We start from the raw sequence: 57671 nt of genomic DNA on the forward strand, positions 1-57671 counted from the left end.
GCGAACGACGAGATGGCGACCTGCGAGAGGTCGCTCACGAAGAACGCGAGGCCCCACCACCCGATCCAGTACCGGGCGCGCGGCACCGGGCGTGGCAGGGCCAACACGGCAAGCGACGGCAAGAGCTGTGTCGCTACGGCCATGCCGATGATGGCCAACTGCCACGTGGGAATCACCCGGGGACTGAAGGGCAAGAGCGCCACTGTCAGCGCTCCGACGATCAACCATCCCCACCATCCTCCGAGTGACTTCACGTCCCGTGCAGCTTAGAGCGGCGAATCTGGGGGACAGAACGGCGGGCAGGGCCAGTGCCCGTCGAGCAGGACCGCATCGCCGAACGACCGGGCCACTGCACCGGACGCGAGCACCTTCTTCGTTCTGACGATGTCGTTGCCCGCGCGGTCGACGCCGACCAGCACCATGCGGTAGCGCCCCTTGGCATCGAGGCCGTGATACACGCGCATGCCGTACACCTCGGGCTGCGCCAGCAGGTCGGCGATGCCCTTGGCAAAGAAGAACCCGGCCTTTTCAGAGGCCGGCGACGCGCGTTGGTGCCGCTTGGTGAGGTCGATCGCCGTCCCTAGGGAGATGCGCTGGTTCCGGGGCCTGGTGGGAATGCGCCCCGGCTTGTTGTCCTTGTAGTTCGCCATGTGAATATCCCGGTGAATGGTCGTCAGCCGCGCAGGTCGCTGCTGTCGGGTGGGCAGAATGGGGGGCAGGGCCAGTGGCCGTCCAGCGTCGTCTCGGTGAGGTCGTTCCCGGCGGCGTCTGCCGCAACCAGCACCAGTTCGGGATTGCCCCTGGCGTTGGTGCCGTAGTAGAACCGCAGATACTTCGCGTCGGCCCGCTCCAGCAGCTTGGTCACGGCCTTCTTGTCAAATGCCCCACCCAGGGCCCCGGGCTTCATTGCGCCACGCTTTCCCTTCGTGGTCGCCTTCACGGCCTTGCGGTGCCGATCAGTGAGCTTTGCTGCCGCCTTGAGCGAGATCTTGTGTGACTTCGACTTGCGAGCCGCCATGGTCCCGACCTCCCGGTCGACGCGTTGTGGAATGCCTCGCTCCTCCGACGCGCGCGGCGGAGCAGGAGATGCCCGGGGCAGAGTAGCGCCGAGCTCGCGACCAGAATACTGGGGGTAACCCCAGTGTCCAGCGTTGTGGCGACTTCGCCCTACCCCTCAACGTCGAGCGCCGAGCGAACCGCCGTCCGGAGTGCCTCTGGAGTGAAGGGTTTGGCCAGAAATGCCTCGCCGGCGGCGTGCGACTCGGGCTCCTGCTGATAGCCGGAGATGAACAGGGCGCGCATCCGGGGGCGATCGAGCCGGAGCCGCCGAACCAGCTCGCGCCCCGACATTTGCGGCAGGACCAGGTCGGTCAGCACCAGGTCGATCCCGAGCGCCATACCGGCCTCGGCGAGCGCTGCCCCGGGATCGCTGGCCTCCATGACCGCATACCCGGCCAAGCGGAGCACCCGAGCCGCGAGGGCACGCACGCGATCGTCGTCTTCGACGAGCAGGACGGTTTCGTGCCCGCCGGCGCCGGCACCGTGCGTAGGAGCCGCGTGCTCGTCGGTGTTGCCAACCGCCACCGGCAGGTACACCGAGAAGGTCGTCCCAAGTCCCGGCTCGCTGATCATTCCGAGGGCACCGCCGCTCTGTTGCACGATCCCATACACCGTCGACAGGCCGAGTCCGGTCCCGGAGGCCTTGGTGGTGAAGAAGGGCTCGAACATGTGGGAGCGGGTTTCTTCGTCCATGCCGATGCCGGTGTCTGCCACCTCGAGCACTACCAGAGGCCCGTGCGCGGCATCCGCGCCCACCAGCACTCCGGGATCGAGCCGTGCCGCCATGCGCGTGCGCAGCACCAGACGCCCGCCGTTGGGCATCGCGTCGCGCGCGTTGACGGCGAGGTTGAGGATCACCTGCTCGAGCTGGCTCGGATCAGCCAGAACGTGCGCTACCTCGGGGTCGAGGTCCGTCACCAGCTGAACGTCTTCTCCGATGAGTCGCCGGAGCAGCGGCTCGATCCCCTGCACGACCGCGTTGGCGTTGAGCACGCGCGGCTCCAGCACTTGCCGGCGACTGAAGGCGAGGAGCTGCCTCGTGAGTGCCGCCGCGCGATGGGCCGCCGACGTGATCTCCTTGAGGTCGATCGCCGCCGCCGGCGGCAGATCAGGCCGGATCGATGCGATCTGCGAGTAGCCGATGATGGCGGTGAGCAGGTTGTTGAAGTCGTGGGCGACGCCGCCAGCCAGACGGCCGATCGCCTCCATTTTCTGCGACTGCTGCAGCTGGGCCTCGAGCTGCCGCCGATGGGACACGTCGCGCACGATCGCGAGGACCTCGATGGCGCCGTTGCCACGATCGATGCGCTGCACGGTCGCCTCGACGCTCACACGGCCGCCGGCCGGGCGCTGCACGGTCAGTGACATGGCCTCGCCCACCGGGCGCTCCGAGCCGAGCAGTGCCTGAAGGGCGCCTTCCGCGACCAGCAGCTCCGAAGCCACGAGCAACTCCACGAACGGTCGGCCGAGGATCTCCTGCGCCGATCGCTGGACAAGGCGCGACGCGGCGTCGTTCGCCGATGTCACGCGGAGGTCGCGGTCGAGCGTGAACATGCCGTCCAGGGCATACTCCCACAGTTCGCGATACCGGGTCTCGCTCTCGCGCAGTGCTCCCTCGGCGCGCCGCCGCTCGTTGCTTTCGATGACGAGCGCCAGCAGGTCGGCGATCGACGCGACAAAGACGTGCTCGTCGCCGCGCCAGCGGCGAGAAGCCCCCTCGTGGTCGACACAAAGGGCACCAACCATGTCTCCACGAAACCGGATCGCGGCGTCGAGTTGCGTGGTCGCGGTCGCTGGCTCCACGGGCCGTGGATCGCCGCAGCCGTCGTGCGATTCGACGTATCGACTGTGCGCGAGGGCACCGAAGTAGTCGGGGTATCCGGCGACGTCATACGCCCGCCCGCTCGAGTGCTCGCGCGTGTGCGCGTCGTACGCCTGCACGCACCGGAACACGCGACCGCCGGCCTCGAACATCCAGATGGATGTGCGATCCACGTCGAGCGCGCGAGCCACCATCTCCGTGAACATGCGGTAGATCGCGGTGGCGTTGCCGGACGTGAAGTCACCGGAGCGCAGCAGCTCGAAGATCGCGGCGCTCGCGTCGTGCATCCGCCGATCGTGTTCGCGTTCCTCGCGCCGGATGCGCGCCCGCTCACGGCGCTGTGCCCCCTCGACCAGCTCGCGCTGTACGACGGGAACCAGGCGCTGCAGCCGATCTTTGGACACGAAATCTCTGGCGCCGGCCCGCATCGTCTCGACCGCCCGATCTTCGCCGGCTACACCGGAAATCACGACGCACGGCAGGTCGCTGTCGGCCTCGCGGAGCAGTTCGAGCACGGCCAGCGCACCAAAGTTGGGCTGCGAATAGTCGGCGATGACGAGCTCCCACGACCGCTGCGCCAGCGCCTTCCGGAACGAGGGGGCGTCGTCGACGCGGGTGATGTCGACCGAGAGCCCGCCACGACTCAGCGCGCGGCGCACCAGCTCGGCGTCATCTTCGGAGTCGTCCACCACGAGGATCGCGTGGGCGCCCTGCGACGGCGGCACGGGCGTGCTGTGCACGCCGGAGTCGAGCGGTTTCAGCACAGGTGGACAGCGAATGCCTTGAAGCTCACATGGACCTCGGCGCCAACGGCCAGGTCGAGATCGTGGAGCGAAGGTATCGTCAGGAGGGCCACGAGCGGAACGCCCTGCACCGTCACGATGACCCTCACGTAGGCTCCGTACGCCGCAACTTCGCTCACGGTTCCCGTGAAGTTGTTCCGCGCCGACGATGCAGGTCGCGCGCGGGCAAGGACCACCTCCTCGGCACGAATCACGGCGTGGCATGGACCGGGTCGGGCCGGGCTCACACTATGGATCGTGAGCGGACCGCAGCGCACCTCCATGGCTCGCGCGACTCCGTCGTCGCCCGTGACGGCCCCGTCCACCACACGGGCCTCGCCCTCGAGCACATTCTCGGCGCCAAGGAACTCGGCAACGTATGGCGTGGCCGGGCGTCGAAATACCTCGGCGGCCTCACCGGCCTGCAACACCCGCCCGCCATCGAGCAGCACGATCACGTCACCAAGGAGCCCTGCCTCGGCGAAGTCGTGCGTGACGTGCAGGACCGTCATGCCACGCTCCCGATGCAGGTCGCGCACGTAGCGCCGCACCATCGTGCGGCGCCGCGGGTCGAGGGCGCTGAACGGCTCGTCGAGGAGGAGCACCGAGGGTCGCTGCGCGATGGCCCGCGCGAGCGCGACGAGCTGGCGTTCACCGCCGGAGAGCCCGCGAACGTCACGCCCGCCAAGCGCCGACACGCCGAACGCCTCCATGGCCTCGTCGGCGTGCGACTGTTCGGCGGCGCCGTACGCCACGTTGTCCCGCACCGTGAGGTGCGGAAACAGATAGGCGTGCTGATACACGAGGGCCACACCACGTTCGTGCACCGGCCGAGTGGTCACCTCGCGCGTGTCGATGAACACTTGCCCCGCGGTGGCCGGGATCACGCCGGCGATCGTTTCGAGCAACGATGTCTTGCCGGAGCCCGCCGGTCCGATGACGACGCCAAACGCGCCGCGCGGCACCTCGAACGACACGTCGTCGAGGGCGAACTCGCCGAGTCGCGTCCCAAGGCGTCGACACTCGATCATGCGCGACGTCCGGGGGCGTGTTCGCCCCGGTCGGCCCGGAGCGCGCGCAGCGCCGCGAGAGGAATGAGGGCCAGCAGCACGAGCACCGCGGCCACCGGGAGCGCGTCTCCCAACCCGTACGTCGTGAAACGGTCATAGCTCAACACGGCGATGGTGCGCGGAGAGTGCGCGATCACCACGATCGCGCCGAACTCGCTCACCGCGCGCGCCCACATGACCACGGCAGCGGCCAGGAGGCCCCGGCCGGCGAGTGGAAGCGTCACCCGACGAAATGCGCGCAGCGGGGTGTCGCCGAGGGTGAGCGCCACGGACTCGAAGCGCCGATCGACGCGGGCAAACGCCTCCCGTGCCGCGCTCACATAGAGCGTGGCCGAAACGAACAGCATGGCGAGCACGATGCCCAGCGGGGAACTGACGATGCGAATGCCCAGGGCGCCGAGCCCCTGCCCCAGTACCGACTCACGTCCGAGGACGAGCAACAACGCAATGCCCGCCACGGGATGCGGAATCACGAGCGGCAGGTCGAGCGCGGCGGCGACGAGCGCGCGGCCGCGAAACGGCGTGCGCGCAAGGAGCCAGGCCACCGGTGTGCCGAGAACTACACCAATCAACGTGGCCGCGGTGGCGCACAGCGCGGTCAGGAGCAGCGCCCCGCGCAGCTCGGTGTCGGCCGCCAGGCTGGCCACACCCGACCATCCTCCGCGAGCCACCACGGCGCCAACCGGCGCAAGCAGAAAGAGCAGCAGCACCGACGACGCGAGCGCGGTCAGGACCGACGCGACGCCGGGCAGGCGCATCGAAGGGCGAACGGATGTTGGCGGCGCGGATGGTGGCGGCATCGTCAACCCGACGATGGATGCAATCGCGCCCGATTGAAAGGGGCGGCCGACTCCGGATGGACGTCCCGGCTACATTCCCCCCATGACGCAACTCGCGGTGGACATCCAGTCGGTGGTGAAGCGCTACGCGGGACACGTGGCGGTGCGCGACCTGTCGCTCCAGGTGCCAGCCGGTGCGGTGTACGGACTGCTCGGGCCCAATGGCGCAGGGAAGACCACGACGATCCGGATGCTGCTCAACATCATCGCGCCTGACGAGGGCCGCATCACGGTGCTGGGCAGCGCCAACACCACCGGCGGCGTGCTGGACCGGGTCGGCTACCTGCCCGAGGAGCGCGGCCTCTACAAGAAGATGCAGGTTCGTCGCCTGCTGCGGTTCCTCGGTGAACTCAAGGGGGTGAAGGGCGCGGAGGCCGACCGCCGCATCGACTACTGGCTCGATCGCCTCTCGCTCCGACTCCCGGACAAGGACTGGGGACTGGCCAAGGTCGACGAGCTGTCGCGCGGCATGCAGCAAAAGGTGCAGTTCATCGGCACCCTCCTCCACGATCCGGAGCTCGTGATCCTGGACGAGCCGTTCAGCGGCCTCGATCCAATCAACGCGCAGGCGCTGAAGGACACCGTGCTCGAGCTGCGACGACGCGGCAAGACGGTCATCTTCAGCACGCACCTGATGGACAACGCCGAGCGCATGTGCGATGCGGTGTGCATCATCGCGCGCGGTGAGAAGGTGCTCGACGGCGCGGTGTCGCGCGTGCGCGAAGAGGCCGGGGGCAATCACATCGCGCTCGGGCTCGAGGGCGGGGCCACGCCCGCGGTCTCGTCGGTGCTGCAGGATCCGACGCTGGTGCGCCGCCTCGACGACTCGAATCGCTACTTCGAGATCGAACTCGCCGCGGGCGCGGATGCCCAGGACCTGCTCCGCCGGCTCGTCGACGCCGGCGCCGGTGTGCAGCGATTCGAGAAGGTTCAACCGTCCCTTCACCAGATTTTCCTGCAACGCGTCGGTGCGTCAGGCATCGAGGATGGAATGAGTGGCCATGGATAAGGTCATTGCCGTCATCAAGCGCGAATACATGGAGCGCGTGCGTTCGCGGTGGTTCATCTTTGCCACCGTGTTCGGCCCGCTGCTCATGGCCGTGCTCCTGTTCCTGCCCGCGTGGCTCGCCGGGCGCTCGCGCGCCGGGACGGACGCGACGAACATCGTGATCATCGACGCGTCGGGAAACGCGCTTGGCTCGCGGATTCGCGACGCGATCTCGGCGAACGGAGGGATTCCTCCGCAGGTCCGGACGGTCATGCCCGCCGGCATCGCCCAGGCCGAAAGCACAGCCACGAAGGACGTGCTCGCGAAACGCGTGCAGGGTTACCTGGTGGTGGACGCGCTCACGACGGCCGGCGAGCGGGCGCGGTATTCGGGTAGGAACGCGAGCACGCTGCCCGACATGCGACGCATCCAGGATGGCGTGCGCTCGGCCGTGTTGAGCCTGCGGTTCGAACAGGCGGGGCTGGATGCCAGGCGCGTGCAAGCCCTGTCGCAGATCCGCCTCGAGATGTCGACCGAACGGCTGAGTGAACGCGGACGTGGCGGTGGCGGCGAAAACAGCGTGTTCCTGGCGTACGGCGTGGCGATGCTGCTCTACATGTCCATCGTGCTCTACGGCCAGGCGATCATGATGGGCGTGATCGAGGAAAAGACGCAGCGAGTGGCGGAGGTCGTCGTGGCGAGCATCTCACCCGGCAAGCTGTTGGCCGGCAAGGTACTCGGCGTTGGATCGGTGGGACTGACCCAGCAGCTCGTGTGGGTGGGGTCTGCTCTGCTGATGCTCAAGTTGCAGGCGCCGATCGGCAAGGCGCTCGGTCTCGCGACGCTGGGGCCGACGTCGTTGCCGTCGATCACGATCGGTACCGGGCTTGCGCTGCTCTGCTTCTTCCTGCTCGGCTATACGCTTTTTGCCACGATGTTTGCCGCGGCGGGCTCCATGGTGAGCAGTACGCAGGATGCGCAGCAGGTGGCGACGCCGCTGACGCTCCTCATCATGCCGAGTCTGCTGCTGCTCGCCCCGGTGATGCTGGAGCCGGGCGGAACGCTCGCCCGGACGTTCACGCTGGTGCCGTTCACCTCGCCGATCCTCATGCCGGTGCGCATGAGCCTCACGTCGGTGAGCTGGTTCGAGGTCGTGGGCTCGATCGCGCTGCTCGTGGCGACGTGCCTCGCGGCCATGTGGCTGGCCGCGCGGATCTTCCGCGTGGGCGTGCTGATGTACGGCAAGAAGCCGGGTTTTTCCGAACTGATTCGCTGGGTGCGGGTGGCGCGTTAGGCGTGTCGCGCGATGCGATCGGCCAGTTCGGCGATCGCGGCGCGACGTGACTCGGCGGGCGCCTGGCGACCGGGCACGACCGAAAACGACTCGCGGCGGAGCGCGGCACGCACGGCGTCCACGTCCACGGGCTCCGCGTCTTCGAGCAGCACGACCGCGAGGACGCGGCCCCTGGTGTACCCGATGTCCTTGCACAGCTTGATCGTGCGCTGGGCCGCGCGCAGCGATGCCACGCTGGCGTCCGTGAGCACGAGGATCCGCTGCGAGAGATCGAACGCCGTGATGACGGGCTCCGTCACCGAGCCAACGAACGCGAGGACCGCGTGTTCGGTGGGGCGGAGCGCGGCCAGGGCACGGCTCACGGAAGCCGGCAGCGGCTGTGCCGGCAGTGTGAAGCGAATGCCCCGGGCGGCGCGCGTCGCGACACCATCGACGAACAGCGACATCGATTGACCTGGCCAGGTGGCGGCCAGCGCGCGCGCGAGGTCGTGCGCCACCGCGGCAACGTCGGGCGTCCGACGGTCGGCGAAGAGCGAGATGATCACTCCACGCTCACGCTGGCGCGCATCGCCGGTCAGGACATCAGGTGGCCGCGGTGCAATGCGCCTTGAACGCGGCCACGAGGTCGTCGGCGATCGCATCGGCCGCACGACCTTCGATCTGCCACCGCTCCATCATGAAGCTCAGCGTCCCGTTCGCGAAAATGGCGATGCAGGGGCTGGACGGCGGATAACCCGTTAGGCAGGAACGGACGCGTGCCGTCGCTTCGGCATCCTGGCCGGCAAACACGGTGACGAGATGGTCGGGACGCACCGGACTCGCCTGCAGGGCCATCCGGACCGCCGGTCGTGCCATGCGCGCCGAGCAGCCGCAGACCGAGTTCACCACCACCAGCGTGGTGCCACGGCCGTCGGGAAGCGCGGCGTCCACGTCCTCGACGGTGCGCAGTTCCGTGAACCCGACGCGCGTGAGGTCTTCGCGCATGGGACTGACGAGGCGTTCGTCGTACATCAGTTGACGCATGGGCTCTCGTGATGCAATGAGGTGAAGGGCTCCGCCGCCGAGTGCCTAGTCTTCGTGGTCGGCGCGGACCAGCGCGAGGAGCGCGCTCTGGGGAACGACCAGGTAGATCTCGTTTTCGAACGTGATCTCCACCGCGGCCTTGCGAAAGAACAGCGCGTAGTCGCCGGCACGCGCCTGCATGGGGACGTACTTGCCCGACGTGTCGCGTCGCGACGTTCGCCACGGCTCATCGGACGACTCGTTGAAGTCGGGCATGGGATAGCCCGGGCCGGTGGCCACGATCTCACCGCCTTGCACGGCCTGGGAATCGAGCGCCGTTGGCGGGAGATACAGACCGACCCTCGTGCGCTCCTCACCGTCCTCCGCCTTGATGAGAACTCGGTCGCCGACGACGATCAGGTGCTTGTTGCCTCGATGCATTGGGGAGTTGCCGGGGTGAACGGATGGGCAGATGGAACTTCGGGCGTTGCCGCTCGTCCCGCGGCAACGCGCCTTCGATCAGCGTGACTCACCACCCACCAGCCACCCCGTCGTCGGCAGAGGTCACGAGGCCGGCTTGGGCCGCACGAGGTGCAGCTCGCTCTGGCGCTTCAGCGCCCACGCCAGCGAGCCGTCGCGCCGCACGAGGAAGTCCTCCTCCTGCGCCATGCGCACCGGCTGGCCGTTCCACTCCGGCACCGGTGTCGTGGTCTGCAACTCCGAAGAATACCACATGCCGGGAATCACCTTGCTGTCGCCGCGACCGGGAACCCCTTCCTGATAGTCCCAGAGCCCGATCAATGGTCCCGCGCCGTGGCCGTGTTTGCCGATCGGATGGGAATACATGGTTCCGGTGATGCCCTCGGCCTTCATCTTGGCGAGCGTCGCCCGGAGAATCTCGTTCCCGCTGCGGCCCGGGCGCGTCTCTTCGAAGAGGATGTCCTGGAGGCGGTTCGACGAGGCCAGGGCCTTCTGCAGCCCGGGCGGCGGCGCCGTCTCGCCCGGCTTGAGGACATAGCCGTTGTGCTGCGTGTCCGTGTTCAGGCCGAGCGCGGTAATACCGACGTCGCACCAGAGCACGTCACCGGGCTGAATGGTGGCGTCCTCGCCGATGGATGGAGCGCCCGCGCGCTGCACCGACACCGACGGCTGGAACCACGTGGTCAGCCCACGGTCGGCCACCTGCTGTCGCCACCACCACACGAGGTCCTGCGTGGTCGTCACGCCCGGCGTGATGACCTCATTGGAGAACATCCGGGCGATGAGCGTGTGCACGAGTTGCGTGAGTTTGCCGTAGAACTCCTCCTCTTCGGGGAGTCGTGCGGCGATGAACTGCAGGGGCAGCTCCTCGGTGCGCTTGAACCGCGCGGTCCATGGCCGACCCAGCGCCTGCGACATGCCCTCCAGCTCACCGGCACTGAGGCCGTCGGAGAAGGCATGGGTTCGCGACACGTTGATGCCGATCACTCTTGGCCGTCGCTCCTCGATGACGCGCTTGAGCACCTGCCACTGCGACTCGCCCCAGAGTTCCGCTTGCCGCACGTTCCCGGCGCTCGGCGCCATCTGCGGGGCGCGGTACTCGCGATAGATGCCGCCCTGCGAGCTGCCGCCGAGCGCGAGTCGCTCGATGCAGGATCCGTCACCCGGATCGACCTTGCCGGACGCCGCGCATCGGTCGAAAAAGACGTAGATCGTGCGGCGCCGCGCGTGGAACGTCGTGGGCGAGACCAGCGAACTGAACACCGGATCCTCGTTGTATTCGCGCATCGGCATGACCCAGAGGTCGACCCCGTGCGTCCGCATGAGTCCGGGCAGGATCTTCTGCATGCGCTGTTCGAGCCAGCGCTGCTGCAGTTCGGCCTGCTCGCGCTGGGTGCCGAAGGGTCGTTCGGGCTGCTGGGCCTGGAGCAGCAACGGGGCGAGCAGGGCGAGGCTGAGGAGGGACTTCATGCGCGTTCCAGCGAGGCGGGCGTGTCGGGGAATGTCGAGCGTGCCGAAAGCGTACCACCGCGCACGTGGGCAGGCCAGCGTGTCCCTTCAGCACCTCGACCCGGACTACTTGTCGACGGCGGCGGGTTGTTCGGCAGTGACGGCGTCCAGAGTGTGCCCACGCTTCTCATGCCGGAGCAGCAGGTAGCGCACCAGTTGCACGACTCCGGCGAGGATGATCGCATAGGCCACGAGCACCACGCCACGCCAGAGGAAAGTCAGCAGGGCCATGGTTGGCCAGTCGGCAAGCACCGCGGCCCTCGAGCCCATGCGCTCGAATCCCAGGGCAGTCAGTCCGAGCGAGACGATTACTTCTGCAGCTGCCTCGGCGACGGTGAAGAGCGGGACGAGGTAGAGCCAACGCCGGAGGGTGAAGTTCCCGAGGTGGACGGTCGCCATCGCGAGAATCAGCAACTGGCCCAGCACGAACGCCGCACCCACGTAGATCATGCTCTCCGACGGGCCGACGGACAGCGTCACCAACCGATAGAGGCGCACGACGAGGCCCGTGAGCGCGCCCATCCCGACGGCCGACATGGTGAAACGTCGGAGTCCGGGCGGTTCGTCGAGCCGAAAGGTGCCGGTGACCTGCGGAAAGAACGCGGCCATGTGAGCAAGTTATTGCAGCGTATGGTGCGGCGGCGACCGGGCGACCCACAACGGCCATCTTGTGGACCTCCACCTTGAGATCGGCAAGGCGTGCGTCCAGACGACCGCTTCGCGCTCTGCCGGCCAGCCCTGGCGAGCGCGAGGCCCTGCAGCGGGGGCGCGCGAGTGCCAATTCGGGCCACTGCTACCTGAAGAGGTCTTCCTCCGCGCGCGATCTGCTCCACTGGCGTTGTTCGCTGGCTCCCCTGAGGCCGGGCCAACACTCCTCCGCGATTCGCGGCCGCGAATTGCCACCGATGCGAGAGGGATCTTCGGTAGCGCCCGAAGCGGCCACCTGCACCCGAGGTGTATGGTCGCTGGCGATCGGGAGAAGGAGTGCGCGCTCTCCAAGGTATGCAGCCAAGAGAGAGACCCCCGCCAGAATGACGGCCGTTTGAACCAGGAAGCCAGGGCCAGGTCGGTACACGGCACCATCAACTGTCTCAAGGAAACGGGCGAAGCCTGCTGCCTGAATCAATGAGATCACCCCTGTTAGGCCATAGAGATTAGGCAGTCTCGCGTCTGACAAGGCCTTCGAAGGATTGCGATGCACCCAGTATCGTGCCACGAGCCATCTCAAGCCGGCGGCCTGAAGGTAGGGCACAAAACCGATCGCCAGAACGGAGGCGCGGGCGGTGGCGCCACCAGCAAGGAAATCGTATGCGCCAAGCAACCCACCTCCCGCGTCGCGGAAGAACTCGGCAACGCGATGCCCGTCTACTCCGGGCAGTCCGAATCGCGCCGCAAGCTCACAGAGCGCTGCCCCGATGAGTCCCGTGGTGACGGTGAATAGAGCGCTTGGCCACCGTCTCTGTCGGTGAAAGACGGTCCGCATTTGTCCCGATGCGTGGCTGAGATGCATGAGAGCCGAGAGCCTCAAGGCGATCAACAAGTTGCGCGCTGCACGGTCCGCACAAAGAGTGGCAGCATGGAGAGGCGGACCATTCTCCAGGAGATCCGAGTCATGGTCCGCGCTCCACAACCGCAGCCCTAGCAACACATGTAGAGCCAAGGGCCAATCCACCACGCCAGCCCCTCAAGCAGCGTGCTGCAGCCGGGGGAGCAGATGTACGTTCCACCTCCCAGGTCCTGAACGTACTGGTACCCAGTGCCCTCTGCCAGAGCAGCCTGCAGAGGTATCAGTAGCACCACAAGGGTGAACCCAAACACCGCCAAACGATGTCGTGAGCGGCGCAATAGCATAGTTACAACCTCCACAAGTAGATTGGGGGCTTCGCCTAACTGCGGGTTGGATCTCAGCAGCACCAGTGATCCGGCCAGCCAGACTGGCATCCCGGCGTGCAGATCACATTTCCGTCCTCAAGACAGGCATACACGTAGCGCTGCCCGTCTTCTGCCTGAACGTTCCCCAGTGGAACCGCCAGCAATAGCGCCGCCAACGGAAGCGCACGTCGCTGCAGTAGTTTCCTCAGCCTCATCTTCACACCTCCACGTGTTGGGTACGTGACACCGCCCAGGTCGAGGCACCCCTGCCTTCCTGAGCACAACTTTAGTGCCTCTGGAGCGGGGGCTCGCTCAGTAGGCGAATCCGGTTCGCGAAGGCAGCGACGTCGCCAACGCCATGGACAACCACACGACGGCCATGCGTAGGCGGCCCGACAAACACCAAGTCACCGCTCTTCCAGGTTTCGAAGGCAGACTCTTCAAGAAGAATGACCGGTACGTGGATACGCTCAAGCGCCAGGAATTCGCAGACTTCCGAGCTGTCGCGGCGCGGGACGGTGAAGAGAACACGCACTCGATCTCGTACGGTGTCGGCACTCAGATTCCGAAGCAGGTATCCCAAGCCGAGGCAACTCATACACTCGCGCGCGGTCGCCAGCAGTAGACTCTTTGCCCCGTCGAGTGGCGCTTCCGTGCACGCCGGGCGTCCGTGGTCGGTCGCTGAGAGAAGCGAATCGGCCAGTTCACGGAACTGTTGATCATTGTCGAGTGGCTGTTGCTGGGAACAGCCCAAGAGAAAGCAGGCCATCCAGACTGATAACGAGGGTGCCCGACAGAGTCGGCCCGTCATCGCTGCACCAACGGCTGCAGCAAGAGGAACGGCCGGTCCGATGCTTGTTCATGCCCCAGTACAACGAGACGCTCGTTCGAGATCCCCAGGACCGGGGGAGCTGCAGTAAGAGCTTCCCACTTCTCACCACGCAACACCGCGACGGTAGCCGGGTCGCCGTAAGCAAGTACACCCTTCACGAAAGGCACGACCACAACGTGACCATTGGCATAGATCGCCGAGGCCGTGTGAAACGTGGAGAGCCATTTCTTGAGAATATCTTGTGGGCCGTTCAGCTTCACTTCTGGAGCGTGCGGTCTGATGTACCCTGGCACAGTGATCGCCATCGCCGTAACGTGGCCATCGGCAAGTGTCACTTTCCAGAGGGAGTCCGAGAGAGTACACACTACAAGCGCTGTGTCGCCCCGCAGTGCGACGGAGAAGGAGCGGGCGACGTCCCATGGAATAGGACTGCGAGGCGTCGGGGTGAGCCGCTTGAGTGGGAGAAAGCCTTGCTTGACTGTGCCAATGGAGTCAAGCCGAAACAGGATGTGGTCAGTGCCGGCCTGACTCCCAGTGACGAGCAATTCCCCGTCCGGCAAGACCCGCAGCCCCGTAATCAGACTAAAGCCTTTCAACAGAAACTCACGTTGAAAGTCACCGTCCCGCGAGAAGACTGCGATCTTCGGCACGGCCCCGTCGGAGACGAATATCCGGCCGTCAGGAGCAACACGGGGGAACCTAGGTGCCGAGAACTCCCCGGGTCCGCCCCCCTTGCTCCCCAGCAACCGCAGGAGCATCCCTGTAGAGTCGAACAGCTTGACATTCCCCTCGGATGCGTCTGCGATGAGCACCCTCCCGTCGGGGGTGACCTCCGTGCCGGAGAAGCGAACGAGTGGCGAAGTCGGGCCCGTCCGGAGCCAGATTGAGTCGGAGGCCAGTACCGCACCTGAGAAGGAGGTGCCCGCCATTGCCGGTGAGACGGTATCAGCGCGCGGTGTCCCGCATGCGACCGACAGGGCAACCAGTGAGATGCACCATCGCCGGGACGTCGCTCTCTCCTGCGATGCGCCGATGGTGTTGATGACTTGAGTGGTCTCCTCACGCGTTGCGCGCCACGCGCGCCGAACGCCTGCCAAAGCTGCAGCGAAGTGCTGAGGGGAGTTGGCCGAGCCGACGGACAGCGAGTCCGAGGTGACCGACACGGCCCAAGGGGCCGACACACAATGGATGACGGTCCGCCACCCGCCGTGGGCGTCGGGACGACGTGTCAGTTTCAATCGTCGCGCCGGCTCGAGTCGCTGAGCACGCTCAAGGTCCGGGTCAATCGCGCCTCGGATTCCGTCACCGACTCCAAGACGGAATCCGCGCTCCAAGACGCCGGCAGCATCAACGGCGAGCGGCCGCTGCTCTGCCGAGTTGCCGACGCTCGCTATTGCGCCGAGGCGCATCGGGGACCAGGGATCCTGACCGCCCCCCCCCCAATGTCGAGCTCGCTCGCACCGCTCTTCGCGTCTTCATTTCCCCACCCTAACGAAGCGACGCGGCAAGTGTAGGCAACAGGCCGCGATCTGTCAACGTCGATCCATACATGAGGACGGCAGGGCCGTCAGGCGTCCTCTGACAACTGGCTCGTGGCCGCGCCGCGAGTCGTTGTTCCCACGTCCTGTGGATCCGGCACAGCCCGGAACTCCGCGCGCGATGCGACTGACCCCAAACGACGCGAAGTATCGCGTCACGGCGCTCCAGTTGCAGCCGGTGTCTCGGCAACGGTCCCCACGAGCTGTGAGTCTCGTGCGCCGCTCGAGACTGCAGCACGGTCTTGTGGAAGCGGGCGACGCGCTCGTCGCAGTGCGACAGCAGCCCCCCGCACGCGGCGCATGATACAGCCCATCATAGCCCTGCGCGCGATAACAGCGCCGCCACGGACTGACGAGCGGCGGCTGACGGCTAGCGCGGCCGCAATCGCGGTGTTCGACGCTCCGGTCGCCAACCGGAGAATGATCTGCGCTCGGCGCGCTCGAGGCGCGCGCGCCTTCGCGCGCGCGGTAAGCTGCGACTGCTTCCTTAGCGGACAGCGTGACTTGAAGGGCTTTCGGGCGAGCCGTCTCCATCCGCGGAACCCTTTGCCGCGTGAGACCCAGAATCGCTTGCTGTGGCGCTGGACGAGGCCACGCCGGGTTCGCCCACGCTCGCCAAGCCGGGCGGTCGGCGCAAAGAAGCCGATGCCGTTCTGGCACCGGCTCTGCCTGTCACCCGCGAGACGGACGGATCAGCGGGCGATGGGTGTGTCCCGAGTTCAGTTGACGTTCGGGTGAGGCCGCATGTGAGAGACGCTCACGCTGCCGCGTCTCGGAGAACGGGGATCTTCGCTGCCAAGGCGCGCTGGAGCAAGGGCAAGTGCATGTAGCCCTTCACCAGGCGGAACTGCTGCTCCATCACGCCTAACGCGGCCGCGCACCAGCGCAGCTTCTGGTCGCTCGTCCGCCAACGGTCGACCTGCGCGGTGCGCGCCTCGACGCCGGCCATCACGCTTTCGAGCAGATTGGTCGTCTTGAAGCTGACGCCCAGTTCGGGAAACACGCCCAGTCGGTGCAGGGTCAGGGTCTCCTCGAGGCCCTCCTCCAGGCTGCGCGCCGCGGACTCGTTGCGCACCCCGAGCTCGCGACTCAGCCGCTGCAGCGCGCGCTTAGCGTCGGCATAGGCGGGGTGCGCATACGCGGCCTGCAGCTTGCGCCGCCATGGCGCGTGCTCGGCTTTCGGCAAGTAGCTCACCACGTTCTCCCGCTTGTGCCACTGACACCGTTGCACCGCAACCGTCTCGCCGTACACCTCGCGCACGGCCGCCCGCAATCCCTTCGACCCATCCAGCACCACGCGCAGCGGGCCCGTGAGCGGGAAGCCGCGCTCCCCCAGCTCGCGCAGGAAGCTGGCGAGTACGCACCGATTTTCCGTCGCCGTCTGCACCAGCCCCAGAATGCGCTTCTCCCCTGTCGTCGTCACCCCGAGCGCGATCACCAGCTGGTCGCCGGCAAACGTCTTGCCATCGAGGACGAGCCCCAAGGGGGCATCGCCTAACGCGCGCTCCTGGAGCTGGCGAAGCTCGCGCGCACTCGCGCGGATGAATCGGCGCGACACGCTGGTGCGCGCCAGCCCGAACGCCGCGGGCACCGCTTCCGCCGCCGCCTCGTACTCGCGGCAGGAGAGCCCGCCCAGCACTCGGCGGAACAAGCCGACGTCGAGCCTGCGCGGCACCTGGAACTGCTGGTACGTCGTCAGTGGAACCTCGTGCCCCGCGCGTCGATCCCGGACGCGCGGGACCGTGATGGACAGCTTCTGGTCGGCCACATACACCGAGCCCGCCTGCTTGCCCAGCGCACCACATCCGGCGCGCCGTCGTGGTGCTGATACCGCGCGCCAGCCAGCGCACACACTTCCTCCTGCAGCGCCTCCTCGACCGCCCGGAGCCCGAGTGGGATGAGCGCTTGGATCATCGCGACCTTCGCCGGCGTGGTCCGCGTGCCGTCGTCGAGCGGGATGACGGTCTGGGCGGCGGGCATCGCGGCGGGTGACGACTGGCTTTGCGCCGCCTTCCTTCGTACTCTTGCCATGGGTGGTGTCCTCGGGAACGAGTGCGAATCCTTTGGCGGGATCAACACTTCAGGACCGCGGCACCACCCGAATTTCAACTAGCCCTGGGACTCACCCCCGGCGATGTGGCTCGTGATGAAGCGCAGGCTCTCGACGGCGTGTTGGGTCCAGTAGGCCCAGTCGTGTTTCCCCGGCCACTCGGCATACGTGTGAGGCACGCCGAGTCGCTGTAGTTCCCAGCGGAACGCGCGGTTCTGCCCCAGCAGGCCATCGTCGGTCCCGATGTCGAACATGATGGCCGGCATGAGGTTGCGTCTGGTGCGCCAGAGGTCCGACACGCGTCGCGTCGGATCGCGCGAGAGCCATCCCTCGGAATCCGGCCCGAAGGCTGGGTGGATCAGCGGCCACAGGCGCCCATAGCGGTCCTTGAGTTGTGCCGGGGACGTGGCGTACGCAGGCGGAACGCGCAGCGTGGTGTCGCCGTCATACCTGGGCGACAGTACGCCGGAGTGGCTCGCGGCCACGCTGAAGACGTCGGGGTACTGGAGGGCGATGGAGACGGCGCCGTAGCCACCCATGCTGAGGCCGGCGATGGCTCGGCGCTCGCGACGAGCCTGCGTGCGATAGGTGGCGTCGAGGTACTGCACGACGTCGCGGGCGATGTAGTCGTCGTAGTGGAGCCACGGCACGCAGTAGCTGTCCGCGCTGCGGTCGCCCTGGCGCGGCGTGAACTCGCGGCGGCAGCCGGCGTAGTCACCGAGGGTGTTCCAGGTGGTGTACCAGCCATCGTCGCCGTCTGGCATGGCGACGATGATTTCGGGCATGCCGGCGGCGACGAGCGAGTCGAGGGTGGTGTTGAGGCTTGCCTGCGTTATCCAGTCGCCCTCGCTGCCCCAGAGCCCGTGGAGGTAGAGGGCGACGGGATAGCGCCGTGCGGGTTCGCGGTGATAGCTGGGCGGGAGCCAGACGAGGAGGCGCTTGCGCACGCCTAACGACTGTGCCCACAAGGTGTCGGCCGCCACTCGACCGGCCGCGGCGAGGGGCTTGGCACGTGACGGGGCGTGGGGTGCCCGGCGGCTTGACGTGACGGCCGCGTGATGGGTGGCGCGCATACTGAGTTCGGGGGGGCCCCCCGGCTGCTGCGCAAGCGCCAACGTCGCCCCCGCACACCACGCAACGACCACCGCCACCCGCGGCCATACCGAACGCATCACGGCACCGCCGCGAAACACTCGATTTCCACGCGCGCCCCCAACGCCAGCCCGTTCGCCCCCAGCGCCGAACGCGCCGGCTTGTGACGCGGGAAGTACGTCGCGTACACCTCGTTCATCGCGTCCCACTCCCGCATGTCGGCCATGAACACCGTGCACTTCACCACCCGGTCCAGCGACGACCCCGCCTTCTCCAGCACGTCCTTGATGTTCTCCATGGTTTGCTTCGTCTCGGCCGCGATCCCCCCGGGCACCACGCCCCCCTGCGCGTTCGCCGACGTGCCGATCTGACCGGCAAGGAACAGCAGGTTCCCCACCTGCACCGCCGGCGAGAACGGACGCGTCGGTCGACCGTAGGGCGTGTGCCACGTCACCCCGTTCTCCGTCGTGCGTGCCTCCTCCGCCGGCACCGGCGTGGTCGTTGGCGCCGCCTGACGCGCACAGGCAGACAGACTCAGGACCAGAATGACGACTCTCGAAGCGGGCATGGCGGTGGGATGAGGGTGCGCGGACATTGCGTCGAAGGCAACGCCTCACGCAACCGGGGCTCCGAACCACTCACCGCCGCGATGCCACCGGGCGCAGCCACATCACCTGCTCCGTCTCCGCCTCGACGCGCGCGCGCGAATACACCAGCGGGAAATACGCATCCTCGGCCCACAGCGCCAACAGATCCCGATAGTGTGGGCTCCGCGGATCCGCGGACTGCCCGGGCACGTTCGTCGCAAACGAGTTGTCGAAGTCGGCCAGATCGATGACCTCGCGGAACGACGCGCCCGCGCTCTGCCGGTAGTTCGCACCCCCGGTCGCGTACACCGTGTTCGCGTCCCCCCCACGGGATACCGCCGGCAGGTCGTACGCGCTCGTCAGCGCGTGACGAAAGGCGGCCACGTGGATGGTGCCCCACCGCCAGGCAGTGCGATCACGACCAATCCGGCGCTCCAGGTCGGCGACCGCGTCGTCGAGCGCGAGGAGGAGCAGCGAGTCGATCGCGGGATCGGCATCAGGCCGTCCCAGGTACCGCTCCAGCCACGGATAGTTCGCTGACCCTGCGAGCAACGTTGTCGCCGCCGGCGCGTCCGCGGTCGCGCGGGCAATCACGCGACGGTACGCCGCCGGCGCCCAGGCAGCAAAGAGCGTCGGCGCCACCTGGTCGCGCGACATGCGGCGATTCCACGCCCGCAACGTCGCCACCTCGGTGCGCTCACTCTGTCCGCGGCGCGATGCAGCGCGATCCAGGTGCGGCAGCAGCGACTCGGCCAGCTTGGACCGATCGTCATGCTGCAGCTGCTTCGAGCCCTCGATGGTGTGCGCGGTCGACGCCGTCAGCACCTCGCGAACGCGATCGATGCGGTAGCGGCTCGCCCATTCGTAGGCGATCGGCGTCGTGTACCCCGTCGGGAGAATGTTGTTGTTGGCCGTGGCAATGAAGCCCGCCGCCGGATTGTACGCACGCGGGAGCTGCATGCCCGGCACGAAACCCTGCCACTCAAAACGACCGTCGCCGGGCACGGGAAGCAGTCCCGACCACCTGCGCTTCGGCATGAGTCCGCCCGCCACCCACCCGATGTTTCCGTCGACATCGGCGTAGATCATGTTTTCGCTCGGCATGAGCCAGCGCGTCATGGCACGCTGGAACGACGGCCAGTCGCGGGCGCGATCGAGCTGGAGCGAGCCGAGGTACGCGGCCGTTCCCGGTTCAGCATGGACAGACCGGACGGCGTAGCCGCGGCGCCGCACGGTGTCGACCGCGACCAGCGGGCCGTGGACGGTATAGCGGTGCGTGACGACTCGCGCGGCCTCTCCCTTCACGCGGATCGTGTCAACGACGAGCCGCATACGCTTCCAGCGGCCGTCGTGTCGATAACACGACAGCGCGTCGGCTCCCTCGAGCGCGCCTGATGCACCGCAGGTCCCGAGCGACTCGACGTACAGATCCTGCTGGTCCATCCCGACCACCGTGAGCCCGAACGCGATGCGATCGTTGTGGCCGATCGCAACCCCCGGACTCGCCGGCTCGCCTGCCCCGATGACGTTCCAGCCAGGCGCCACGAGGTGCGAGAGGTAGCGCACGGCGGGGTTAGTGATCACCCGGTGCGGGTCGTTGGCGAGGATCGGCCGCTTCGTGGCGGTACGCGACCCGGCGATCACCCAGTTGTTCGAGCCCTCGATCCTGTTGTAGGCAATGTCGGAGAACGTCGCCGCGAAGCCACCCAGGGATTCGCGCGTGATGCCCGAGTAGTCGAAGCCACGAACAGGATCGAGGGGCCGCGCCGGGTCGGTGGGGAGCAGCGAGTCCGTCCGGGCTGCACCGATCGCGGCGACGAGCTGCGCGCGCAGAACCTCCGCCGATCCGTTCCCCGTCCCCGAGAGCCCCGTGGCGCGCGCGAGCGGCACGGTTTCTGTCCATGGCTCCGGGCGAAAGCCAAGCAGGCCAAACTCCGGAGGGAGTCGATCGCCAACCTGGGCGATCCATGCGTTCACGCCGGCCACGAACGCTCGCACGATCTCGCGCGTGTCGGGTCCGTACGCGGCCCACTCCCGCGCCATGTCACCGCGATACGCAAACGCCCGCGCCCACCGATCACGCTCCGCGGCCGAAGGCCCGAGCACTTCGGCGAGCCGCCCTTCGCCCTGGCGCCGCCACATCTCCATCTGGAAGAGCCGATCCTGCGCGACGACAAAGCCTTGCGCGAGAAAGAGATCGTGCTGGTTGCTCGCATAGATGTGCGGAATGCCCCATCGATCGCGACGCACCTCGACAGGCGCCCGGAGCCCCGGCACGCGAAGCTCGAGCGTGTCCGGAGCCGGCCGGGACGATGGCGACGGCGCCGGCACCACCGCCAGCGGTTCGTTAGGCAGGCCGGAAGGCGCGGGGAGTGCGAGGGCCCCCGCACCAACGACCGCGGCCACACCCACCGTGCGAAGAAAGGCGGCAGAAGGCATGCGTAAGTCTGCGCCCGGTGTCAGAACTCCGAAAGGCGACTGGCGTCGACGCCTTCCAGGAGCAACTCACGCGGTGATTTCGCGAGACGACAACACGCCCGTCAGGAACACGAGGCGGTCGTCACCCGTGAGTGCTGATCCGCGTCGGGTGTCGCCAGCGCAGCTTCAGACTGGAAGCGAGGACGAAGGGATCCCCTCCATCCGTCCCCGATGCAATGCGTGGCTTTCGCGCGATGACCCGCGAGGCGGCGCTCCGCACGATCGTGCCCCGCAACGGCTCGTTACTTGATCCAGTGCCCGAGCCGACCCCAGCGAATGGCAGTGAGGAACGCGAGCGGACGCGTGCTCTCGGCGTCCCACGAGTAGTAGACGAAGAGCGGGCGGCCACGGAAGTTCTCGCGCGGGACGATACCCCAGTAGCGCGAGTCCTTCGAGTTGTACCGATTGTCGCCCATCATGAAGTAGTAGCCGGCCGGGACGACGAGCGGGCCCCAGTTGTCGTGCGTGGGGAGCGTCGGCGCCGGTCCGAAGCGCGAAGCGGTGAGCGCGTACTTCGCCTGCCACTCGAAGAGTGGTGATGTTTCGTTCGGATCTCCTGGCTCCGATTCGGCACCGTAGCCCTGGCGCTGTTCGATGCCGTCGACGAAGAGCTTCGCGTCCCGCATGTACAGCGTATCGCCCGGAAGGCCGACGACGCGCTTCACGAGAATCGGCGTCGGATCCCACGGCTGATCGATCTGCGGTGGGGAGACGAACACGGCGATCTCGTAGCGACGCGGCTCCGTGTACCCGGGCAGATTGATGTTCGTGAACGGAATGTGCGGGCCGTAGGCGAGCTTGTTCACGAACAGCCAGTCACCGATGAGCATCGACGGGATCATGCTCCCCGAGGGAATCCGATAGGCCTCGAAGAAGAAGATCCGGATGAACAGGAAGATGGCGACCGTGCCGAGGATGCCCTTGAGGTTCTCGCGCCACGTCGAGGAGGCGGCGCCTTTTGACTTGGCGGCGCGCACGACGTTGCGGGGCTTTGGCGGTGTGGACGACTTCTTGGCCACTCGATGTGGGGTGATCGGAGGCGACGGCGCGAAGCCCGCGCGGGCGGCGGTCGACTCCGGGATGAGGGCCAACGGCACGTGGGTCGCTCGCCGCCGGCAAATCTAACTACGGCCCCGCTGCCTGCGGGTGTCGTGAACGGCAGCGAGGCGCGCCCCTGGGGGACGCGCCTCGCGGTACCGTCGGGAGGCCGAGGCCTACGACAGGTGCTTGCTGACGAGCTTCGTCATCTCGAACATGGAGACCTGCTTCTTGCCACCGAAGACCGCCTGGAGCGCCGCATCGGCGTTGATGTTGCGACGGTTCTTGGTGTCCTGGAGCTTGTGCTTCTTGATGTAGTCCCACAGTCCCTTGGCGACGGCGGAGCGCGGGAGCGGCTTGGAACCCACGACGGCGGCGAGGGCCGCGCTCGGGGTCATCGGCTTCATGAACGCCGCGTTCGGCTTGCGCTTGGCGGCCTTCTTGGCGGCCTTCTTCGGGGCCGCCTTTTTCGCGGCCTTCTTTGGCGCCTTCTTCGCCGCCTTCTTTGCGGCCTTCTTCTTTGCAGGCATGGTCGACTCCTGAGTGTGTTGGTACGTGTTTCCCCGGTATAAACAACGAGCAACGCGCCAACAAGCTATGAGAGCGCCCCGTGCGCGCAATAGGGAAAGCAGGCATTTCCCTAGGGAAAACGCGTTTTTCGCTGGGGAAATCGCACGGCGCACGCGGTGCGGCGCCGTCGCGCGTTCATCGCGTGGTCGCGCGCGGCGAGGCGCGAGAGCGCAGTCAGCGCGCCGCGAGCTCCCGCATGAGGCTCACCATGTCCGCGTCCCACGGGTCCGCCGACGCATCGTCCTCAGCGACGGCGTTGTTCGCCTGCGGCGTTTCGAGGATCAGTGGCACCGCGTGCGCGCGCGCGTCGGCCAGCAGCCAGCGAAACGGCTCGGCGCCGATGCGACCTCGCCCGATCAGCGCGTGACGGTCCCGGTTGGAACCGAACTCGCCCTCGGAATCGTTGCAGTGAAAGAACGACGGCGCCTCGCCGATCACCTCGGTGAAGCGATCCAGCGTGCCGCGCTGGGCCTGCGCCGAGGTGTGGATGTCGAGACCGCTGGCAAAGAGGTGGCACGTGTCGAGTCCATAGCCCGTGCGTCCGCGCAACGCGGCGGGCACGCGCGCCAGCATCCCCGCGATCTCCTCCGGCGTCCGACCCATCGTGCGTCCTGCTCCCGCCGTGTTTTCAATCAGCACGCGGGCCGTACCTGGGGCCGACTCGATTGCACGCACGATGGCGTCGCCAACGCGATCGATCGCCGCCGCCGGGTCGCCGGTACCCGCCGAGCCCGGGTGAAAGCAACACGCGAACGCCCCGAGCGCACTTGTCCGCTCCAGTTCCTTCGCCAACCCCAGCGCCGCACGCGCGTACTTGTCGTCCTCTGGTGACGCGACGTTGATCACGTACGACGCGTGGACGAGACAGCGCGTTCGGTCCAGGCCCTGCTCGGCCATCGCCGCCACGAATCGCTGCACGCGCTCGGGACGGACGGAGATCTTCTCGTTGTAGAACTGCGGCTTGGCACTAAAGACCTGCAATGCATTTGCGCCGCTCGCCGCCGCGCGCCGCACCGCCATGTCGATGCCGCCGGTGTCGTTGGGATGAACGCCGATGAACACGAAAAAGGGAAAGGGGTCGCCGGAATGTATTCCGACGCCCCCTCTCATGACTCGCCAGTCGCGGGTCGCGAGCCTCGGCTCGCCCCTGAACGCGCGCGGCGTGCTCCCCCCCTACGCTCGACGGCCACTCGCGGTGACCGTGCTTTCGACTCACCGCAGCACGACGGCCACTGGCACTGCCGCGCGCTTTCGGATCACTGCACGCGGAGGACCACCATGCCGATGCCGTTGGGCGGCAGACCCCCGCTCGTCGAACGGATCGCCAACACCTGAGGTGCCGTCTGCGTGCCGCTGATCTCCCACGCCGCCCAGCCACCTCCGGGCAGAAAGCTCACGGTGCGGAGCCCGCTGCTGAACGTGCCGAACGTGGCCGATCGCACACTGAGCGGCCACGCCCGCGGGAACGCCGGCGTCGTGCTGCCATCCTGGTTCCGGAAGACGAGGTTCGCATTCATCCCCGAGAACACGTCGCGCGTGTTCCAACTCGGCAGTCGAAGACGCGGGTCGCTGATTGTGCCTCCAGGGTAGTTGTCTGCGGTCGAGGCCATTGAGAACAGACCGAACAGCTCGCTCCAGGGACGGCCGGTGCGGTTCAGGACGTTCGTCACGCCGCGGTCGGTGCGCTGGTGCACCAGCGCTCGCGTGAAGGTCGACTCGCTCCCGTTGTCGAACTGGTCCGTCACCCAGCGCGCGAACGACCACGATCCGCCATAAATGATCAGGTCCGCGTTGTCGAGGATCGATTTGGTTTCGTTCGCCACGTAGTGCTGATAGAGGAACTGGAACGGGTGCAGAATGGCTTCGACCGGGTCGCTGCACGTGGCCGACGCCACCGCGTAGTCGCAGCGCGGCCCGTCGGTCCAACGCAGGTCTGCCTTCGAGCCAAACGCCCCGTAGATCTTGCGGGCCCAGAGCTCGGTCGCCATCTGCGCCGTCGCCTCTTCGAGCCACGTCTCCTCACCCTGTGATGCGTCGAGGAAGATGCGCTGCACGTACATCACGACGTGTTTCATCTCGTGGATCATCGTGCCGCGCGTGTACCGCTTCCACGTGGCCAGATCGTACTTGCCGCGAACGCCGTTCTCATTGGGAGCGATCGCGTAGAAGTATTCGCCCTCGTTGCTCGGCAGGCACACGTTGTCCGGATCGGGATCCTCCTGCTCGAAGAAGTCGCACGAGGTGACGTACCCCAGCAGCGACCCGCCGTTGTTGAGCTGGTACTCGTTCACCCGCTTCGAGAAGATCGCGATCACCCGGCCGTTGTTGTCGGTGAGCGAGTCGAGCGCCAGTGGATCCCCGAACGAACTGAGGACGTCGTACATGTTCGTGTCGAAGTCGGTGCCAACCGCCTGGAACTCGGCGTCCATCGTACCAAAGTTCTCGTTGGTGGAGTCCTCCATGATGATGAGCTTGGGGCCGACATACACGACGCGCACCCGCACGGAGTCGAACGAGTTGTAGTTGTTGAACGTCTTCGGCATGCGCTTCCACAGGCGATCGCCCACGTTCGGCGGCGGCACCGGGACCACCGCGGCGCTCGCTCGCGCCGAGGCGCCGAATGCCTGTCGCGCCGTGGCGCTCACGTCACGCGCGTTTCGACGCGCGCGTTCACGACGCTGCAGCAGCGCACCCCGCAGGCCCGCGCCGCGTGAGATGAGCGCGGCGTTCGACTCCAGTGCGGCCAGGTGCCCGAGTGCGAACGCCGCGGCGTTACGCGTCACGAGCGCGCTCACCAGTGGGCCGGCGGTGGGCGTGGCTGACGAGGGCTGCGCCGGTCCTGCGGCCTGCGCGGCCGATGCCCCGCTCGCCGCACCCAGCAACTGGAAGCTCGTCTTCACGTTCGGATTGGTGCTCGCGTTGAACGCCGTCACCAGATACCGACCGCCGGTCACGGCAAACTCGTTGCACGCCAGGTCGCCGCTGCTCGTGAGCAGCATGTGCTGGCCCACGCCCAGCGTGCGCGGCGTCGCCACCGCAAGCCCGGCCGCCCCGCTGGCGGTGTCACCATTCACGATCACGGCCACCGGCACCGGACCCGTGGGCGAACAGGGCAGCGCATTCGCGGAAGGCACGGTGAACGACACGCTGGTCGCCGTCGACGCCGTGACGGTCGCGCGGATGCCGTTCACCAGCACCTCGTTCTCCGTCGGCACGGCGGAGAAGTTCGCGCCGGTGACGGTCGCGGCGATCCCCGGCGTCCACTGCGATGGGCTCGCCGTGCCAAACGTCGGCGCCGTCAGGCTGCGCACACGCACCGAAATGCTGTCACGCTTACCCTCGGCCACCGCGAGCACCCACGTGGTGCCGGCGCCCACGCCCGTCACGAGACCCGTGGTGGAGACGCTGACGGTCGCCGGAGCCAGAGAACTCCACACGACGGCACGCCCGGTGATCGGGCGACCAATGGCATCCTGTACCTGGGCGGTGAGTTGCGACGTCTCGCCCGAACGCACGGTCACGGTGCGTGGACTGATGACCACCGCAAAGACCGGGATCGGAATCACGGTGATCGGCGCGGACCCGGTGACGCCCTCCACCGCCGCCGTGATCGTCGCCTGGCCAGCGGTCACTCCGGAGACCACGCCGTCAGCGGCCACCGTAGCCACCGTCGGTGCGGACGAAGACCAGGTCACCGTGCGACCGCTCAGCGGATTCCCCTGTGCGTCGCGCGCCGAATACGAGAAAGCGAGCGTGGCCCCCACCTCGAGCTGGGTCGCGGGCGCCGTCACCGCAACGCTTGCGACCTTTGGAGGACCCGACGGCTTGTCGCCTCCACCTCCACATGCCGCCAGCACCACCGCCAGTGCCGTCGTGATCGATCGACGAGTTCTGTTCATGGGTCTCCGGACCAGGTGAGGCGCCTCTTCCGCGCCGTGCAAGCTATGATGAGACACGCTCCAGGCAGCTACACCTACCCGGGGTTCGCGCTCCCAGGAGGCGTGTCGGGGGCACGACGCCAGCGGACCCACCGACCGCGGACTATCTTGTTCGTTCGCACGCAACGTCTGTTCCGACCGGCTGCTGCCGGCCACGACCGCCCCTCACGGATCGACCCATGACCGCCACTGCTCCCGATCGCGCCGCCTCCCGCGCCGGCGCTGACGCCGTTCGCCCCGGCGCTTCCGGCTTCAACGGCATCCGCAAGGTGCCTGCGCCTGTCAACGAACCGATTCGGTCGTACGCGCCAGGTTCCCCCGAGCGCGCCTCGCTCAAGGCTCGGCTCGACAGCATGTCCCGGGAACGCGTGGAGATCCCGATCATCATCGGGGGCAAGGAGTACCGAACGGGCGAACTCGGCCATGCGGTCATGCCGCACGATCACCAGCACGTGCTCGCCGACTACCACAAGGCCAAGCCCGAGCACGCGCGCATGGCGGTCGAGGCGGCCGTAGCAGCGCAGCGCGAGTGGTCGCAGTGGCCGTGGGAGGACCGGGTGGCGGTGTTCCTCAAGGCGGCCGAGCTGCTCGCCACGAAGTATCGCGATACGCTCAACAGCGCGACGATGCTCGGCCAGTCAAAGACCGTGTTCCAGGCCGAGATCGACTCGGCGTGCGAGTTGATCGACTTCTGGCGCCTCAACGCGCACTACGCGCAGGAGATCTACGCCGACCAGCCGATGTCGAGCGCGGGCATGTGGAACATGCTCGACTACCGCGCGCTCGAGGGGTTCGTGTACGCCATTTCCCCGTTCAACTTCACCGCGATCGGCGGCAACCTCGCCGGTTCACCGGCGCTGATGGGGAACGGCGTGGTGTGGAAGCCCGCCGCGACCGCCATGCTGTCGGGGTACTACATCATGCGCATCCTGGAGGAGGCCGGCCTTCCGCCAGGCGTGATCAACTTCATCCCGGGCGACCCGGTGATGATCAGCGACTACGTGCTGACGCACCGCGAGCTCTCCGGCGTGCATTTCACGGGCAGCACTGGCGTGTTCAACGCCATGTGGAAGACGATCGGCGCGAACATGTCGAACTACCGCGGCTATCCGCGCATCGTGGGCGAGACGGGCGGCAAGGACTTCATCCTCGCGCATCCGTCTGCCGACGCGCAGGCCGTGGCCGTGGCGATCGCGCGCGGCGGGTTCGAGTACCAGGGCCAGAAGTGTTCCGCCGCGAGTCGGGCGTACATCCCGCGTTCGCTGTGGAACACCGTGCGTGACAGCACGGTGGCGATGATCGGCGACATCCGCATGGGCGACGTCCGCGACTTCCGCAACTTCATGGGCGCGGTGATCGACCAGCGGGCGTTCGACCGGATCTCGGACTACCTCGCCGATGCGCGCGCCAACGCTTCGGTGCTCGCCGGCGGCAAGGCGAAAGGCGACACGGGCTGGTTCATCGAGCCCACGCTCGTGGAGACGAAGGATCCGGGGTATCGCCTGCTGTGTGAGGAGATCTTTGGTCCGGTGGTCACCGTGCACGTCTACGACGACGCAAAGTGGCACGACATCCTCGGCACGGTCGATCGCACGTCGCCCTACGCGCTGACCGGCGCGGTATTCTCCAACGATCGGCAGGGTGTGCGCGACGCGATGACCGGCCTGCGCAACGCCGCTGGCAACTTCTACATCAACGACAAGCCGACCGGTGCGGTGGTGGGCCAGCAGCCCTTTGGCGGCGCGCGCGCCTCAGGCACCAACGACAAGGCGGGCTCCAAGCTCAACCTGCTCCGCTGGATCTCCCCGCGCACCATCAAGGAGACGTTCGTGCCGCCGACAGATTATCGCTATCCGTTCATGGGCGCCGAGTAGCGCGAATGCGGCGCCCGGCGTGACGGCCTCCTATCGGTATCTCACCGCGGACGTCTTCACGAGTACGCCGTTCGGCGGGAACCAGCTCGCGGTGCTTCCGGACGCCCGCGGGCTGTCGGCGAGTCAGATGCAGGCGATCGCGAAGGAGTTCAACTACGCGGAATCGACCTTCGTCTTCCCGCCGGACGACCCGCGCCACACACGACGCGTCCGGATCTTCACACCGGCGAACGAGATGCCGTTTGCCGGGCACCCGACGGTCGGCACGGCCCACGTGCTCGCGGCGATCGGCGAGATTCCGCTGACCGGCGACAGTACACGCATCACCTTCGAGGAAGGCGTGGGGCCGGTGCCCGTACGGATCCGGTCGAGAAACGGCGTGCCTGAGTTCTGCCAGCTCTCCGTAGCCAGGCTGCCGGAGACCTTTCCGCCGTTGCCGGCACGTGAGGTGCTGGCCCCCATGTTGTCGCTCGCGAGCGACGACGTACTTGGCGGTCGTTTCCATCCCCAGGCCGTTTCGGCTGGCGTGCCGTTCGCCCTCATTCCCCTGCGTGACCGCGACGCGGTCGGCAGGGCAAAGCTGCGCGTCGATCTGTGGGAACGCGCGCTCTCGGACACGCCGCACCCGATGGTGATGGTGTTTGCGCACGACGCCGAGCACGCCGGGCACGACGTGCGCGCCCGCATGTTTGCGCCCAGCGAATCCATCCCCGAAGATCCCGCCACCGGCTCCGCGTGCGCCGCGCTCGGCGGCTACCTGGGTACGCGCGACGACCGACGCGACGGCACGCTGCGATGGGTCGTGGAGCAGGGGTTCGAGATGGGCCGACCCAGCATTCTCGAGGTCGAAGTGGACAAGTCAGCTGGCGACATCACGGCCGTGCGCGTGGGCGGCGCGAGCGTGCTGGTCTGCGAGGGAACGATCCGGGTACCGTGACCCGCGGGGCGACCGGCGCCCATGCAGAGAACGCCCAGCTTCCATCGCGCCGCACCCGTGCGCGGATCCAGGCTCGCACACGTGAAGGTAGTGGTACGGTTAGAAGTAGAAGGCCGTCACCGGCCCTCCCTATTTCAGACTGCGACAGTGCCCACGTGAAGCGACGCTGACCGGCGTGACTCGCTGGCGGTAAGGGGACGGCGTAGCGTTCCTCAACCGGATCACCGAGTTTGTCAGGTTCGGCGACGCGTAGGCTTCCCCGGGCAGCCAAACCTCCTTCAATCACCATGTTCTCCCTGACGCTGAGCGACTTTGAGACCGTGCGCGCGCGCATCGCGCCGCACATCAAGCACACCCCGCTGCTCACCTCCCGTCAGCTGAGCGAGGCGACCGGCTTCGACGCGCGGCTCAAGGCCGAGTGCTTTCAGCGCGTGGGGGCGTACAAGATCCGCGGACCCCTGAACAAGTTCGCGCTCATGCCGGAGGAGCAGAAACGGCGCGGTGTGGTGTGCTCCTCGGCCGGCAACCACGCGCAGGGTGTTGCGCTGGCGGCGAAGATCCACGGCATCCGCGCCGTGATCTGTATGGCGGAGAACGCGACACCGGCCAAGATCGCCGCGACCCGGGCCTATGGCGGCGAGGTCGTGCTGCATGGGACCATTTGGGATGAGGCGAACGAGAAGGCGAAGGAACTCGTGCGCACCGAAGGATTGACCTACGTCCATCCGTTCGATGACGAGCAGCTCATCGCCGGCCAGGGCACCCTCGGCCTCGAGGTGGTGCAGGACTGGCCCGAGCTGGACGCCATCGTCGTGCCGATCGGCGGCGGCGGTTTGATCGCGGGCGTGTCGATGGCGGTCAAGAGCCACAACCCCAGGGTGCGGGTGATCGGTGTCGAGTCGTCCGACGGACCCGCCATGCAGCGCAGCGTCCAGGCCGGGCACCTCGAGACGATCGATTGTCGCACGATTATCGATGGGCTGCGCGTCAAGCGGGCCGGCGAGATCAACTTCTCGGTCGTGCAGCGCTATGTCGACGAGATCGTTGCCCTTCCGGACGCCGACATCTTCGAGGCGATGTTGTGGGTCATGGAGCGCTGCAAGCTGGTCGTTGAGGGTGCGGCCGCGGCCCCGGTTGCGGCGATGCTGCACGGTCTCGTGAAACTGCCGGCCGGCTCCCGCGTGGTGGCGGTGCTCTCCGGTGGCAACGTGAACCTCAGTCAGCTCCGCGGGCTTCGCTGGAACTGATCGCCCCCCGGGGGCGGTCGCCACGCGACGCTATCCGGCGCACAGGAACCACGTGCGCTTCACGTGCTCGGTGCGCCGGACGCAACGCTGGCAGCTCCCCGGGGGTTGGATGCCCTACACGACTAGAGCTGGCTCGTGCAGAATCCGCAGCGCGTGGCCGCGGCGGGAATGCTGCTGACGCAGAAGGGGCAGCTCTTCGTCGGGGGCGCAGGTGGCGCCGGCGGATCGGGCTTCACGAAGATCTTGCCGATCTGCCAGGCGATGAAGCTGATGATCGCGAAGTTGAGGAATGCCCCCGCAAAGTCGCCGACGCCGAACTTGATCGATCCCACGTCGAGCGTCCACGTGCGCCAGTTGCCCTCCGGCAGCGCGGCTCCGACGATGGGCATGATGAAGTCGTTCGTCATCGCCGTGACCAGGCCGCCTGCCGCACCACCGACGATGACGGCGAGAGCCAATCCGACCACGTTTGCCTTCAGCAGGAATGCCTTGAAGTCATCCCACATGAGCCGACCTCCTTCGCAAGTCCAATGACGCGCGGCACGCCCGCACGCCGGGACGGAACGTAGCCCGCGGTCGACGTCGCGAAAGGGGAGCGCGCCTGACGCGAGGGCGCGCGAAAGTGGTTCACGGTGACGCAGCTCACGCGCGCGTCACCGTGGGTCGCCGCTAGAAGCGCGCCTCCACGTACAGGTCGAGGCGGTTACGCTTGCGAGGATGGAGACCGCGTGACAGGTCGAGGCGAATCAGCCCGTCGAGCACCGACGTCCCAAGGCCGACGCCACTGATCGGGCGCCCCGGATGCGAGCGCTGCGCCCACGGACCCGCCCATCCCACGTCGCCAAAGAGCACCGGACGCACGGCGCCCACGGCGTGTCCCATCTCGAGGCGGCCGAGCCAATACGCCTCGCCGGCGGCCGATCCGAGCAACTGACCGCGCACCGTCTGCGCCCCACCGAGAAAGAACTGGCGTTGGACCGGCGCTCCGTGGCTGTAGCCCGCGCCGAGCGTGAGCGCGGCGGCAAACCGCGGACCGACCGCGCGGGAGATCGTGAGGTCACCCGCCGCGCGCCCATAGGCACCGGGCGCCGTGTCGCCCAGCGCGCGATCGAGCAGCAGGCCACCTTCGAGTCGCGCGTCACCGTAGAGCCGCCACCCGAGGGGGTCCAGTCCACGATTCAGCTGGTTGCGCAGCGCGATGCCGGCGACGGTGGCCCGTTCGGTCGTGATGTTCGGCTGAAACTCGGAGCGGCCACCAAACGCGCGTGAAACGTTCCAGGTGGTGTTCGCCGTCGCGTTGTGTTCGCGCTCGAGGAACGCCTTCATCGACAGGCCGCCGCCACGGGCCAGCGCGCGTTCGAGCTCCATCCCCGAGGCACGGTAGAAGTAGCCTTCGTCGCGACCGTACAGCGCCGCACCTAACGACGCACCAAACGAGAGCGGATTGCCCCAGTCGCTGTTCGCGACGCCGAGCCTCCGGTAGCCGCCGACGCGCCAGGTATGGCGACCATTGGTGCGCGACACCGACAGATCGCCGTACAGGCTGTGATCCGCGGTCCCCGCGCGCGCCTCTGCGCCCCACGAATACCCCTTGCCAAGGACCTGCGACGCGCGCGCACCGAACGACAGGCCTTCCACACGATTGTACCGGAGGTGCGAGAGGCCATAGTCGAGCTGGACGGGCATCGGCGCCCACACCGGCTGCAGGCTGAAGTCCAGCGCCTTGAGCAGCTCGTTGCGCTCGGTCACCCCGAACAGATCCTCGCCCGCGTCATAGATCGAGGGCGACAGTTCCGGCGCCCGGGCGAGCGCTGCCGTGTCGCATGGCGTGCGCACCGTCGCGCGCACCGCACCGTCGAACCGTGACTGCGTCGCGGTGTAGAATCCGTCGGCTGCACACTCCGCCTTGCGCCGCTCGGCGCGGGCCGCCGCTCGCGACGAGATGAGGGCAGCCAGCTCTTTGGTCCGCGCGGCACGCACGTCGGGCGCGAGGGCCATCCATCGCGTGCTGTCATGGCCAAACAGCGAATCGCGCAGCTCGCGATACGTCTTCTCGCGCGAGGCCGTTGGCAGCGAATCCGTGCCGTTCACGCTCGCATACTTGAAGCTCTCCTCCAGCTTGAACGGGACACGCATGAACGACGCCTTGGCGTATCCTTCGGCGTATTGCGTTTGTGGCAACCAGTAGCGGCCGCCGTACAACCCGTATTCCACGGTGACCGCCTCGAGGTTCGCCTCCATCGGCGACATCATCCCCTTCACCCAGCCCGGCACGTCATCATCGTCGTCACGGTTCCGCCGCCGACCGCGTGACGTGGTGTCGCCCGCCGCATCCGCGTGCCGCTCGGCGCGCTCGCGGGCAGACTCCTCGTCGGCCACCGCCCAGATGTTCATCGGGGCTGCCATGCGATACACCGCGCGGACCAACCGCCCGCTCTCCTGGTCGAACCAGAACGAGCCCACCGAAAACTTCCACTCGGGGCGCCGCGGCTCGATGCGCAACTCCCGCAACCGGATGGCCTTCCCGTCGGAGAGCGTGATCGTGAGCGAGTCACCCGCTTCGTATCGGTAGTACGCCTCGGCACCCGTCGCGATCGGGTGCACCAGTTCGTTTTCGTCGACTTCGGCGCGCGCGAGGCCGGATCCCACCCACAGCGCCTCGCGGCCCGGGAAATACGGGATCGGCCCGATCTCATCCATGTTCACGTCTCCCGAGTGCTCGTCCACCATCGGAAAGACCGTGCGTCGCCCCTTCAGATCCACGTACACTCCCCCGCTCCGCGACCACCGAACGCGCGTCGCATTCTCCGAACGAAACAGCAACCGGTCGCGTCCGATGGCGCGAAAACCCAGGCCCGCCGAGATCCGCTGGTATGCCGTGGCGTCGTAGGAGAGGAGCGTGGAGTCCTGTTCAAAGCGCGCGGCGCGGGCGCGCAGCAGGAGCTGGCGCGCGTCGGGGTCCTTGAACGCCGAGCGTTCGAGATCGGGCGTCACTGGAATGCGACGGACCGGTCGCCGACGGTTGTCCTCGGACCGATTGATCATCTCGGCGCGAATGGAATCCCGCACCGCGGCGCGACGCGCGCTGTCTTCCCTGGCCTTTGACGTGCCGACCTGAACGGAGACGGCTTGCAGAACGAGCGCAAACGGAAGGGCAACGACCATGGCGGACGCGGTGAAACGGATGAGGCGCCGCCGCATCGACGGCACACGTGGCGACCTGTCCGACGGGAGAGTCGGGGGTTGAGTCGCGTCCGCCCTTCTACGACGCGGCGCGCGTCGGGGTTTCCCGACGCACGTCGGACCTCAGCGAGCCGGGCGTGGCAGGGAGTCGACGCGGGGCGGGCGGCCTTCTCGCAGCCCCTGCTGGGTGCGGCGGTGGTTCTCCAGCAGCGCGTTCCGCAGAGCGCGCTCGCGTTCAGCCGCGCGCTCGTCGGCTCCGCGCAACGACCACCCCACCATGCCGAGTGCAAAGAGCACCGGTAACCATGAAAGCATCGGCGGCCACGTGGGGCCCCGATGCGTGCCGCCGAGGCGCGCGATGAACGCGGGAATGCGCCGTTGCAGCCAGACCGTGGCAAACACCATGGCGATGCCGAGCGCAGCCAGGACGAGCGGGAACAAGGCGCTGTCCTCGAAGACTTCGGACGCGAGCCAGGCCAGGTACCCAAACACGCCCAGCATGCCAACGATCGAGATGAACTTGCGCCCCGAGACGATCGAGAGCAGCAGGAGCCCGGCGGCGACCACCGGCATGAGATGCTTCCAGCCGTTGGCGTCGGACCAGAGGATCATGTAGGCGATGGAGAACGCCGCGACGCCGCAGTACCACATCGGTTCGGCAAAGTCGCCCTCCCGCCTCGCGCCGGTGCGTCGCTGCCAGCGTTCGATCCCGTCGGCGATGGCGAGGAGCGTCAGCGCCGCCGTCATCACGATCCAGTTCTGATATCCGTCCGACGCCGCGCCGACCTCCAGTACGCGCGCCAGGTGGAAGAAGGTCCACCAGAGCGCGATCGCCAGCGGCAACATCAACTCGGGAAAACGCCTCCGGCGCCAGACCACGAGCGCGACCAGCACGGTCGCGAGGTCGAGCACGAGGAAGCGCGTCGAGATGTACGGCGTGTACCGCCACAACGCGTCCTCTGCCGGCCGCGCGGGCCATTCCCCCGTGAGGTCGAGCAGACTCCATGCGACCAGCGGGGTTAGGGAGACCGCGAGCATCCACGCCACTCGGGCCCCGAGGACGAAGCCGTGACGCGCAGCCCATACGCCACCGACGGTGAGCAGGGCCGCATAGAGGAGTGCGACAGCGAGAACGCCCGCGCCTCCCAGAGCGTCCCACTGCTTCGCGAGGAACCATCCCGCCGCAAACATTACCAGGAGCGCACCGAGGCTGTAGGCCACCGTGACGATGGTGACCTGCGCGCGCGCTGGTGCCTGACCTTCGGGGGCGGCGCTCGTTTGCCCAAGCCGCAACAGGGCCTCGCGTTGCTCCGCGGTGATGATGCCGCGGGCGACGCCGTCATCCAGAAGGGTGGGGAGGGCGGGCTCCATACGTTCGGTGCAATCTAGGTGTTTGCAGCGCGGATGTCCTGCACTGACACCGTGCGGGAGTGGGCCCGTTTCAACTCAATGAGACGCCACCACCCACCGTGCCAACGCGGAGGTCCGGCCTGGACGAGACCCTCCGCAACCGGAGACGCTGGTTCCCCGTCGCCTGTCAGCGGATGATGAGCGCCCGCCTTTCTGTGTGTGACCTCTCCGGCTACTGTTCCGCGATGCCTTCCGCGCCCGCGCTGTCCGTCCGGCACCTCGTCAAGCGCTACGGCAGCGTCACGGCGGTGGACGGCCTCGACCTCACGGTCGCCGCCGGTGAGTGCTTCGGCCTCCTTGGCCCGAACGGAGCGGGAAAGACTACCACCATCGAGATCTGCGAAGGGCTGCTGGCCCCCGACGCCGGCGAAATCCAGGTCCTCGGGCTCGACTGGCGGAAGGACGAGCGGGCGCTGCGTCAGCGTCTCGGTGTGCAGCTGCAGGAAACACAACTCGCCGAGAAGGTCACGGTCGAGGAGACCGTCCGCTTGTTCCGTTCCTTCTACGACCGCGGCCGCGAGGTCGACGACGTCATCCAGATCGTCCAGCTCGACGAGAAGCGACGCGCACGCGTTGGCACGCTTTCCGGCGGGCAGAAGCAGCGGCTCTCGGTGGCGTGTGCGCTCGTCGGCGATCCGGATCTCGTGTTTCTCGATGAGCCCACGACCGGCCTCGATCCGCAGGCGCGTCGCCAGTTGTGGGACGTGGTGGACCGCCTCAAGCAGCTGGGGCGCACCATCATGCTGACGACTCACTACATGGATGAAGCCGAGCGTTTGTGCGACCGAGTGGCGATCGTCGATCGCGGTCGCGTCATCGCGCTCGGGACGCCGAGGGAGCTGATCCGATCCCTGGGGGCCGAGCAGGTGCTGCAGTGCACGCTGGCTCCGCCGGACACGATCGTGGCCGACGAACTCGGCGTGCTTCCTGGCGTACTGGCCGTCCGAATGGACGCGTCGTCGTGGACGATGCAGGTGAACGCGGCGCACGAGACGATTCCCGCGCTGCTCGCGCTCGTCACCGCGCGCGGCGCCACGCTCACCGAACTGACGACGCATTCCCCCACGCTCGAGGATGTTTTCGTCTCGCTGACCGGCCGACACCTCCGCGAGGGTGGTCCGGTCGCCTGAGGACTGATCCTGTTCGAGAGCCTCCCCGCACTCCAGAATCCATGGGCACGACCGGCGCGCCACCATCCCGAGGTTCCGGGTACTTGACCGACGCATCGACGCGCCCGGGTTCAGGCTCGCGGCGTTACTCGGCGCTGGTCGAGCTGACGCGCGTTCGATTCCTGGAGTTCCTGCGTGAACCCGAAGCGGTGTTCTGGACCTTCGTGTTCCCGATCCTGCTCGCCACGGGTCTCGGCGTCGCGTTTCGCTCGCGCCCGGCCGAGGTCGTGCCAGTCGCCGTCGTCGCGGGTGCATATGCCGAGCGTGTGCGGGTCGCGCTCGACGGGGATTCGCTGCTGAACGTGTCCGTGCTCAGCGACAGCGCGGCGACCGAAGCGCTGCGCCTGGGCACGGTCGCCGTGGTCGTCGCCGCGTCAAGCGAGGCATCGGTGGAGTACCGCTTTGACGACGCCCGGCCCGAAGCACGCAACGCCGGGCTGCTCGTCGATCGCGCCATTCAGCGCGCCGGCGGCGGCACACACCCGGTGGCAACACGTGAGACGCTCGTCTCCGAGCCGGGGTCGCGGTATGTCGACTTCGTCGTTCCTGGCCTGCTCGCCATGAACCTCATGGGGAGCGGCATCTGGGGCATCGGGTTCGCCATCGTCGATGCGCGGCGCAAGAAGTTGCTCAAGCGGCTGGTCGCGACCCCCATGCGAAAGGGCCATTACCTGGCATCGTTCCTGTTCATGCGACTCGGCCTGATGATCATCGAGGTCACGGTGATCAGCGCCTTTGGCCATTTTGCGTTCGGCGTCCCGATGCGCGGCTCGCTCCTCGTATTCATTGTCGTGGCGCTGTTCGGCACCCTTGCATTCGGGGCACTCGGGCTCCTCATCGCCGCGCGGGCAAAGACCATCGAGGCTGCATCGGGCATGATGAACCTCGTGATGCTTCCCATGTGGGTCGCGTCAGGGGTGTTCTTCGCGTCGTCGCGCTTTCCCGAGGTTGTACAGCCCTTCGTGCAGGCGCTGCCGCTCACCGCGGCGGTCGATGCCCTGCGGTTCAACATGCTGCAGGGGCAGGGCTTTGCCGGCGTGGGGAGCGAGCTGGCGATCCTGGGGGCCTGGCTGCTCGTCGCGTTTACGCTCGCGATGCGTCTGTTTCGCTGGCGATGACGCCATCGCGCGGGCGGCTGCTGCTCGCCTACATCACCGTCTACGTGGTCTGGGGGTCATCGTACCTCGCGATCAAGTTCGCCGTCGAGTCGATGCCGGCCTTTCCCATGGCCGGCGCGCGCAACCTTCTGGCGGGCGCGATCCTCATCCTCGCCGCTCGTCTGCTCACGCAAGCGCGCGGAACTCCGGCAGAGTGGAAGGCGGCCGCCGTGGTTGGGGTGTCCCTCATGAGCTCCAACGCTGCGGTGGCGTTCGCCATCACGCGAATCCCGTCGGGCGTGGCCTCGTTGCTCACCGCGATGACACCATGCTGGATGGTCCTGCTGGAGTGGCTGCGCGACCGGCGACGGCGACCACACGCGGGAACCCTCGCCGGCGTCGTGGTTGGTCTCGCCGGCATCGCGCTCCTCGTGGGCCCCGCTGAACTCCTTGGCGCGGACCATATCGATCCCCTCGGCGCGGCGGCGGTGCTGGCTGGAACGCTGGTGTGGGCCGCGGGCTCGCTCTACGCGCGCACGGCCGCGAAGCCAGCGTCCGCTCAGATGATGAGCGGCATGCACATGCTCTCCGGCGGCGCGATGCTGCTCATCGTGAGTTCGTCCCTGGGCGGCTGGTCGGGCTTCGATGTCGCGGACGTGACGCTGCGGTCGTGGTTCGGCTTTGCCTATCTGGTGCTCGTGGCGTCGCTCGCGGGCTTCACCGCGTACGTGTACTTGCTGACACACGCCTCGGCCGCGCGCGCGTCCACGTACGCCTTCGTGAACCCGGTGGTCGCGGTGACGCTCGGCGCGCTCTTTGGCGGTGAGCCGCTCACGCCGCGCGTCGGCATTGCTGCTACGGTGATCGTCGGGGCGGTGGCGCTGATCATCGTTGCGGGTTCACGCGAGGATCTGCCTGCGATCCGCGACAGCGTGGCCGAAGAGCCAGCGGCCTGACGGCGTCACGTGCCAAGGGCTCGACGCGGCGGAGCCATGGCGAGATCGAGCCATGGACAACCCGGACGCTGCATCGGCGCGCACGCGAAACGAACAGGAAGGCATCGATCCGCGACACGGCGAGAGATGCGCCGAGGCCATGCCGGCATGTCGCGCCGCAGGTACGGGTGCATACCCAGCGCTTTCCAGGCGGCCTGCCGCAGCAGCTGGCGCCACGACGCCCGGGAGTGTGGAGGACGCTCCCCTGTCTGCCGAACGGTCAGATCGGGGGCGGCGTACCTGCCGTGGGATCCTTCGCCCTCGCCTCGCGCTCCTTCTTCTTGAGCCACCAGAACACACCCGCCACCGCCAGCACGAGCACCGCGCCGATCACCCACTCGAAGCGGCGCACCTCGCCCACGACCAGCACGGCCCCTTCACCAAAGACCCATCCCAGGCCAACGAACACCGAGGCCCAGATCACCGAGGCGATCGCCGTCCCGGTGAGAAAGATCCACGAGGGGACGCGCGCGGCGCCGCACGCGAGCGGAAGGGGGATGCGCGCGCCAAAGGCAAAGCGCGAGATGATGGTCGCGCGCCACGGGCTGTAGCGCATCGATCGCAGCAGCCGACGCGCGACGGGCGACGCCTTGCGCAGACGGAGCCGCACCCACGCCGCGTTCCAGCGACCAAGCGAATACAGCGCCACCGACTCCACGAACACCGCCGTCGCGCAGGTAATCAGCACGAGCGTGAGGTCGAGGTGGCGCTGCTCCGCGGCGAACCCGCCCACCAGCGCGCCCAGCTCCTGCGTGACCATCGTGGAGACCCCGAGCGTCAGGTATCCCCAGATCGCTGTCAGGATCTCCATCGCGGCCCCCTCGCCATCAAAGGCTCACGCCTCACGTGAACCGGTGCCCCGCAAGCCGAGCCCAACGATTCTCTGCAGCAGCTCCGGATAGTCGATGCCGTGCTGCTGTGCCGCCGACGCAAACTCTTCCCCTTCGGCCAGCTCGGGATTGGGGTTCGCCTCGAGGAACCAGAGCTGTCCGTCAGGTCCCAGCCGATAGTCGACGCGCGCATATCCGGTGAGGCCCAGCGTCCGATAGATGCGCTTGCTCAGGTGCCCGATGCGCGTCGCGACGTCCGGCGGCAGCTCATCCGCGGCGCGCTGTTCGATCCCGTGGCGCTGCTGATACTCGAGATTGTGCTTGGCCCGCGCCGTGGCGATCACCGGCGTGTCGGCCGGCGCCTTTTCGAACACCAGCTCCCGCGGCGGCAGCGAGACGAGTCGATCGTTGCCCAGCACTCCGACATACAGCTCCCGGCCAACGATGAACTGCTCGACCAGCGCATCCGTGCCCAGGCGCCGGTGGATGAAGGCCACGCGCTCCGACAGTTCCTGGTCGTCATGCACCAACGACGCCTGCGAGATGCCGAGCGAGGCGTGTTCGGTGAGGCTCTTCACGATCAGCGGGAAGCCCAGCGCGCGGGGACGGCGCACCCTGCGACCGAGGGGTGCGACGTGAAAGGCCGGGAGCCGGATGCGATGGTAGATCAGCACTTTCTTGGCCAGCGACTTCTCGCCGGTAAGAATCAATCCGCGCGGATTGCACCCGGTGTACGGCACGCCCATCAACTCCAGAAATCCCGCGACGTTGTACCCCATGAGGGTATTGCTCGCGAACTCCTCGAGGAGATTGAAGACGATGTCGGGCCTGAACTCGTCGATCGCGAGCCGGATCGGCCGCAGTTCGTCGTACACGCCGAGTGGCTGCACCTCGTGTCCGATCTTGCGGAGCGTGCGGATCACGTCCCATTCCGTGCGGTACGCCATTGCCTCGGCCTCGGAGAGCGATTCGATGTTCTCCGGGGGAATGCAGCGCGGATCGGTCAGCAGCAGGACGCGGAGCTTTCGCATTGAGGGGCTAGAGGGCGATCCAGTTTCGGCGACCCTGCTCGTACAGGAAGTGCATCGTCTTCACGGTAAGCAACACACTGAAATCCGTCACCACCTGTCGCTCGCCGCCCACCACACGGAGCCGCAGGTCACCGCACCGACCGATGATGTTCCCCAGCACCTGGTCGAGCGTGTACTGGTACTCACCCGTCCATTTGGCCACCAGCGAACGGATCTCCGACCGGTGACGCCGCAGAAACGTCGCCGCGGCCTCGCGACGACGATGATGCGGCTGGTCCGAAAAGAGCCGCCGCAGATCGGCGTCGTAGATGTTCGGGAACACGACCGTGTACTTCCGGCGACGCGACGTGTAGTGCTCGTCCAGCGTCCTGGTCATGCGGTCGACGCGCTCCACCGTGCGTCGCGTCACCACCAGGGGTTTCTGGCCCGCCAGGTCCGACATCAACTGGTCGACGTATTCGAGCTTCCGGAGTGCCGGCCACCCCCGATAGCGCTGCCGCCAGTCGGACCGTGGTCGCAGCCACTCAGCGAACGTCTCGGCAAAATCCTCGTCCGGGTGACTCTGCGCGTACCAGAGCCGCAGGTGTTGGACGTATCGCTTGCTGGCCGGGTTGGGCTTGTAGTACTCGGGATACGTCTCGGACGACTTGCCAAAGTGCTGCTGCCATCGACGCCGACGATGCAGCTGATACGCGTGCTGGATGGCGTGCCCCGTCTCATGCCGCATGATGCGGAGGCAATCGGAGCGCGACGCGCCCTCGACGTCGAGCAACTGCCGCTGCTCCAGACGCCGGAGCCGCTTGTGGGCCAGGTAGAACGGAATCGCGAAGCCCGGCACGCCTGCGGGTGAGAACCACTCGTCCGACAACCAGACGTGTGGCCTGACCTTCAAGCCTTTGGCCTCGAGTTCGCCATACAGCTTCTCGACGAGCCCCTCGAGGTGTGTGCCCTCGATCGAGAGCCCCAGGTCGCGCAGGCGCACGCGCATGAGCTTCTCGTCGGAAAGGCGGGACCAGGCGATTCGGGCAGGCATGTCCGGGGGAAAGTTCAGCCGCGGCGGTCGTATCCCGACCAGCCAGGCGCACCAGGTTCGGCCCGGAGAATCTCTCCGTCCGGACGCACAAAAGAAATGACCCCTCCCGCCGCAAGCCACCGGAACGGCCCCAAACGCGACAGGTGGCAGAACGAGGATGCGAACGGTGCACCCCCCTCCTGCCACCTGAGCCCCTCCCCCTCACCCCAACCGATCCGGCGGTGTGACCTCAGTCCCCGTGCTGGGGAACCAGGTCCCCCGGGACGGCGTGCTCCGCGGTCTTCTGTGACACGTTGAAACCCAGGCGACGCGAAAACCACGTACGCATGTCGTCAAGGATTTCGTAGAACGTCGGGATCGCGATGAGCGTCAGCAGCGTGGACGTGATGACGCCGCCGATGACCGCCACGCCCAGCGGGGCGCGGAACTGCGAGCCCTCGCCGCGACCCAGCGCCGTCGGCACCATACCGGCGATCAGCGCGAAGGTGGTCATGAGGATTGGCCGCAACCGGATCGCTCCCGCCTCGATCAGGGCGTCACGAAGGGACTTGCCGTCCTTTTCGCGCGCCCATTTGGCGAAGTCGATCAGGAGGATCGCGTTCTTGGCCACGATACCCATCAGCAGGATCACGCCGATGAGGCTCATGATGTTGATCGTGTTCCGCGAGAGGGACAGCGCGAGGAACACTCCAATGAGCGACAGCGGGAGCGAGAGCATGATCGCCAGCGGATCGAGGAACGACCCGAACTGCATGACCAGGATCAGGTACATGAGCCCCACCGCAATGCCGAGCGCGATGAAGATCTGAGAGAACACCTCGGCCTGCTGCTCGGCCTCGCCGCCGGTGGTCACCCGGACGCCTTCGGGCTTCGTCAGGCTCTGCAGCGTGGCCATGGCATCGTTCGTCACCTCGCCCATCGAGCGGCCCGAGGTGTTGAACTCCACGTTGACCACGCGATCGCGGTTGAGGTGGTTGATCACCGCCGGTCCCACGCCTTCGGTGATCGTGGCGACCTGGCCCAGGGGCATGGTGCTCGGCGCTCCGTCGGGGCCCTGCACGACGAGCGGCAGGTTGCGCAGGTCCGTCGAGCGACGCCGCGCTTCGGGTGAGAGGCGCACGACCACGTCGCGCATCTCGCCACTGGGATCCTGCCAGTCACCGGCGTCGATTCCTGCAAAGGCCGGCCGCAACGCCTGGGCGATCTGCCCCACGGTAACGCCAACGCTGCCGGCAAGTCCGCGGTTCAGCTCCACGTTGAGCTCCGGCCGCTGCCCCTTGGACGACAGGCCCACGTCGACCGCGCCGCGCACCTTGCGCACCTCGGTCAGCGCGGACTGCGCAAAGGCGTTCAGTTCGTCAGTGTTGGTGCCGCGCAGCTGGATCATCACCTGCTTGCGGCCACCACCCCAATCGGTGGCAAACACTGACACCGTCGCGCCGCCAACCGCGGCCAGATCGTCACGCAGCATGGTGGCAAACGGCTCCACCGTCATGCTGCGCTCCTCTTTGCCCACGAGCTTGACGTACAGCCGACCGATGTCCACCGCGCCGGCGTCGCCGCCACCCAGGGTCGTATAGATGTAGAGCACCTCAGGGTGCTGCATCACGCGACGTGCCACTTCCTCGGACTTGAGTCGTGTGTAGTCCAGGTTCGAGCCGGGTGGCGTTTCCACGTTGATGTTGAGTTCCGCGTTGTCGTCCTCGGGGAAGAAACCAAACCCGACGTTCATGAACTGCGGCACGATCGGCAGAAGCACCACGGGAACCGCGATGCCCGCGGCCACCGCACCCAGCTTGATGAGTCGCGAACGAAACATGGTGAGTCCGGCCACCGCGATCGCGATGCCGAGAAACACGACGCCGATGCCGAGCAGGCCCTTGGGTAGCAGCACGAACGAGCCGAGGAACGTGCCGAGCGACATGATCACCACGGCGAGCCGGTGGTCCAGCGCCCACGCGATGACGCGCTTGTAGCGCTGCGCCATGCGGTTGAACCAGGCGTTGAACCGATCGAGGGTCTTTGTGATCACGCCCTTCTCGTGCTCGGCGCGATGCGGATCGGGCCAATACGCCGAGAGCATGGGGTCGAGCGAAAACGAGACGAAGAGCGAGACCGCCACCGAGCACGCCATGGTGAGCGCGAAGGGCCCCATCCACTGTCGAGTCACACCGTATACAAAGCCGATCGGAATGAACACCGCGAGGATCGAAAACGTCGTCGCCGCCACGGCCAACCCGATCTCCGAGGTGCCCTCCCGTGCCGCCGTGTAGTGGTCTTTCCCCATCTCCACGTGCCTGACGATGTTCTCGCGAACCACGATGGCATCATCGATCAGGATGCCGATCGCCAGCGAGAGGCCGAGCAGGGACATCGTCTCCAGCTTGTATCCGAGGGCGTAGACCGCGATGAACGAGGCCAGCACCGAGACGGGCAGCGCCAGGCCGGTGATGACCGTGGATCGCCACGAGTTGAGGAAGACGAACACCACGAGCACGGTGAGCAGGGCGCCCTCGAGCAACGCCTCCTCCACGTTGAGCACCGAGTTGCGCACGTTGACGCCGCTGTTCTTCACGACGTCGATCGTCGTGCCGGCGGGCAGCGTGGTCCTGAGACGTTCGATGCGCTGGAGGATCTGGTCGCTCACCTCGGTCGTGCTGTATCCGCTGGCCTTCTTGATGTCGAGGCCGACGGCTTCGCGGCTGCCTGGGTCCTCCCGCTTCTGCCACAGGGCCATCGTGCGCGGCTCTTCGGTCGCATCGATGATGTCCGCGACCTGGCTGAGCCGAATGAGGTTGCCGTTTCGCTCGGCGACCACGATCTGACCAAACTCATCGGGGCGCTCGAGGCGGCCCTTGAGCCGGATCGCGCGCTCGTCCTGCACGCCGTTCACACGGCCCACCGGAGCCGCGAGGTTCTGCAGTTGTAGCGCCTGCACCACTTGCGACACCGCAATGCCCGCGCTCTGCAGCGCCTCCGGCCGGATCTGCACCGTGAGTTCGCGCTCCACCTTGCCCGGGACGCTCACTTCGGCGACGCCCGGTATCGAGCGCAGTTCACGCGTGATGTGCGGATCGACCAGGCGCGTGAGCTGACCCGACGACAGGTTCACCGACGACACGGCCAGCGACACGATCGGCCGATCCGTGTCGTTGAACTTCTTGATGATCGGCTCCTCGAGCTCCGGCGGGAGGTCCTGTCGGATGCCCGAGATCGCGTCGCGGATATCCTGCGTGGCCTCCTGCAGCGGCTTCTCGAACTGGAACTCCACCATCACCGAGGCAAAGCCGTCCTGCGCCGTGCCCATGACGCGCTTCACCCCGGCGATCGACGAAATGGCCTCTTCGACGGGATCGAGGATCTCGCGTTCCACACCATCGGGCGACGCGCCGGGATAGACCAGCCCGACGGTCACTACCGGAGGTGCGACCTCCGGGAACTCGTCCGTCTGCAGTTTGACCAGCGCGATCGTTCCGCCCACCGCCAGCGCCAGCATGCTGACGATGGTGATGATCGGTCGCTTGATCGCAAAATCCGAAATGAACATGACCGGAATCCTTGCCCTGGGGGAATCAGCTCTTGGGTGACGTGCTGGCCTGTGCCGCGGTCCTGGTGTCCGTTGGCGCGCTCACCTTCACGAGCGTACCGGCGGAGATGCCCTGCGCCGCGCCGACGAGCAGCGTATCGCCGGCGCTGACGCCCTGCGTGATCTCGACGCGTTCACTGTCCTCATCGCGGAGGCCGAGCTCCACCTCGACGCGCTCGACACGCCCGCCCTTGATGCGCATCACGACGGGTCGCAGCCCGCGCACGTCGACGGCCGTTGCGGCCGCGGTCAGGCCCTGGCGCTTCTCTGCCGCCACGCGCCCCTCGGCGAACAGACCGCCGACCAGCCCGCCGCGTTCGTTCGGGATCGACACGACCACGCGCACCTGACCCGTCGACGCATCGGCCTGGGGATTGATGCGGCTGATCTTTCCCTGGAACGGCTTGTCAGGATAGCCGCTCACCTTGAAGGTGACCGGAGCGCCGATGCGCAACGCCGTGAGCTGGGCGGCCGGCACCGCGCCCTCGAGCCGCATGCTCGACGGGTCGATGATCGTGAACATCGCACCACCGGGCTGCACGACGTCGCCCGCGTTGACCTGGCGCAGGCTCACGATGCCGCCGAAGGGCGCGCGCACCTGCGCATCATCGAGCTGCTTCTGCGCAAAGGTGAGGCGCGCCTTCGCATCGGCGAGCGCGGCCTGGGCCGCTTCGTGGTTGAGCTTCACGTTCTCGTACTCGCGGTCGGCGATCGCGCCCGCTTCTTTCAGTTTGGTGAACCGGTCCAGCTCGCGCTGGGCGAGGTTGAGGCTGCTCGTCGCCGTCGTGACGGCGCCGCGCGCGGAGAGCATCTGGTCCTGTAGCGTGCGATCGTCGAGGCGGGCGAGGACCGTGCCGCGGGCCACGCGAACGCCCTGGTCGGCGTGCGTCGACAGCACCGGGCCCGAGATCTCGGCGCGCACCGTGGCCTCGCGCTCGGCGGCAAGCGTGCCGGAGATCCCCGGTCCGGACGACACCTGCTCGCGCACGACGAGCGTGATGTTTTCCGGCCCCACGGTCATCGTCACGGGCGCGGCGCTGTCCGCGTCCTTCGCGGCAGCGTTCTCGCCACCACAGGCGGCGAGCGCGGCGCCAAGCACGGCGGCGCCGAGGAGGGAGCTGTATCGAAAGGCGGTGGTCATGGTCATGGTTCCGTTATTGTCCCTGTGTACCCGTTGTGGTCGACGCCGTGGGAGCGCCGCGCTGCACCTGCGTTCGTGGCGCCTGCACGCCACCCGGAGCCGCACCGCCGGTCGCGCCGGCTCCCGGCATCGCTCCGGCTCCCGCCGGCGAGCCAAAGCCTGCCCCGCCAGCGCCTAACGGCAGATCCCTGAGCAGCGCCAGCCGCATGCGCGCCACCTGAACGTTCCGCGCCGAAAGCGCCCGATTGGCACGCGCCTGTTCGAGCAGCAACCGCGACTCCGACAATTCGAGCTGCGTGGACACGCCTTCGCGGAACCGGACCTCCGCGATCGTATAGGCTCTGGACGCTTCTTCGGCGGTGCCGAGGCTCGCGGCCAGGGCGGCTTCGGCCTGCTGGAGCTGCGCGACCGACTGCCGCGCGTCGAGCGCGGCGAGTTCGCGGGTCTGGTCGAGGCGTGCGCGCGCCTCGTCCAGCGAGGCCTGTGCCACCAGCTGCTCACCTCGGATGCGCCCGCCCGTGAACAGCGGGAACGACGCGCCGAGCGACACCGTCCAGTTGTTCACCCAGTTGCCCCAGGTCGGGATGCCGCTCGCGCCGAAGGCCACGCGACTGTACGCCGTGCTCAGGCTCACCGTCGGAATCCACCCGCTGTTCGCGATGCTCAGATCGGCTTCCTGCGCCCTGAGCCCTTCCTCGAGCTGGCGCACGGGAGCGCGCGCGCCTGCGCTCGTATCGGGCGCCGCGCCGCGCAGGGTGGTGCCGGCCACGAGCTGCACCGGCGCCATCGATTGGTCCTCGATGTCACTCGTCAGGCGCAACGGCTCGGTGTAGGGTACGTTGAGCAGCTGTTTGAGCCTCAGGTGCGCGATGTCGCGTTCTGCCTGCCGCTGGATCACGATCGGCCGCTGGTTGTCGCGCGTGACTCTCGCCCGCAGCAGTTCGAACTCCGACTGGTTGCCGACCTGTCGCGCGACCGTCGTCTGTCGCAGCGTGCCTTCGGTCTGCGCCAGCGACGACTCGGCGATGGCCACCAGACGCTCCGCGAGCACGGCATCGAAGTAGGCCTCCGTCACCGAGAGCGCCATCTGTGCGCGCTGCGCAGAGAGTTCGATGTCTGCCGACCGACGGCCGGCGCGTGCGGCCCGGTTCTGTGCCTGCACGCGCCCGCCAGAATACAGCGTGAGCGATCCGTTGGCGGCCAGCTGGTACTGGTTCTTCGCGCCAAAGCCGGCGCGGGAGAAGTCGAGGCCTCCGCCACTGGACGAGCAGCGCGCGTACGCCTCGAGGCCCTGCACGCGTTGCGCCTCGCTCGCTCCGCCCGGCGCCAGGTACCGCGTGCACGGCTGGAAGTACGACGTTGTGTCCATCGGCGGCACCGGCGGCGCCGTGGGTGGTACCACCGGTGGGTCCGTCTGAAAGACGGAAAACTGCGTGGCCAGCGTGCGCGAGTATCCGGCCGAGCCGTTGAGCTGCGGGAGGTACTGGGAACGCGCCTGCATCAATTGTCCGTCGGCACGACGCACGCCGGCCTGAGCGATGCGCACGGCCTCGCTCTGTGACTCGGCGAGGCGCAACGCCTCTTCGAGGGAGAGGGCGCGGCCGGACTGGGCGCCGGCGCCCGACGCGAGCAACGTCACGGCACCGGCCGCGGCCGCGGCGAGCAGTCTTTGATATGAAGTCATGGATCTCGGGTGGTGTAAGCGAACCGGCGTGGCGTCAGGTCGACCTGGCACGCGCCACCGACCTGCGGCGCCGGGGCCTCGTCGACGGTGTTGCGCCCAACATTTTGAGAAAGAGCTGTACGTACTTGCGTGCTGCGCGCTCCGGAGGCGACGGATATGCGGTCGGCACGACCTCGCGACCCAGCGCGTCGGCGAACAGCGCCGACGAGAGCATCGTGCATGCGGTGCGCGTCTCCTCGCGCTCGGCCGCGTTCGTCGGCTGTCGCACACGCGTGGCGTACGACACCAACTGGTTGAAATACGGTGTCTTGGCGTCGCACACGAACTCGCTCATCTCCGGGTGCTCCTCGAGTTCGGCCATCGTCTTGCGGATCAGGTGTCGGATCTGGCGCATCCCGAGCAAGTGCGCCTCGGCCCAGGTCACCAACTCGGCCTCGACATCGCTCCCGGGTCGGGCCGGCAGCGCGGCTCGAAGCGTCGGGTGTACGCACTCGAACGCCTCGCTCATGAGCTGCGACTTGGAGCCAAACAATCGAAAGAGTGTGACTTCGTTGACGCCTGCGGCCTCCGCAATGCGGCGCGTCGTCGCGCCGCGAAACCCGGCCTCGGCAAACACCGCCGCAGCCGCCTCGAGCAATCGCTGGCGGCTCTCCGGTGGCGCGGCAGGCCGTAACGCTTCCCTGGTCATCTCGTGTCCATCGTCCTTCGTGGTGTCCTGTTGCTTCGACGCGCGTCGTCGCCGCGCCTCGCTCAACAAGCCCTGAACAGCGGGGGTGAAGGGATAGCAGGGCCTGGCGCTTCAAGCAAGCACTCGCTTGCATCGAACGGCTTCTGCCGGCAGAAAGTTTCGTCATCGTGGAGGCTCCATCAGACGGCCTTCACACATACCTGTCGAACAGAACGGCGCTCGTTCGACATCGACGGGCGGATCGTACGCGACCTCTGGCTGCGCTCCGGCTCGCCACCGCGTTGCGACGCGGCCAACACGTCCGTCATTCTGTCGCCTGGGTGCGCAGCGGCAACGACGTAGGATGAGGATCGCGTGGAGCGGGATGAACCGAGGTGCCAGGTCGGGTTCTCCGAGGTGACCGTTCGCTGGCGCACACTCGCCAACCCGTTGCCCGGCAGGGAGTTGGCCATCGCCTTCGCCCCTGCACGGCTCGCGTCACGGGGCTCGGCACTCAAGCCCGGCGATTAGCGGCCGACCCTTTTGTGAGCCAGGACACGACGGCACCGGTCCTGCATAGCACAGGAGTCACAGGACGCAACACTCCCACGGACGGTATGATCATGTCGCGCAACAGCCGGGGCTTCACGTTCGCCGAGATCCTGGTGGCCATGGTGGTGTTTGGCGCACTCACGGCCATCGCCGTCCCTCGCTATCGCACGTTCAAGGAACGCGCGTTCATCGCGTCCATGAAGACCGACCTCGGTTCGCTGCGCGTGGCCGAAGAAGCGTTCTGGGCCGAGCACATGACGTATTCGGCAGACACGGCCCAACTCGACTGGAACGGCTCTTCACTCGTGAACGTCTCCATCACGAGCGGGGACTTCAACCACGGCTTTGCGGCACTCGCGACGCACGCCAGCGCCCCGAGCATGACGTGCCAGACGTTCGTCGGACGTGAAGCGACCACGACCGCGTCCGGCGATATCATCTGCAGCCCGGCTGCTGGCCTCCCACCCGGGAGCGCGCTCACGCCGTAGGTTGGCCTTCCCCCTCGGGTCCCTCGCGCCCCGGCCTCACCGCCGGGGCGCTGTCGTCTGGCGACGGGTTAGCTTCAGCGATCGCTTCGACGCGGCCCAACCTTCGTGGACGTTCATTTCCGGCTCGCCCGCCCTGACGATGTCGATGCGCTCAACGCGCTGATCCACGTCTCCGCCGAGGCGCTCAGCCAGGGCTTCTACACGCCCGAAGAGATCGACGCGGCCAACCGGTACGTGTTTGGCGTGGACACCACGCTCGTTGACGACAGGACGTACTTCATCGGCGAATGCGACGGTCGACCGGTCGCGTGTGGAGGCTGGAGCCGACGCGGTGCTCTGTACGGAGGCGACCAACGACGCATGGACGCCGCGCCGGTGCTCGACCCGGCACACGACCCGGCGCGCATCCGCGCGTTTTTCGTACACCCGGACTTTGCACGACGCGGCCTGGGTCGCCGACTCCTCGAGTTGTGCAGCGACGCCGCGCGCGCCGAGGGATATCAGGCGCTCGAACTCATGGCCACGCTCCCCGGCGTACCGCTGTACGCCGCCGCCGGATTCGCGGAAATTGCCGCGGTGCGTGATCGCATGCCTAACGGCGTCGAGGTGCGCTTCGTCCGCATGCAGCGCGCGCTCCCGCCGGTTGCTCCCCCGTCCTGAACGTCCGTGCTGCCGTCTGCCGCCCTGGTTCGAGCTGCCGTGTCCGCGGCGCGCTGGATGCCGCCCCCGCTTTTTCGCGCGCTTGGCACACTCGCGGGTTCCGTGGGGTGGCTCGTGGCGGCGCGTCGCCGGCGCACGATCCGGAAGAATCTCGCGCACCTGACCGCGGGAAACGGCACAGCATCGCGCCACCACGGATCCGCGAAAGTCTTCCGTCAACTCTTCGAAGACGCATCGGACCTGTTTCGCCTGCCGGCGCTTTCCCGCACAGCGATCCTCGACCTCGTCGAGACCAAGGGACTGGACGAGCTCCGCCGCGCGCAGGCATCGGGTCGAGGCGTGATCGTCGTGACACCGCACCTCGGTCCGTACGAGCTGGGGGGCGCCGTGCTCGCACTCCTTGGCTTCGCCGTCCACGGCCTGGTCGAGGACATCGATCCCGACACCAACGCCGCGCTGGCGGCGTATCGTGCAGCCACGGGCCTGCAGCTCCTGTCGCGGAACACCGGCCTGCGACAGCTGTACCGCCTGCTGACCCAAGGGAGCATCGTGCTACTGGTGGCAGATCGAATGGTTGGAGGGGGTGAGGGACTCGTGGTCCCGTTCGGCGATGCGGCTCGCGAGGTTCCGACCGGGCCGGCCGCGTTTGCGCTTGCCACGGGCGCCCCGATTGTTCCGGGATACATCGTGCGCGGGCCGCGTGGAGCGCCCCGCTATGTTCTTCACGTGGATCCGGCCATCGAGCCCGATGGACACACCAAAGAGTCGCTGACGCGCCTGGTCGCATCGCGCCTGGAAACCTTCATTCGCGCACACCCCGACCAGTGGTACGTCTTTCAACCGGACTGGCGCGCCCGTGACGGTCGTCCCTGACGCACGCGTGGTGTCGTCGGCGACACCGACGCTCAGCGCCGTGCTGCGCCGGCCTGCCTTCCTGCTCCTCGTCGCGGGACAGACGCTTTCGCAGTTTGGCGACAAGCTGCACCACATGGCCCTGATCGCGCTCGTTGGCAGCGGCGCGCGCGCCGACACGGGGGGCATCGAACTCGCCAAACTGTCGGTCGTCTTCACCGCGCCCGTCGTGCTCTTTGGCCCGCTCGCCGGAGCGCTGGTCGACCGGTGGAACAAGCGCGTAACCATGATCGTCTGCGACGCGCTGCGCGCGATCCTCGTGTTGGCCATGCCCGCCCTGTACCTCCGAACCGGCCACCTCTGGTCGGTGTACGTCGCCGCGTTCTTCGTCTTCCTGCTTGGCCTGTTCTTCAACAGCGCGAAGATGGCGCTCATTCCGGATCTGGTGCAGCGCGACGAACTGCTGCCGGCCAACGCCGCACTCACGTCGATTGGCCGCGTCGCCACGGTCGTGGGGATCGTGGGCGGAGGCATCATCCTCGGCGCCGACGTCTGGACGCAGTTTGGATGGACGTCATGGGCTGCGGGCTTCTACCTCGATTCCGCGTCCTTTGTGGCGTCGGTCATCACCCTGCTCGGCATCCTCGCGGTCGCGCAGGCGAAGGGAAACGGTGTGCGCCCGGTCGCACCGCGCGAAACGGTGAAACGAAGTCCCCGACACCTCGTACAGGAAGTTCGGGAGACGATACGGGTCGTAGGTCGCACCCCAGGCCTTCGCTTCGCGTTCACCTCGCTCGTACTGCTCGCACTCTTCGCCAGCACGGTGTACGTCGCGATGACGCTTTCGGTGCAAACGGTGATGGGGCGCGGCACCGAGGGCGTGGGGTACCTGGGCGGCCTGCTGGCCGCAGGAATGGTCGTGGGTTCCCTGACGGTGGGGAGTGTGGGAAGCCGCTGGCGGAGGGAGCAGCTCATTGTGTGGGGCACGTGCGCCATTGGGCTGCTGATGATCGGCGCGGGGGTGTGGTTTTCGTTCCGGGCCTTCGTTCCGGTCGCCCTGGTTGGCGGAGCGTTGCTCGCGCCGGTCATGGTGGCGCAGGACACATTGCTGCACGAACATGCGCCGGCCGAGAGCCGCGCCGTGATCTTCTCCACAAAGGACCTCCTGGTGGCAGCAGTCTTCGCCGCCTCGGCGTTCATCGTTGGCGGCGGGATCTATCTTTCGGGAACCTTTGGGGTACGAGAGCCGTTCCGATGGGCACTCGGACTCGTTGGTGCGACCATCGCGGTCATTGCCCTCGCGGTCGAAGGCTGGAGCCTTCGCCGGAGGCCCTCGCAGGTGTAAGGCACGAACCTCGGCTCAAACTCCTGCCACGAGACACGGATCAAAGGCGGCATGCGCATCGTCCAGATCTCGCCCTATAGTTGGGATGCGCCTGGGGGTGTCCAGGTGCATATCGGCCAGCTCTCGCATCACCTGCGCGAGCGCGGCCACGACGTGATCGTGCTCGCCCCGGGTGATGCACCCGGCTTTCGCGAGGGCGCCCGGATCGTGGGCCGCCCGTACCCGGTGCGGGTGAACGGTTCGGTGGCCCGGCTCTGCTTCTCGCGCCGCAGTTCGCGTGTCGTGCGCAAGGCGCTCGAGGTTTTCACGCCGGACATCATCCACGTCCACGACCCGCTGACACCGAGCACGTCGATGCTTGGGGTGCTGCACCGCAATGCCCCGGTCGTTGCCACGTTCCATTCGTATTTTGCGCGCGATCACTTCGAGGGCCGCGTCTACTCGGCCATCGCGCCGCTTCTCCGTCCGGTGTGGCGCAAGGTCGATCGGCGGCTTGCCGTGAGCACCGCCGCGCGGCACTCCGTGTGTTCGCGCATGGGTGACGATCCCGTGGAGATCGTGCCGAACGGTGCAGACGTCGATGTGTTCGCGTCTGCTGCTCCGGCAAACTTGCCGCCCGGGCGACACCTGCTGTTCGTGGGGCGTCTGGAGCCACGGAAGGGATTTCCCGTGGCGGTGCAGGCGTTCGCGCAGCTCGCGCCGCGCTATCCGGACCTGCAACTGGTGGTCGTCGGCGACGGCGCGGAACGCGACGCGATCACTGGCCTTCCGGCCGAGGTGCGCGGCCGCGTGCACATGATGGGGCGCGTGTCGTACGAAGCACTGCCCACGTACCACAAGGCCGCCGACATCTTCATCAGTCCGGCGACGGGCAGCGAGAGCTTTGGAATTGTGCTGGTCGAGGCGATGGCCGCGGGCCTGCCGCTCGTGGCGAGCGACATCGCGGGCTACCGCGAAGTGGCTCGCGACGGTCGCGAGGGGTTGCTCGTGCGACCGTCCGACCCCCAGGCCCTGGCCGCGGGTGTGCAACGACTGCTCGACGAGCCGACGCTCGCCCGATCGTTAGGCGCTGGCGGCGCCACGCGCGCGCGTGCCTTTGGATGGGACCGGATCATCGACCGCCTCGAAACGGTGTACGACTCGCTGATGATCCGGGAGCGCCGGCCCGTCTCGGTGGAAGTGTCGCGCCCCCTCACTCCGGTGGTCGACGGCGCCGGCGAGCCACGGCTCGGCGCGATCGTCGACGGCCGGAGTGCGCCGGAGTGGGTCGGCGGCGGAAGTCGTTAGGCCTCCGGCTCACCGCGGACGCGCGACGGCCTCGGCGATCAAGCAGCCCAGGCGCGCCGCCATCACGTCCCAGCTCCACTCGGCGTGTACCCACGCCGCCCCGGTGGCGCCCATGCGCTCGCGGCGGTCGCGATCCGCGAGCAGTTCGATGACGGCGTCGCCCACCGGGCCGGGCGCGTCCGGCTCGACCACGAGGCCGGTGTCGCCGTGTCGCACCGCCTCGGGCGCGCCTCCCGACCGTCCGGCGATCACCGGCCGACCGACCGCGGCGCCCTGCAGAAACACGGCGCCAAGCGCTTCCACGTCAAAGCCAAACCACCGCGAACGGCACGGCATCGCAAAGACATCGCCGGCACGAAAGTAGGCCGGGAGTTCGGCGTACGGCACGGCGCCAGAAAACACGACGTCGCCTGCCACACCCTCGCGGGCCGCGAGCGCGCGCAACGCCTCGTCGTGAGGCCCGTGCCCAACGATCAGCAGCTTCGCCCCGGGAACCGCCGCGCACACCGCGGACCACGCGCGGATCAGCATGTCCTGCCCCTTGCGAGCCACGAGACGCGAGACGCAGCTCACCACGGGCGCGTCGCCCAACGCGTGCCGCTCGCGCACCAGGGCGTCGGAGACCCCGGGATGGAAGTGCGCGGTATCGATCCCCGACGGGAGGAGCGGCATGCGCCCTCGCCAGCCAAATGCCGGCTCGAGGCGCGCGCGCGCCCACGCGCTCACCGCCGTGAGCAGCGAGGCACGGTGCCCGACATGGCGCAGCACTCCGGGGACGATCGCACCGGTCAGCTCCAGGCCGTGCGCAAACCCGCCGTACGGAATACCGAAGCGGCGCACGATGCCAGGACCCAGGTGGCCCAGCGGCCACGCCGCGCCAAAGAGCACCAGATCGGGGCGTCGCGCGGCGAGCAGGTCGTGCAGCGCGCGCCGCACGCCGGGCACCGGCAGCATCATCTCGGTCGGCAGGCGGATCACCTCGTGAGGATAGGTCCGATCGAACGCCTCGGCGCCCGCGTAGTTCGACGTGAACACGGTCACCTGATGTGCCGGCAGTCGGCGCACCAGACGGTCCACGTAGTCGTTGATCCCGCCGATCCGCGGCGGAAAATCGTTGGTGACGACGAAGATCTGCACGATGATACCGTTGCCTAACGGGCGAGGTTGGCGTTCACGTACTCCGGCTCTCCCGTCACGTCACGCACGAGCACCGGAGCAAGCCACGCCGGGATCTCCACCGGCTCATCGACGCTCGCCAGTTCGATCTCGGCGAGCACGAGATCGCGGTCAGTGAACTCGTCGACTTCCCAGAACCGCTGCCCCTCGGCCACGCGATGCCTTCGCTTGCGTACGCGGCGACCGGTGGTGAGCGGCCACATCGCCGCGAAGATCTCCGGCGTGGTCGCCTCCTCCAGCTCCACGCGGGCCACCCCACGGCCCGACTTCACCGTGCGAAACCAGGTCTCTCCGTCCGGTGTGACCACGCGCCGCAGTCGCTCGACGAGTCGCTCGCCAGGGACGTAGCCCTGTTCGATCTCCCACACCTCGGCGCGCGGCATCGACGGAGGAACTCGCGACAGCAGGTACTTCCGCTCGATCTCCACACCGCCCGCCCTGTGTGCATCGAGGATCTCAGCCACGTCCTCGACGGCGGCGAAGAAGGTGTCGCGCGCATCAGTGGACCATCGCGACGCCCACGCCGCAAACGCGTCGCGCGTCTCATGCAGCAGACGCTCGGTGAGCGCCTCGACTCCCGGTTGCACGTCAGGTGGGGAACGCCTCGCGCGCCGTGCGCCTCCCTCATCGACCGACGCAGCCCCCCGCAGAGCGCGTTCGACGCGCGCGCGCTCGGCGTGCGTGTGCAGGTGGTGGCTCCAGACATGGGCATCGTGCAAACCACCCAGAGCGTCCTGCATGGCCTTGAGCGCCGAGATCAACGCGGGCGCACCCGTAACCCACGGCGTCACTGGTTCGATCAGGTAGCGCAGACGCTTGCCGGCGATCCGCGCGCGATGAATGGCCGCGTCGTCGGCCGACTCGTGTATTCGCTCCAGTCGACGCCGAAACACCGTGGCGTGTGAGCGGACAGCGGTCGCCATGGCGGTGGTGAACGGCACCTCGCGCGGCCCGTCTTCGACATGGTGCGCCACGCGGTACCAGGTCATCGCTTCCCGCAGTTCATTCACCGCGCCCTCGAATGCGGCGATCGATGCCGCGTCGAGCGTGGCGCCATCGCGCCGACCTTCATCGACGGCAGCCATCACCCAGCGGATGCCCGGCCGGTGGCGCCGCTGGGCCCGGGGGAGCGTCGTTTCGAGCCAGGCATGAAACACTTCGGCATCGCGACGTCCGCTCGTCGAACGCGCCACGCGGCGCAGCGTGCGCACGGCCCGAGGTGGACCGCCGCGACCGAGCACCTCGCGCCAGGCGCGGAGCCAGCTGCGCAGCCGGCGCACGGCCACGCGGAAGTCGTGCAGGGCCTCGTTGTCGCCCGGCATGTCGAGCCGTGTTCGTGCCGCGGCAGCGTCGGCCAGCATGGCGAGCGCCACCAGGCGGATGCCTCGCGGTTCTGCGGTATCGAGCAACGACGCCGGGAGCTCTCGCACCTATTCACCCAGCCGACGAAGCTGAGCCGGCGCCATGGCCCAGACGAGGGTTGCAGCCCCCGAGGTCACCTGACCTGGAAAGTCGAGGAGGAGCGCGCCGCCCTTCTTGAACGCCACGGCCGGATCCTCCATCCCGGTCATGAGCCACGTCACCAGCGAGCCAAGGTAGGGCTCATGCCCGACGATCGCGACGATCTCGTGTTCATCGTGCGACGCCAGCCAGGGAAGGAAGTCGCGAATGGGCCGTGACGGACGCAGCTCGTCGATCTCCCACGTGCGCGAGAGCTGATACTCCTCGGCGAGAATCGCGGCCGTCTGCGTCGAGCGCGTGAGGGGACTGCACGCGAGGCGGGAGATCGACGGAAGGACGCGACGCAATCCGCGAGCGCTGCGTTTCATCTTCTCGCGACCCTTGTCGGTGAGTGGGCGTTCTTCATCGGTCGCGCTGCGCCTGGCGAAATCGGCGCGCTCCTCGGCAATGGCGTGACGCACGACGAGCAGCTGCACACAAACTCCTGGGAATGGGTGGGTGCGCGCTGACGGGCGCCGCGGGCGGCAATCTACACGGGACGGAGCGGCGGCGCGGGCTTCCCGTCGCTCGTTAGGTGGGCTACTTGAGGCCCACCTGTCCCTTGACGGACGCCACCAGCTTCGCGGCATCGTACCCGATCCCGAGGCGGAAGGTCGTGACCACGTTGCGGATGTCTCCGGGGTTCTGTGCCGGGTTGCCGCGGAGGACGACGAGGTCCGCCTGCTTGCCGGCGGCGATCGACCCGGTGCGTCCGTCGATGCCGAGTACCCTGGCGCCGTTGAGCGTCATCACCTGCACGGCTTCGGCGGGCGCGAGTCCCGCCTCGACGAGCAACTCGTAGTTGCGCTGGTCGCCGTACCCGGCGATGACGTGGAGGCAACACGGGTCGGAGCCCGCCGCCAGGAGCCCTCCGGCGCGCATGAAGGCCACCTCAAAGGCCATCGTCTTGCGAAGCACGTCTCTGGCCACACGGTCATTGGCGGTGGCGGCGTTGTCGTACCAACGGCCAACGGCCGCCGCGGCCTCGGGCATGAGTGCGTCGAGCACGCGCTGGTCCTTCTGCAATCGCGACGGGGTGCTGGTCTCGTACACGGCCAGCGTCGAGGTGAGCGATACCTTGCGATCG

47 protein-coding genes and 1 pseudogene (2 of these 48 only partly in view) are annotated in these 57671 nt (G+C 67.5%); 14 read left to right on the plus strand and 34 right to left on the minus strand.

Features of this window, described 5'->3' with window-relative positions:
• The 6 genes from IT361_04970 to IT361_04995 all read right to left on the minus strand — a co-directional run.
• Positions 1-203, minus strand: partial view of a hypothetical protein gene (locus IT361_04970; GenBank protein ID MCC6317026.1) — the beginning only. 499 nt of this gene lie to the left of the window's left edge; 203 of the gene's 702 nt are visible here — the first part of the coding sequence; the start codon lies at positions 201-203; its stop codon lies beyond the left edge, outside the window.
• Between the two features lie 63 nt (positions 204-266).
• The gene (locus IT361_04975; GenBank protein MCC6317027.1) at positions 267-650 is read right to left on the minus strand and encodes a hypothetical protein; all 384 of its coding nucleotides are present in this window, start codon (positions 648-650) and stop codon (positions 267-269) included.
• Between the two features lie 23 nt (positions 651-673).
• Positions 674-1018 (minus strand): hypothetical protein, encoded by a 345-nt coding sequence (locus IT361_04980; GenBank protein MCC6317028.1) that lies wholly within the window; start codon positions 1016-1018, stop codon positions 674-676.
• 149 nt (positions 1019-1167) lie between these two features.
• Positions 1168-3621 carry a response regulator gene (locus IT361_04985; GenBank protein MCC6317029.1) on the minus strand — a complete coding sequence of 818 codons (2454 nt, stop codon included), beginning with the start codon at positions 3619-3621 and terminating at the stop codon, positions 1168-1170.
• A 17-nt stretch (positions 3622-3638) separates the two neighbouring features.
• A complete protein-coding gene (locus IT361_04990; GenBank protein MCC6317030.1) occupies positions 3639-4694 on the minus strand; it encodes an ABC transporter ATP-binding protein in 1056 nt (351 codons plus the stop codon).
• On the minus strand, positions 4691-5491 hold the full coding sequence (locus IT361_04995) for an ABC transporter permease (GenBank protein ID MCC6317031.1): 801 nt from the start codon (positions 5489-5491) through the stop codon (positions 4691-4693). Before IT361_04995 ends, IT361_04990 begins: the two co-directional genes overlap by 4 nt.
• A gap of 124 nt (positions 5492-5615) precedes the next feature.
• Between IT361_04995 and IT361_05000 the strand changes: the two genes are divergently transcribed.
• Positions 5616-6581, plus strand: coding sequence for an ATP-binding cassette domain-containing protein (locus tag IT361_05000; protein MCC6317032.1), 966 nt, complete (start codon positions 5616-5618; stop codon positions 6579-6581).
• Positions 6574-7854 (plus strand): ABC transporter permease, encoded by a 1281-nt coding sequence (locus tag IT361_05005; GenBank protein ID MCC6317033.1) that lies wholly within the window; start codon positions 6574-6576, stop codon positions 7852-7854. The genes IT361_05000 and IT361_05005 overlap by 8 nt, the downstream gene beginning before the upstream one ends.
• Here the strand turns inward: IT361_05005 and IT361_05010 are convergent.
• From IT361_05010 to IT361_05040, 7 genes are all read right to left on the minus strand, one after another.
• The gene (locus tag IT361_05010) at positions 7851-8399 is read right to left on the minus strand and encodes a hypothetical protein (protein MCC6317034.1); all 549 of its coding nucleotides are present in this window, start codon (positions 8397-8399) and stop codon (positions 7851-7853) included. The genes IT361_05005 and IT361_05010 overlap by 4 nt on opposite strands.
• Positions 8400-8436: 37 nt before the next feature.
• Complete coding sequence (locus IT361_05015; protein ID MCC6317035.1) at positions 8437-8865, minus strand: BrxA/BrxB family bacilliredoxin; 429 nt, start codon at positions 8863-8865, stop codon at positions 8437-8439.
• A gap of 57 nt (positions 8866-8922) precedes the next feature.
• Positions 8923-9297: a co-chaperone GroES gene (locus IT361_05020; GenBank protein MCC6317036.1), complete on the minus strand. Its 375-nt coding sequence runs from the start codon at positions 9295-9297 to the stop codon at positions 8923-8925.
• A gap of 123 nt (positions 9298-9420) precedes the next feature.
• Complete coding sequence (locus IT361_05025; GenBank protein ID MCC6317037.1) at positions 9421-10806, minus strand: aminopeptidase P family protein; 1386 nt, start codon at positions 10804-10806, stop codon at positions 9421-9423.
• Positions 10807-10911: 105 nt separating this feature from the next.
• On the minus strand, positions 10912-11454 hold the full coding sequence (locus IT361_05030) for a hypothetical protein (GenBank protein MCC6317038.1): 543 nt from the start codon (positions 11452-11454) through the stop codon (positions 10912-10914).
• A gap of 2070 nt (positions 11455-13524) precedes the next feature.
• A complete protein-coding gene (locus IT361_05035) occupies positions 13525-14199 on the minus strand; it encodes a hypothetical protein (GenBank protein ID MCC6317039.1) in 675 nt (224 codons plus the stop codon).
• 1645 nt (positions 14200-15844) lie between these two features.
• Positions 15845-16939, minus strand: a complete 1095-nt coding sequence (locus IT361_05040) for a transposase (GenBank protein ID MCC6317040.1) — start codon at positions 16937-16939, stop codon at positions 15845-15847.
• A gap of 45 nt (positions 16940-16984) precedes the next feature.
• Here IT361_05040 and IT361_05045 point away from each other — a divergent pair, with 45 nt between their 5' ends.
• A complete protein-coding gene (locus IT361_05045; protein MCC6317041.1) occupies positions 16985-17200 on the plus strand; it encodes a hypothetical protein in 216 nt (71 codons plus the stop codon).
• Here the strand turns inward: IT361_05045 and IT361_05050 are convergent.
• The 7 genes from IT361_05050 to IT361_05080 all read right to left on the minus strand — a co-directional run bounded on the left by IT361_05050 (position 17197) and on the right by IT361_05080 (position 26801).
• On the minus strand, positions 17197-18120 hold the full coding sequence (locus IT361_05050; GenBank protein ID MCC6317042.1) for a prolyl oligopeptidase family serine peptidase: 924 nt from the start codon (positions 18118-18120) through the stop codon (positions 17197-17199). The two genes, IT361_05045 and IT361_05050, sit on opposite strands and share 4 nt — an antisense overlap.
• A gap of 188 nt (positions 18121-18308) precedes the next feature.
• Positions 18309-18797 carry a RidA family protein gene (locus tag IT361_05055; protein ID MCC6317043.1) on the minus strand — a complete coding sequence of 163 codons (489 nt, stop codon included), beginning with the start codon at positions 18795-18797 and terminating at the stop codon, positions 18309-18311.
• A gap of 70 nt (positions 18798-18867) precedes the next feature.
• Positions 18868-21255, minus strand: a complete 2388-nt coding sequence (locus IT361_05060) for a penicillin acylase family protein (protein MCC6317044.1) — start codon at positions 21253-21255, stop codon at positions 18868-18870.
• 281 nt (positions 21256-21536) lie between these two features.
• Positions 21537-22313 carry a signal peptidase I gene (gene lepB / locus IT361_05065; protein MCC6317045.1) on the minus strand — a complete coding sequence of 259 codons (777 nt, stop codon included), beginning with the start codon at positions 22311-22313 and terminating at the stop codon, positions 21537-21539.
• A 195-nt stretch (positions 22314-22508) separates the two neighbouring features.
• Positions 22509-22862: an SWIB/MDM2 domain-containing protein gene (locus IT361_05070; GenBank protein ID MCC6317046.1), complete on the minus strand. Its 354-nt coding sequence runs from the start codon at positions 22860-22862 to the stop codon at positions 22509-22511.
• 214 nt (positions 22863-23076) lie between these two features.
• The gene (locus tag IT361_05075; protein MCC6317047.1) at positions 23077-23964 is read right to left on the minus strand and encodes a deoxyribonuclease IV; all 888 of its coding nucleotides are present in this window, start codon (positions 23962-23964) and stop codon (positions 23077-23079) included.
• 194 nt (positions 23965-24158) lie between these two features.
• Positions 24159-26801, minus strand: a complete 2643-nt coding sequence (locus IT361_05080) for an Ig-like domain-containing protein (GenBank protein MCC6317048.1) — start codon at positions 26799-26801, stop codon at positions 24159-24161.
• 218 nt (positions 26802-27019) lie between these two features.
• Here IT361_05080 and pruA point away from each other — a divergent pair, with 218 nt between their 5' ends.
• From pruA to ilvA, 3 genes are all read left to right on the plus strand, one after another.
• Positions 27020-28714: an L-glutamate gamma-semialdehyde dehydrogenase gene (gene pruA, locus IT361_05085; protein ID MCC6317049.1), complete on the plus strand. Its 1695-nt coding sequence runs from the start codon at positions 27020-27022 to the stop codon at positions 28712-28714.
• Between the two features lie 19 nt (positions 28715-28733).
• On the plus strand, positions 28734-29651 hold the full coding sequence (locus IT361_05090; protein ID MCC6317050.1) for a PhzF family phenazine biosynthesis protein: 918 nt from the start codon (positions 28734-28736) through the stop codon (positions 29649-29651).
• Between the two features lie 287 nt (positions 29652-29938).
• Positions 29939-30898, plus strand: a complete 960-nt coding sequence (ilvA, locus tag IT361_05095) for a threonine ammonia-lyase (protein ID MCC6317051.1) — start codon at positions 29939-29941, stop codon at positions 30896-30898.
• 122 nt (positions 30899-31020) lie between these two features.
• Here ilvA and IT361_05100 read toward each other — a convergent pair whose 3' ends face one another.
• The 3 genes from IT361_05100 to IT361_05110 all read right to left on the minus strand — a co-directional run bounded on the left by IT361_05100 (position 31021) and on the right by IT361_05110 (position 35452).
• The gene (locus IT361_05100; protein MCC6317052.1) at positions 31021-31404 is read right to left on the minus strand and encodes an MscL family protein; all 384 of its coding nucleotides are present in this window, start codon (positions 31402-31404) and stop codon (positions 31021-31023) included.
• A gap of 163 nt (positions 31405-31567) precedes the next feature.
• Complete coding sequence (locus tag IT361_05105) at positions 31568-34099, minus strand: hypothetical protein (protein ID MCC6317053.1); 2532 nt, start codon at positions 34097-34099, stop codon at positions 31568-31570.
• 105 nt (positions 34100-34204) lie between these two features.
• Positions 34205-35452: a hypothetical protein gene (locus tag IT361_05110; GenBank protein MCC6317054.1), complete on the minus strand. Its 1248-nt coding sequence runs from the start codon at positions 35450-35452 to the stop codon at positions 34205-34207.
• A gap of 224 nt (positions 35453-35676) precedes the next feature.
• On the opposite strand from IT361_05110, the gene IT361_05115 reads away from it, so the two are divergent.
• From IT361_05115 to IT361_05125, 3 genes are read left to right on the plus strand one after another with little or no spacing between them, the layout of a single operon-like run.
• The gene (locus tag IT361_05115) at positions 35677-36621 is read left to right on the plus strand and encodes an ABC transporter ATP-binding protein (GenBank protein ID MCC6317055.1); all 945 of its coding nucleotides are present in this window, start codon (positions 35677-35679) and stop codon (positions 36619-36621) included.
• Positions 36622-36662: 41 nt separating this feature from the next.
• Positions 36663-37778 carry an ABC transporter permease gene (locus IT361_05120; GenBank protein MCC6317056.1) on the plus strand — a complete coding sequence of 372 codons (1116 nt, stop codon included), beginning with the start codon at positions 36663-36665 and terminating at the stop codon, positions 37776-37778.
• Positions 37775-38713, plus strand: a complete 939-nt coding sequence (locus IT361_05125) for an EamA family transporter (GenBank protein MCC6317057.1) — start codon at positions 37775-37777, stop codon at positions 38711-38713. The genes IT361_05120 and IT361_05125 overlap by 4 nt, the downstream gene beginning before the upstream one ends.
• A 259-nt stretch (positions 38714-38972) precedes the next feature.
• On the opposite strand, the gene IT361_05130 is transcribed toward IT361_05125, so the two are convergent.
• From IT361_05130 to IT361_05160, 7 genes and pseudogenes are all read right to left on the minus strand, one after another.
• Positions 38973-39563: a DedA family protein gene (locus tag IT361_05130; protein ID MCC6317058.1), complete on the minus strand. Its 591-nt coding sequence runs from the start codon at positions 39561-39563 to the stop codon at positions 38973-38975.
• Positions 39564-39587: 24 nt separating this feature from the next.
• Positions 39588-40613 (minus strand): D-alanine--D-alanine ligase, encoded by a 1026-nt coding sequence (locus IT361_05135; GenBank protein MCC6317059.1) that lies wholly within the window; start codon positions 40611-40613, stop codon positions 39588-39590.
• A 7-nt stretch (positions 40614-40620) separates the two neighbouring features.
• Positions 40621-41646 (minus strand): putative zinc-binding metallopeptidase, encoded by a 1026-nt coding sequence (locus tag IT361_05140; protein ID MCC6317060.1) that lies wholly within the window; start codon positions 41644-41646, stop codon positions 40621-40623.
• Positions 41647-43486: 1840 nt separating this feature from the next.
• A pseudogene (locus tag IT361_05145) lies at positions 43487-45193 on the minus strand (efflux RND transporter permease subunit).
• Between the two features lie 25 nt (positions 45194-45218).
• Positions 45219-46373 (minus strand): efflux RND transporter periplasmic adaptor subunit, encoded by a 1155-nt coding sequence (locus tag IT361_05150; protein ID MCC6317061.1) that lies wholly within the window; start codon positions 46371-46373, stop codon positions 45219-45221.
• A gap of 13 nt (positions 46374-46386) precedes the next feature.
• A complete protein-coding gene (locus tag IT361_05155; protein MCC6317062.1) occupies positions 46387-48057 on the minus strand; it encodes a TolC family protein in 1671 nt (556 codons plus the stop codon).
• Between the two features lie 34 nt (positions 48058-48091).
• Positions 48092-48745, minus strand: a complete 654-nt coding sequence (locus IT361_05160) for a TetR/AcrR family transcriptional regulator (protein ID MCC6317063.1) — start codon at positions 48743-48745, stop codon at positions 48092-48094.
• A gap of 602 nt (positions 48746-49347) precedes the next feature.
• Here IT361_05160 and IT361_05165 point away from each other — a divergent pair.
• The 5 genes from IT361_05165 to IT361_05185 all read left to right on the plus strand — a co-directional run bounded on the left by IT361_05165 (position 49348) and on the right by IT361_05185 (position 53908).
• Positions 49348-49764 carry a prepilin-type N-terminal cleavage/methylation domain-containing protein gene (locus tag IT361_05165; protein MCC6317064.1) on the plus strand — a complete coding sequence of 139 codons (417 nt, stop codon included), beginning with the start codon at positions 49348-49350 and terminating at the stop codon, positions 49762-49764.
• A 105-nt stretch (positions 49765-49869) separates the two neighbouring features.
• Positions 49870-50424, plus strand: coding sequence for a GNAT family N-acetyltransferase (locus IT361_05170; GenBank protein ID MCC6317065.1), 555 nt, complete (start codon positions 49870-49872; stop codon positions 50422-50424).
• 6 nt (positions 50425-50430) lie between these two features.
• A complete protein-coding gene (locus tag IT361_05175; protein MCC6317066.1) occupies positions 50431-51297 on the plus strand; it encodes a lysophospholipid acyltransferase family protein in 867 nt (288 codons plus the stop codon).
• Positions 51281-52621: an MFS transporter gene (locus tag IT361_05180; protein ID MCC6317067.1), complete on the plus strand. Its 1341-nt coding sequence runs from the start codon at positions 51281-51283 to the stop codon at positions 52619-52621. The genes IT361_05175 and IT361_05180 overlap by 17 nt, the downstream gene beginning before the upstream one ends.
• 51 nt (positions 52622-52672) lie before the next feature.
• On the plus strand, positions 52673-53908 hold the full coding sequence (locus IT361_05185) for a glycosyltransferase family 4 protein (GenBank protein MCC6317068.1): 1236 nt from the start codon (positions 52673-52675) through the stop codon (positions 53906-53908).
• 9 nt (positions 53909-53917) lie between these two features.
• On the opposite strand, the gene IT361_05190 is transcribed toward IT361_05185, so the two are convergent.
• The 4 genes from IT361_05190 to IT361_05205 form a co-directional block, all read right to left on the minus strand.
• On the minus strand, positions 53918-55048 hold the full coding sequence (locus IT361_05190) for a glycosyltransferase family 4 protein (GenBank protein ID MCC6317069.1): 1131 nt from the start codon (positions 55046-55048) through the stop codon (positions 53918-53920).
• Positions 55049-55059: 11 nt separating this feature from the next.
• Positions 55060-56514, minus strand: coding sequence for a CHAD domain-containing protein (locus IT361_05195; protein MCC6317070.1), 1455 nt, complete (start codon positions 56512-56514; stop codon positions 55060-55062).
• Positions 56515-57021 (minus strand): phosphohistidine phosphatase SixA, encoded by a 507-nt coding sequence (gene sixA / locus IT361_05200; protein ID MCC6317071.1) that lies wholly within the window; start codon positions 57019-57021, stop codon positions 56515-56517.
• 103 nt (positions 57022-57124) lie between these two features.
• Positions 57125-57671, minus strand: partial view of an amidohydrolase family protein gene (locus tag IT361_05205; GenBank protein ID MCC6317072.1) — the end only. The gene runs 884 nt beyond the window's last position; only the last 547 of its 1431 coding nucleotides appear in the window; its start codon lies beyond the right edge, outside the window; the stop codon is at positions 57125-57127.

The organism is Gemmatimonadaceae bacterium, assembly GCA_020846935.1.
Lineage (GTDB): Bacteria > Gemmatimonadota > Gemmatimonadetes > Gemmatimonadales > Gemmatimonadaceae > RBC101.

What these genes read in the sequence shown, in the direction of transcription:
- IT361_05115 (MCC6317055.1), top strand. Translation starts at nt 35,677, where the DNA reads ATGCCTTCCGCGCCCGCGCTGTCCGTCCGGCACCTCGTCAAGCGCTAC.
- IT361_05045 (MCC6317041.1), top strand. Translation starts at nt 16,985, where the DNA reads ATGAGCGCTTGGATCATCGCGACCTTCGCCGGCGTGGTCCGCGTGCCG.
- IT361_05110 (MCC6317054.1), bottom strand. Translation starts at nt 35,452, where the DNA reads ATGGAGCCCGCCCTCCCCACCCTTCTGGATGACGGCGTCGCCCGCGGC.
- IT361_05125 (MCC6317057.1), top strand. Translation starts at nt 37,775, where the DNA reads ATGACGCCATCGCGCGGGCGGCTGCTGCTCGCCTACATCACCGTCTAC.
- IT361_05160 (MCC6317063.1), bottom strand. Translation starts at nt 48,745, where the DNA reads ATGACCAGGGAAGCGTTACGGCCTGCCGCGCCACCGGAGAGCCGCCAG.
- IT361_04975 (MCC6317027.1), bottom strand. Translation starts at nt 650, where the DNA reads ATGGCGAACTACAAGGACAACAAGCCGGGGCGCATTCCCACCAGGCCC.
- IT361_05025 (MCC6317037.1), bottom strand. Translation starts at nt 10,806, where the DNA reads ATGAAGTCCCTCCTCAGCCTCGCCCTGCTCGCCCCGTTGCTGCTCCAG.
- IT361_04980 (MCC6317028.1), bottom strand. Translation starts at nt 1,018, where the DNA reads ATGGCGGCTCGCAAGTCGAAGTCACACAAGATCTCGCTCAAGGCGGCA.
- IT361_05140 (MCC6317060.1), bottom strand. Translation starts at nt 41,646, where the DNA reads ATGCCTGCCCGAATCGCCTGGTCCCGCCTTTCCGACGAGAAGCTCATG.
- IT361_05015 (MCC6317035.1), bottom strand. Translation starts at nt 8,865, where the DNA reads ATGTACGACGAACGCCTCGTCAGTCCCATGCGCGAAGACCTCACGCGC.
- IT361_05185 (MCC6317068.1), top strand. Translation starts at nt 52,673, where the DNA reads ATGCGCATCGTCCAGATCTCGCCCTATAGTTGGGATGCGCCTGGGGGT.
- IT361_05070 (MCC6317046.1), bottom strand. Translation starts at nt 22,862, where the DNA reads ATGCCTGCAAAGAAGAAGGCCGCAAAGAAGGCGGCGAAGAAGGCGCCA.
- IT361_05105 (MCC6317053.1), bottom strand. Translation starts at nt 34,099, where the DNA reads ATGCGGCGGCGCCTCATCCGTTTCACCGCGTCCGCCATGGTCGTTGCC.
- IT361_05130 (MCC6317058.1), bottom strand. Translation starts at nt 39,563, where the DNA reads ATGGAGATCCTGACAGCGATCTGGGGATACCTGACGCTCGGGGTCTCC.
- IT361_05030 (MCC6317038.1), bottom strand. Translation starts at nt 11,454, where the DNA reads ATGGCCGCGTTCTTTCCGCAGGTCACCGGCACCTTTCGGCTCGACGAA.
- IT361_05005 (MCC6317033.1), top strand. Translation starts at nt 6,574, where the DNA reads ATGGATAAGGTCATTGCCGTCATCAAGCGCGAATACATGGAGCGCGTG.
- IT361_05135 (MCC6317059.1), bottom strand. Translation starts at nt 40,613, where the DNA reads ATGCGAAAGCTCCGCGTCCTGCTGCTGACCGATCCGCGCTGCATTCCC.
- ilvA (MCC6317051.1), top strand. Translation starts at nt 29,939, where the DNA reads ATGTTCTCCCTGACGCTGAGCGACTTTGAGACCGTGCGCGCGCGCATC.
- IT361_05055 (MCC6317043.1), bottom strand. Translation starts at nt 18,797, where the DNA reads ATGCCCGCTTCGAGAGTCGTCATTCTGGTCCTGAGTCTGTCTGCCTGT.
- IT361_05165 (MCC6317064.1), top strand. Translation starts at nt 49,348, where the DNA reads ATGTCGCGCAACAGCCGGGGCTTCACGTTCGCCGAGATCCTGGTGGCC.
- IT361_05000 (MCC6317032.1), top strand. Translation starts at nt 5,616, where the DNA reads ATGACGCAACTCGCGGTGGACATCCAGTCGGTGGTGAAGCGCTACGCG.
- IT361_04990 (MCC6317030.1), bottom strand. Translation starts at nt 4,694, where the DNA reads ATGATCGAGTGTCGACGCCTTGGGACGCGACTCGGCGAGTTCGCCCTC.
- IT361_05150 (MCC6317061.1), bottom strand. Translation starts at nt 46,373, where the DNA reads ATGACCACCGCCTTTCGATACAGCTCCCTCCTCGGCGCCGCCGTGCTT.
- IT361_05080 (MCC6317048.1), bottom strand. Translation starts at nt 26,801, where the DNA reads ATGAACAGAACTCGTCGATCGATCACGACGGCACTGGCGGTGGTGCTG.
- pruA (MCC6317049.1), top strand. Translation starts at nt 27,020, where the DNA reads ATGACCGCCACTGCTCCCGATCGCGCCGCCTCCCGCGCCGGCGCTGAC.
- IT361_05155 (MCC6317062.1), bottom strand. Translation starts at nt 48,057, where the DNA reads ATGACTTCATATCAAAGACTGCTCGCCGCGGCCGCGGCCGGTGCCGTG.
- IT361_04995 (MCC6317031.1), bottom strand. Translation starts at nt 5,491, where the DNA reads ATGCGCCTGCCCGGCGTCGCGTCGGTCCTGACCGCGCTCGCGTCGTCG.
- IT361_05100 (MCC6317052.1), bottom strand. Translation starts at nt 31,404, where the DNA reads ATGTGGGATGACTTCAAGGCATTCCTGCTGAAGGCAAACGTGGTCGGA.
- IT361_05020 (MCC6317036.1), bottom strand. Translation starts at nt 9,297, where the DNA reads ATGCATCGAGGCAACAAGCACCTGATCGTCGTCGGCGACCGAGTTCTC.
- IT361_05060 (MCC6317044.1), bottom strand. Translation starts at nt 21,255, where the DNA reads ATGCCTTCTGCCGCCTTTCTTCGCACGGTGGGTGTGGCCGCGGTCGTT.
- IT361_05120 (MCC6317056.1), top strand. Translation starts at nt 36,663, where the DNA reads ATGGGCACGACCGGCGCGCCACCATCCCGAGGTTCCGGGTACTTGACC.